This is a genomic window from Acinetobacter sp. R933-2 (genome assembly GCF_030325485.1).
Lineage (GTDB): Bacteria > Pseudomonadota > Gammaproteobacteria > Pseudomonadales > Moraxellaceae > Acinetobacter > Acinetobacter sichuanensis.
The window spans coordinates 447,578-504,266 of sequence record NZ_JACAIJ010000001.1 but is presented as its reverse complement, the minus strand read 5'-3'; the positions used below and the strand labels follow the sequence as shown (position 1 = coordinate 504,266).

Here is a 56,689-nt window from a genome sequence, read left to right as displayed (position 1 = left end):
GTTATGCTCTACCAACTGAGCTATTCCCGCGGAGTCTATCCAATTTTTTAAATAAAAAACCGAATGAAAAAATTTTGGAGCGGGAAAGGAGACTCGAACTCCCGACCCCAACCTTGGCAAGGTTATGCTCTACCAACTGAGCTATTCCCGCGGAGTCTATCCAATTTTTTAAATAAAAAACCGAATGAAAAAATTTTGAGCGGGAAAGGAGACTCGAACTCCCGACCCCAACCTTGGCAAGGTTATGCTCTACCAACTGAGCTATTCCCGCATGGGGCTTATAATACATTAAGAAAAATCAGGGTCAACAATTTTTTATTATAAAACGTGCTGATTGCATAAAATTAACACAATTTTTTTATTTTTTAGTTTAGATATCAAATTTTTGCCATATATTTACGCTATTTTTAAAAGTTTGCAGCAGATATTTAAGGCTTTAAAACAGGTTCATAACAAAAAAATAATTATCCGCTATACTTAAAATTAAAGAAATTTGTAAAGGTCATGAAAATGAGTCTTGAAAAGCAATTGATTGAAAAATTAACAACGTTAGAAACTACTCATTTAGAGGTTATTAATGAGTCAGCAGGACATGGTGGATATTTTCCAGGTAAAGAATCTCATTTTAAAGTCATTATTGTGAGTGCTGCCTTTGAGGGCTTACGTTTGGTACAACGCCATCAAAAAGTATATGCCTTGGCAGCAGAATTATTAAATCCAGGAAAAATTCATGCACTCGCAATTCATGCTTATGTACCAAATGAATGGCAAGGACAAGCACCTGCAAGCCCTGAATGTGCACATGCACCTAAAGCATAAGGTAAATTATGGATATCCATTTGGTTGTTAAAATTGTACATATGTCGAGTGCAGCTTTAGCTATGCTGATATTTGTATTACGTGCATCCACTTTATTTATTGGTACGAAAAATCAACAACCTAATCCAAAAGGTCGTGTTGGTTTTGTGGCTATGCAGCATTTGTCTTATACCTTGTTGGTGGTGACGGGTGTTGCTTTATTGGTGATGAATAAATTCCAAGTACAACCTTGGTTTTACGCAAAAATTGTACTATTTTTAGTGTTATTGTCATCGCAGATTAAAGTGTATAAAAAAGATGATTCTATTTTATTGGCACAGCGTCGAGCAGGATTAATGATAGGTATCATCGCTTTTGTTGCGATTATTTCATTGATTATTATTAAGCCTGTTTTTGGTTGATTGTTAGACATTTATTTCCTACTTGTATGGAGTCTAGGTTAAACTGCATACAAGTCAAAAAAGAATGAATTTGAGGAAATTATGCTTACACGTGTGGTATTTAATCAAAAAGGTGGGGTGGGTAAGTCGAGTATTGCAGTAAATTTGGCTGCAATGAGTGCGCATTCAGGTCTAAAAACTTTAGTGATTGATTTAGATCCTCAAGCAAATTCGAGTCAATATTTATTAGGTGATGACGCAACGTATTCCGCAGATAAAACAGCACTTGAACCTAATATTGAAAGTTTTTTTAATGATGTTCTTGGAAATAATCAACAAAAAGGCTTACTGGGCAATGCAATTGGTTCAATTTTAAAATCAAAAAATAAAGGCTTTGATCAATATATCCATCGTTCGCCATTTCCAAACTTAGATGTATTGCCTGCAAGCCCGACGTTGGGTGGTTTAGAGCATGCTTTAGAAGCAAAACATAAAATTTATAAGCTACGTGACTCTTTACAGACGCTTGTTGGGCAATATGAGCGAATTTTTATTGATACACCGCCAGCATTTAACTTTTTTACCTTATCTGCGTTAATTGCGGCTGATCGTGTTCTGATTCCATTTGACTGCGATGTTTTTTCAAAACGTGCATTACAAACTTTGATTGAAAATGTCATCGAAACTCAAGATGATCACAATGATCGTTTGGAAATTGAAGGTATTGTCGTTAATCAATTTCAAGCGCAAGCAAAACTACCACGTGAAGTGGTACAACAGTTAAAAGATGAAAATTTACCTGTTTTAAATCATATGCTGCCACCTTCAGTTTTAATGAAAGAGTCACATCATAAAAATCTACCGCTTATCTATTTTGCAACAGATCATAAATTGACGCAGGCATATCAATCATTGTTCAATGAGATTGAGCAAAAATAAGATCGAGATATAGGATGAAACTGAGCTATTTAAATGCAGTGAAGTGGGCAACACTCATCATTGGTTTACCTGTTTTGACCGCTTGTGCAACGACTGTAAAACCAAGTTATGTATCGCCTACACAATATCAGGCAATGAATTGCGCACAGCTTAACTCTGAGTTTCAGCGTATTCAGCAGTATATTAATAATGGTGTACAGCCTGCTAAACGTACAGGAATGGGCGTAGGTGTTGGGCTTGGCGGTGGTTGGGGACGCGGCGGCTGGGGCTTTGGACCTTCTATTTCACTCAATATGGGACAGTCTTCGAATACAAAAAATTCTGAATTAGCAAATCTTTATGGTCAGCAAGATGCGATTTCACAAGCTGCACAGTTTAAAAATTGTCCTTATGTGCCAAAACGTCAAGAAGTGAAAAAGTAGTTTTTATGAGATTTTCAGTCTAGATACTGGAAATCTCAATTTATTTTTAACTAAATATTTCATTATTAATTTTATAAAAAATAAATACTTAGAATTTAAATTATTGAAAAATAACTTTAAAATTACATATGAAATGGTATTAAAAACTTGTCATATTTTCAGGTTTTCGTTTAAGGTGTGCGTCTGTTTCCTCGATTTATATTCGCTATATGATTGAAAATTGGCTGTTTATTGCTGCAATGTTAGCTGTACTTTTGATTCCAGGTCCAACCAATGCATTATTAGCAAATTCAGCATATCAACAAGGATTTGGCAAGACATTTACTTTGGTTCCTGCGGAGCTTTTAGGTTATTTATATGGCATTAGTATTTGGGCGTTATTGGTTCATCTGAGTTTACCCATTTGGCCAATGCTGATAGATCTTTTACATGTAGCAAGTGCTTTATACGTTTTTTGGCTCGCTTTCCATTTATGGAAAACATCACATTTAGAAAGCCATGGTTTATCACGTAAGGCATTAACACCATCGCAGCTCTTTATTTCAACTTTAAAAAACCCTAAAACGATCTTATTTGCCGCAGGTATTTTTCCTGTAGAAACATGGGACTCTTTTGCACATTACTTTTTAGTGATGGGGATTTTTAGTTTATGCCTCATTCCTTGTGCAGTATTTTGGATGTATTGGGGACGCAAGGTTTTAGCTGGAAATATGAAAGGCATTCGCGCTGACCAATGGTATAAAGGATCAGCGCTATTTTTAGTCTTATGTATGTTGCCTGTTGTGGTTCGTTTTTTTTAAGCTTTATCTTTGTTAAAAAATTTATGGCGAATATAACCAATAATACCCGGCAAAATACTTAAGATAATGATACCAAAGACTAAATGTGTAAAATTATCTTTGACTAATGGGTGTCTACCAAATAAATAACCCAATGTAATAAATGAACCCACCCAACATAATGCGCCAATCACATTATAAGTTAAAAAATACTTATAATTCATGCTTCCTGCACCTGCAACAAAAGGTGCAAAAGTTCGTGCAAAAGGAATGAAACGAGCAAAAATTATGGTTTTACCGCCATGTTTTTCAAAGAATTGTGAGGTTTTAACCAAATGCTCTTTGTTGATAAAGCGTGATTCAATTTCAAAGACACGAGGTCCAATATATTTACCGATATGATAATTTAAAGTGTCACCCAGCACGGCTGCAATAAAAAGTAAGATGACCAGCAATACAGGATCCATTGCACCTGTTGAAGCTGCTAAAGCACCTGCTGCAAAAAGTAAACTGTCGCCAGGCAGGAAGGGCATCACCACTAAACCTGTTTCGACAAAAATAATTAGGAATAAAATTCCATAAACCCAATAACCATAATTTGTTATAAATTCAAATAAATGTTGATCAACATGTAAAATAAAATCAATGAGATTCATGAGGTGAAAGCTAAGTCAAATTGTGCACAAATCCTAGCAGTGTGAGACGGGAAAGTCAGTATTAAAAAGTAAATAAATGCATTTATTATCGTTCTGTTTTTGATACGATGGGTTGAATAATGACATATTTATTCAAATTTAGTACGGCTCTAACATAGCATCATCTTCAATATGAAATAAAAAATTGGTGTTCTCATGTTTAATCCAAACGTTGTTGTAAAAAATGTAGTCAATCAAACATCAGCCGAAGCGTTACTTACACTCATTGCACGTGCGTTCATGGCATATATCTTTATTATGGCGGGCTGGGGGAAAATTACTGCGTATAGCGCAACCGTAGGTTATATGGAGTCTATGGGTGTTCCTGGCGCTATGTTACCTTTGACGATTTTGGTTGAATTTGGTGGTGGTTTAGCATTGTTATTGGGTTTTCAAGCGCGTTTTGCTGCGATGGGATTAGCTCTATTTAGTTTAATTACAGCTTTTATCTTTCATAGTGGTGCTGAAGATGCGATTCATTTGATGAAAAACTTTGCTATGGCGGGTGGTTTATTCTTCCTAATGTTACATGGTGCGGGAAAAATCAGTCTTGATCATCTGATTGAAAAATAAAGATTAATAGAGTGAGTTTAAAGCCAGAAATCAATCTGGCTTTTTTAGATTTTGATGTTTAAATGACAATATATTGATCAGTTGTATATCCAATGACCCAATGACCTAAATAGTAAAGTTCAGTGATTTTTTCCCAGTGTTGTCCTAGTCCATAATATTTTTCAATCAATGCTTGGCGAAAAGCAAAACACAATGCATTTTTTGCGGCATATTGAAAATCATACTGGTCATATTTAAATAATTGAGGATCAACGGTTCGAATAGATTGCATTAAGGCTTGAGTGATTTGTTTTCTTAAAATAATAATTAATTCAGGAGGTCTTTGAGTCATCGTATAAAAAGGGTCAGTTTCACTTAGACTTGTTGGAAGCCATTTGACTTGGTGATAGATATTTTTAAAGTCTGATTCTTGAGGATATATAAAAGCACTTTCAATATTTTTAATGAAAACAATAGATTGATCTGTAAAATTTGCATGCCCCATATTTTTAAAAAAATGGGTATTTTGAATTTTGAGTATTTCTTCTGTGATATGGAACATATTATTTTGAGCTGAAATTGAGATCGTTTATAGATGTGGAAAAAAGTTTAAAATCTTTAAACGCATTATAATTTAAAAATAAGTCATTTTACTTTTGAAAATTGTGTCAACTTGATGGAAGGGTGTGCGTCCTGCGCTGAAAAATGTTAGAATATGGCGCTTAAATCCATTTGCCTGCATAGTTGTATATCCATGACGACCAATACTCAAATTACTGAAGATCGTATCCTCATTCTGGATTTCGGTTCTCAATATAGCCAATTGATTGCACGCCGTGTTCGTGAAGCTGGTGTTTATTCTGAAATGTATGCGTTTGATATGTCAGAAGAAGACATTCGTGCATTTAACCCGAACGGGATCATTCTTTCAGGTGGTCCTGAAAGTGTGCATGAAGAAGGCAGTCCACGTGCGCCAGAAATCGTCTTTAATTTAGGCGTACCAGTATTGGGCATTTGCTATGGTTTACAAACCATGTCAGAGCAACTTGGCGGTAAAGTTGAGCCAGGTGATGTGCATGAGTTTGGCTATGCTGAAGTCAATATTCAGGTTCGTGACAAACTGATTGGTGATCTTGAAGATTCTAAAGACCAATTAAAAGTATGGATGAGCCACGGCGACAAAGTAACGCGCATTCCTGAAGGTTTCCAAGTCACAGCAAGCACGCCAAGCTGCCCATTTGCGATGGTGTCTGATGAAAGCCGTCGTTTCTATGGTATCCAGTTCCACCCTGAAGTCACGCACACTGCCAAAGGTGCCGAGATTTTATCGAACTTCGTTCATGGCATCTGTGGTTGTCGTAACCTGTGGAATTCTGAAAACATCATCGACTTACGTGTAGAACAATTACGCGCGCAAATTGGTGATCAAAAAGTATTATTAGGTCTTTCAGGTGGTGTGGATTCATCTGTTGTGGCTGCACTTTTACACCGTGCGATTGGCGATCAATTGACATGTGTATTTGTGGACAATGGTTTACTTCGTTTGAACGAAGGCGAGCAAGTGATGGACATGTTTGCGAAAAACATGGGCATCCGTGTGATCCGTGCCGACGCTGAAGAGCGTTTCTTAACTGCACTTGCAGGCGAAGTTGATCCTGAGAAAAAACGTAAAATCATCGGTCGTGAGTTCATTGAAGTATTTGCTGAAGAAGCACGTAAACTTGATGGCGTGAACTTCCTTGCTCAAGGTACGATTTACCCTGACGTGATCGAATCTGCTGCAACCAAAAATGGTAAAGCACACGTGATTAAATCACACCACAACGTGGGTGGTTTACCTGAAGATTTAGCATTTGAATTGGTTGAGCCAATCCGTGATTTGTTTAAAGATGAAGTACGTCGTTTAGGTACAACTTTAGGTTTACCACATGAAATGCTTTATCGTCACCCATTCCCAGGTCCAGGTTTGGGCGTGCGTATTTTGGGTGAAGTGAAAAAAGAATATGCTGATATTCTTCGTTTAGCTGATGACATCTTTATGCAAGAGCTTCGTGCAAGCGGTTGGTATGACAAAACTGCTCAGGCTTTCGCAGTATTCCAACCGGTTAAATCAGTTGGTGTAGTTGGTGATGGTCGTCGTTATGCATGGGTGATTGCGCTTCGTGCGGTTGAAACTGTTGACTTTATGACAGCTCGTTTTGCACACCTTCCTTATGATCTGGTTGATAAAATCTCGACTCGCATCATGAATGAAATTGCTGACGTTTCTCGTGTTGTTTATGACGTATCAAGCAAGCCACCAGCGACAATTGAATGGGAATAATTATTTAGCGATTAAATAATTTTTCAAATGGGTTAAGTCTTTGAACTTAGCCCATTTTTTATGAGCATTAAAAATATAACAAATCTAGAGTCTAAAAAATTATCTTAAATAGCAGATTTTGAGCAGAGCCCATCAACATTTGCCGATCTAAAAAATGCTCTATATCAAAATTGGTACCCTAAATTGTAGTGAAAGCGGTACTCGAAAAGAAACTGTATTGAGCAGACATTATCCAAGTAAAGAAAAATAGTTGATAGAAAAATTAAAATTCTTGTGATTTAGAATTTAATTTTGAGTTTAAAAACCGTAGTGTAAATATTTTTTAAATCATTGATTTTATTGTTTTAAGTTGGTTTTTATGAGCTTCAAATCATTGTGAAATATAGAAAAATATACGATTTTTTATTTTACAAAAATAGCCGTTCTAATCTGAATGAGATTGATCTGATGCTGGATCTGACCTGAAACATAAGAAATTAAGGATTGAATATTTTTTGTACTTGAGGGGTTGAGGAGTAAAACAAAAAATTTAAGCAAAAAAGAGTAGGTTTGATATTTATTTTCCAAATTTGGATGTTGGAATTTTATAAATATCTATCTATGTCAGTTACTTAAGAAATTATTCATGGAATGAATCAAATATGCAAATCAATAAGAATGAGTCATCAAATGAGCTCAGTGCCTCTTTAAAAACACGGCATCTCACTATGATGTCGCTTGCAGGTGTGATTGGTGCAGCGTTATTTGTGGGCTCTGGTAGCATTATTGCAGCAGCAGGACCCGCTGTGATTTTAGCTTATCTCGCTGGTGGCGCATTGGTTGTTTTTATTATGCGCATGCTGGGCGAAATGGCAGCAACATCTCCAGATACAGGCTCTTTTTCAACTTATGCAGAACGTGCGATTGGGCGTTGGGCAGGTTTTACGATCGGTTGGTTATATTGGTGGTTTTGGGTTTTATTGATGGCGTGGGAGGCGTATGTTGCAGGAATTATTTTGCATGATTGGTTTCCCTATATTAGTGTCAATGTATTTACATTGGCGATGACCATTGGTTTGATTTTTATCAACTTTATGCAAGTGAGTAAATATGGTGAAGTTGAGTTTTGGTTTGCTTTAATTAAAGTCATCGCTATTTTTGTATTTATTATTTTAGGTATTTTGGCGGTTGTGAAACTTTTACCTATGGCTGAAGTCAATGCAATCCATAATTTGACAGGGCATGGCGGTTTTATGCCCAATGGTATGGGACCCGTCATTGTTGCATTATTAGGAGTCATGTTTTCTTTTTTAGGTGCAGAAATCGTTACGATTGCAGCATCAGAGTCGAAAAATCCTGTTGAACAAACCAAGCGTGCCATCAAGTCCGTTGTTTGGCGAATTTGTCTTTTTTATATTGGCTCAATTTTTTTGATCGTGTGTATTGTGCCGTGGAATGATCCACTTTTAAGTCAAACAGGTTATGGCGCTTATCGACGTACATTTGAAATTTTAGGTGTACCTGGTGCGCAATGGGTGATGAATTTTGTGGTATTAACTTCAGTAAGTAGCTGTTTTGTATCAGGTCATTATACTGCTTCTCGGATGTTGTATTCATTGTCAAAACGGGGTGATGCTCCACAAATTTTCCAAAAAACACGTGCCAATGGAATGCCTATTTTTGCTGTATTTGCTTCTTGCGTTATGGCATTTGCCATTGCTTGTATGAACTTTTTCGATGCATTAAAACCTAGAGAAATTTTAGATATTTTAATGAATACAACAGGGATGATTGCCATGTTGGTTTATTTGGTCATCGCGATTTCCCAAGTCAAATTACGTTATAAAATGCAGCGTGAAGGGCAGGAAGTTAAACTGAAAATGTGGTTATTTCCATGGTTAAGTTATGTGGTGATTGTTTTTATTAGCCTGTCTTTGATCGCAATGACTTTTATTGAACAATATCGAATTTTGGTCTTATCAACAGGGGCAGCGGCTGCATTGGTGATGTTGATTGGTATTATTGTTCAGGTACGTGCGGCGAAAAATAAGCATGTGGCAGTTCCTCAGTTGAAACGTAGATTTAATTAATATTCTCGTTTTTTTAGTTAAAAGACTTCTTTTTCACTGTAATAAAAGAAGTCTTTTTTACTTTAATTTTCAGGCAATATGGCGTGTTCTTTTAAGCATTGTCTGAGCACACTAAATGCCATCAGCATTTCTTTTTCAGCAACACAAGCAAACCCTAAGAGTAATCCACGAGTCGCATTTTGATTTTGTATAAAATATTGAGAAAGAGGGCGTACTTTTACACCGCGTGTCAACGCAATTTGACCAATAGCAACATCGTCTGCATGATCAGGTAGTTTTAACACCAGATGTAAACCTGCTTCATGGCTATATTCATGTACAAAGTTTGAACCTAAATAACGTTCAATTAACTCGATTAAAAATGCACGTCGCTTGGTATAGAGGAGTCGCATACGTCGAATATGTGCAGCATAGTGTCCCATTTGAATAAACTCAGCTAATGCTTGTTGGGTGAGCATATGTCCCCCCCGATATAGCTCAGCAGAAATGGTTTTTAGACCTGAAACGAGGCTTTTGGGTACGACCATATAACCGACACGTAATGCAGGATAAATAGTTTTACTGAATGTTCCCATATAAATCACAGGTGTATTTTCTTCTAAACCTTGTAATGAGGGAAAGGGTTGACCTTCAAAACGAAACTCACTGTCATAGTCATCTTCGATGATCCAGCTGCGATGTACACGCGCTAAATCTAACAATTGGCGACGCCGTGACAAACTTAAATGTGAACCTAAAGGATATTGATGCGATGGTGTGACAAAAATGAGTTTGGGTACAGGGGCTGTAGGGTCAGGAATAATACCTTCATGATCTACTGCCATTGGGTGAATATTTAAACCATTCATGGTTAATATATTTCGTGCTCCCCAATATCCCGGGTCTTCAACCCAAACATGATCATCAACATCGCATAAGACTCTAGAAATAAAATCAACGGCTTGATGAATACCTTCTGTAATTAAAATCTGATCGGTATCGCATTTGACTGAGCGAGCAACACGTAAATATTCAGCCAGTGCTTGTTTTAACTCTAAGCAACCCCCTTCATTGGTATAAATTAAGTTGTTAACACTTGGTTGTCGATTGAGTCGTAGTAATATTTTACTAAATTCAGCATGAGGAAATTCAGTGACATCGGGTACACCTGGTACAAATGCTCCCCATTGATTTGGCGATGCAGCGGCATTTTCAAAAAAATTCATGCCACGTTTAGATAAGTTTTTTAATTCATAAGAATTCTGAGCTTTGATTGAACTTTCATTACTTGAAACATTTAGATAAGTTTCAGGTAATTTTTCACTCACCCACGTACCACTACCTGTAAATGCTTCAACATATCCTTGCGCTTGTAATTGCTCATAAGCATTTAAAATAGTATTGCGAGATACATTAAGCTCATGTGCCAAATCACGAGATGCTGGTAGTCGGGTTTTGGGAGGCAGTACATCTTCGATCATGGCATCACGTAAACAACGAAAAACACGTTGATATAATGCGCCCTCAGTTTGTTGTTGTAGGCGTTGTAAAAGATGATCACCTAATAAACTACGCAAACAGTTTCTCCAATTGATAAAAATCCTTTTATTTTCATGATTTAGCATACAGCATTTGTTATTTATAAAGATCAAGACTTTGGTAATTTTTAGAGGATCTGTCTAAATATCAACAAGAAAATAAGGAGATGCTTGAGGATTTTATAGGGAAATTTCAAACATCTCATGATGACTTTAGGGGGTTAAAATGAAACCATTTTCCCTGGGTTGATCATTGCTCCTAATCCAAAAGCACTTTTTGCAATTGGAATAACCAAAGGTGCTAAGCTACGTCCCAATAAGATATTTTGATGATGGATTTTTGCTAACATTTCAAAATCAGCACTTTGTCCTATAAAATCATCTGCGATGGCTTTACCGATTCGAACGGTTTGTGCAACGCCATGTCCGCTCCAACCATGTACTGCATATATAGGAAATTTATTGTGAAATTTACGGCTATCAACAGCACCATTCACAGTTAAATCAGTTGTTCCACTCCAAACAAAATCCATTTCCAAATTTTTAATTTGTGGAAAAACTGTATGAATGCGTTGTTTCAGATAACTTAATGTTTTTTCTGCACCCCAGCATGTACCTGTACCTTGCCCACCGAACAATAAACGATTTTCTGTAACAGGACGATAGTAGTCAATCTGAAACTGCGTGTCATACACAGGATGTTCAAAAGGGAGTAACGCTTTTATATCAAGTTCTAAAGGTGCAGTTGTACTGACATAAGTATAAAATGGAATCGTGGTTTGTTTATGTTCAGGTAAAAGTTTGAATGAGGCATGATGAACTGCGAGCACTACAGATTTTTTAGCTTTTACGATTGCTTGTGCTGTTTTGATGTAAATTCCATCTGATTTTTCTTCAATTTCAAGGACTTCAGTTTGCTCATAGACGTTGCCACCATTTTGGCAAAAGCTATAGATTAAGCCTCGATTTAAAGCTAAAGGGTGAATTTGTCCTCCTAAATTATCTAATAAGCCTCCAGTATAATAATCTGACTTAATATAATCCTGTAATTCATGTTGACCAATAATCTGTGTATGGTCTTCACCTAAATATTTTCGTGCATCTGAACCTTGTGTTAATGCAACCAAATGACCTTCATGTACTGCTGCTGTGATATGACCATTTTTACGTTTTAAATCAAGTTCATATTTTTGTGAAATATCATCTATTAAACGCATTGCTTCTGTAGATGTAAAATGCCACAATTTTTTAGCATCTTCATATCCTAAGCGCTCAGCCATTTCTGCTGCTTCCCAACGAGCAAGTCCTGGTGTCAGTTGCCCACCATTGCGACCAGATGCCGCAGCACCAATACGATTTTTTTCTAAAACCACAGTATCGACGCCTTGTTCAGCCAAATGTAATGCGGTTGAAGACCCGAGTAAACCTGCACCAATCACTACAACATCACATTCAATATCTGCTGTTAATGGTTCAAATGTATGCCAGTCTTCAAGTGAACTTTCATAATAATTTGCAGGGTTTGAGCCAATTTTTTCATGAGCTTGTTTATGTTTGGGGTTAATCCAACTCCATTCTTTACCCATTTGTGTAGCGGCACTGTCTTTAAATTTTACATCTTTTAAATGCTGCGGCTTTGCAATGTGCTGAGATTTTATAAGTGTGTTCATGTGGGCTTTCCTTAACATAAATTAATAGGCGCTGCTTATAGCAATATTTTGTTTTTTCAGTAATTTATAGACAAATAGCAAAATGCCAATCGCTAACCAGAAACAACCAAAAGTCAGTGAAGATGAATCAAGATTGATCCATAAACAAAGAATACAAATGACAGAGAGAAGAGGTAAAAACAGATTAAGAAACTTATTTCTAAATCCATCACGTTGCTTATCACGAATATAAAATTTGACAAATACTGAGAAATTTACCGCAGTAAAAGCAACTAATGCACCAAAACTAATCAGGCTAATCACTTGAGCCAAATCTAAAAACATCGCAGAGAGTGAGATCAGCCCTACAAATAAAACGGAGAAAAAAGGTGTGCCTAATGATGCATGCATTGAACCAAAATATTTTTTTGGGAAAATATTATCTCGTCCCATGATATGGAGTAAACGTGATGCACTGGCATGCGAGGCAAGCCCAGAAGCAACAGTATTCATGATTTGACCACATAAAAATATGGACTGAAATAATGCCCCACCCACATACAACACGATTTCTGGTAATGCTTCATCAGGATTTTTAAACTGGATATTGCTCGGAAAATACAGTTGAATAAACCATGAGGCAGTAAAGAAGATTGCTCCGCCTGTTAGTGTGGTTAAAATCACAGCACGTGGAATGGTTTTAGTTGGATTTTTAGTTTCATTTGATAATGTCGTAACTGCATCAAAACCTAAAAATGAAAAACATAAAACTGAAGCACCTGCGATCAAGGGTAAAATGTTCTGCTGTCCATGCCAAAGCGGTGTTAACGTTAAAATATGTTGGTAACTTTGCTGTGAACTGATGCCTTGTATGACCAGATATACAAAAACAACCATTAAAATAATAGGTGCAAAAACAAAGACTAAACTAAGGTTTGCAAGGATTTTGATTCTAAAACAATTAACTAATGTAACTAAACCTGCCGAGACCATTACCCAAGCCCAATAAGGTACACTGGGAATGAGAGCCGTGAGGTAAATTGCAGCCAATAACACATTGATTAAGGGTAAAAGTAAATAATCGAGTAGTGAGCACCAACCAACAAAAAAGCCACTTTTAGGACCTAAACTTTCGCTTGTATAACTATATGCTGAACCTGATTTTTCAGAGTTGCGGCTAAAACGTGCATAGCTCCATGCCGTAAGTAGCATTGCACTTAATGCCAATAAATATGCGAGTGGTACATGACCATTGGTGATTCCTGAAACAATACCAAATGTGTCAAAAACAGTCATTGGCGTCATGTAGGCAATCCCAATGATCGTGACTTGCCACAATGACAATTTTTTGCCCGAAGTTTCAATATTTTCCATGCGATTTCAACCTTGAATTTTTGTTTTTACTTCCTGTCCTAGAAAGTTTGCTTAAATTTGGGCTGCACGAAGCCCTTGCTCGATTTTTAAGAAAATTAAACGAGCGTTGTTGGTGGTCTAATATTGCGAGTTTTTAAATTTTAAATATGTTGAATACACATTTAAATTTAGTTATACCAAAACCAATTGGAGTGAGGCACTGGGGCGAGTGTTCACTTGTACAGTTTGATTTTTGAGTAAAGTTCCAATACGAATACTGACATCATTAGAGCTAATCACACGAGCACTATTATTGATAATGACCGCTTTTTGTTTGATATTTTTGAGTTTTGGCATCAAAATTTTCTCTAATGCAGACACTAAAACATCAGTTGCAATCACGCCAATAAATTGCTCATTTAACATGACAGGATGTGCAATGGTGATGGTATAAGCACCGTTACAGATATAATCTACATAAGGTCCATAGAAACAAGGTTGATTGTTACGGGCAGGTTGTTGAAACCATTCAAATGAGCGGAAATCTAAAAAACGCTGCGCATTTTGATAATTTTCAAGCTGTGCTTGTTGCAGTTTTCCTTCTTTTTTATACCACCATTCAAGTGTCCAATAGTCTTGTTCTTCCAGTGTTTCAGGGCTATAACTTGCAAATCCCATGCCTTGACTATAGCTGCTGTTATAGAGCGCCATTTTGATTTCCTGTTGCAAAGCAGTACGTTCTGCAACTGAAAGTTTGATTCCTTTATTTCGTTCAAATTGATGCTGTGCACAAATTTGACTGGCTTGTTTTGCCAAACGTTCAGCCGTTGATGTAGTTTCATCAATGACTTGTTTCAGTAGCTCCTGAAGCTCTTTGACATATAGATTTTGGGTCATTCCTGTAACTCCTAAATTCCATATTGATTTCAATGCTTTATTTTAGTTTATCTGTTTTTTGTTTTATTGAATTGATAACTTATAGCGAAGCATTTGATCGGTTAGCATGGAAATAATTTTTCTTGCTTGGGTTAACGCATCATCTTCATTGGCTTGGATAAATGAAGATAAGAGTTGTTGATATTGCTCTATCATTTTGAAATGAAAACCATCATCTTGATAAAGTACAGCAATGAGCGGTGCCCATTCTGCTTGAATCATGAGTTCTTGATTGGCAAGACGTGCAGATTGAGCAAAGGATGTGATGGTCAATAAACAACGTAAATCGTATTGGGCACGTGTATCAGGCTCAGTTGCTTGGGCAAATTGTTCAATTAATTCTTGGATTTTACTGAGTTCATATTGTGTTGTGCGCTGTGCGGCTAAATACACGCTATGGCTAAAATTAGCACTATGAAATTCACCCAAATCTGCGAGAAATTCACTGGATGCTTGGCGTAGTGGATGCTGATTTAACAGTAAATCTGGTGGTAGTTCACAGACAAAACTGCCACCATTACGACCACGGCGTGTGTCAATCAAACCTTTTACACGTAAAGTATTTAAGGCTTCACGTACAGTAATTGGAGAAACACCCATTAAGCGCGCTAAATCAGCTTCATTTGGAAGTTGTTCATTACTTTTGAGCAATCCAGAGATAATTGCATTTTCCAAGCGCTCAACAACTTGTTCAGAACGAGTTGCCTGACCGATGGGTGCAAAAATTATCGTATATGCTGACATAGCCGTTTCTCTAAAAAGCTAGATCTTTGACCTAGCTCATACAAACAAATAAAGGGTTTAAAATACGCCATAAGAATGAACAGCATGCTCATCTTCAGGTACAGCAGGAATTGCATCCCAAAGTTCTACAATTTTACCATTTTCAACACGCCAAAGTTCAAAATATGCATGTCGACTGCCAGAAATACTGCCTTCAGAATGGGTGAGAACAAACTGTCCATCGGCAATTGTGCGATGAATTTTTGAGTATACTAAACCCTGACCTTCATTGCGGATTTTGTTTAAAAAATCGATGACAGCTTCGATGCCATCACCAATATCGGGGCTGTGTTGTAAAAAATGGTTGCCTTGGGCATAGTCTTTGAAACCGTTATAATCCCCACCAATTAAGGTCTTTTTAAAGAAAGATGTGACGATTTCACGGTTTTCTTCATTATTTTCACTCGGGAAAATTTGAGTCTCGCCATCTAATTGCGTGCGTCCACTGACGTTTGGTGATGCTTCAGAAACCAAACCATCCCAATGTTCCACGATTTTACCATTATCTACACGATAAATGTCAAAGCCAACCAAAGGCTGTTCATCAAGTCCTTGAAAGCGCCCATGAATGGCAACCAAATCACCATCAGCAAGAATACGAACAGCTTCATGTTTCATTTCTGGACGGTCTTCTACCAGTTGGCGTAAACCTGAAATTCCATCTGCAACCAGTGGCGAGTGTTCAATAAAATCTTCTGAAAAATAACGATCTAATGCACTGATATCATGCAAAGTAAATAATTCATGATGTGCTTTGCTGACTAAGTCTTTGATTTCCTGTTTATTCATTTTGTCATCCATTTCTTAAAATTGCTTTTTAAAAAAGCCACAGGTTTTACTGTTGTTATGGTAATGATCATATTGGAGTGTTGATCATTGGTAAAACCTGTGGCTTAAACCTGAGTCAATCAATGTATTAATCATTTGAACTCATGACATGTTTCACGCGGGTATATTCTTCAAAACCATAACCTGACAAATCTTTGCCATAGCCCGATTTTTTGAAGCCGCCATGTGGCATTTCTGCGGTTAATGGAATGTGGGTATTGATCCAAACTGTACCAAAATCAAGCTCACGAGAAAGACGAGTTGCACGGGCATGGTCTTTAGTCCAAACACTTGATGCTAAGCCATATTCCACATCGTTGGCTTTATCAATTGCATCGGCTTCATCCACAAATTTTTGTACAGTAATCACTGGTCCAAAGATTTCATTTTGAATGGCTTCATCATGTTGCTGCAAACCTGTGATCACTGTTGGTTCAAAATAGAAACCTTGACGGTCTGCTTGTTTACCACCCGTTTCAACTTTTGCGTGTGCAGGTAGATTTGCAATAAATGCTTTAACATTTTGCAGTTGATTGGTATTGTTCAATGGACCATATAATGCATCTTGATCATCTGGGTCACCAAAGCGTGTATTTTTTGCTGCTTCAACTAATTTGCTGACAAATTCATCATAAATTGTTTCAGCAACAATGACGCGTGTTGCTGCTGTACAGTCTTGACCAGCATTGAAATAGCCTGTCATTGCAATCATTTCAACCGCTTTTTCTAGATCTGCATCTTCAAAAACTAAAACAGGTGCTTTACCGCCAAGTTCTAAATGTGCTTTTGCCAAATTAGCTGCGGCTGACGCTGCTACTTGTAAACCTGCACGTACTGAACCTGTGATTGAAACCAAAGCAGGGGTCTTGTGTGATACGACTTTTGAGCCAACTTGTGCTTGTCCTAAGACCACATTAAATGCCCCTTTCGGGAAAAATGGTGCTGCAATTTCTGCAAGTAATAATGTGCTTTCAGGTGTCGTATCACTTGGTTTGAGTACAACTGTATTGCCTGCGGCTAAAGCAGGTGCAATTTTCCAGACTGCCATCATAAGTGGATAGTTCCATGGTGTAACTTGACCAACCACACCCACAGGTTCACGACGGATACTAGAGGTTAAACCTTCAAGATATTCACCTGAAGCAGTACCTTCAAGTAAACGAGCAGCACCTGCAAAAAAACGAACTTGATCTGCTGATGCGCCAACTTCTTCAGAAGCAATCAGGTGTTTGAGTTGCCCTGTGTTACGGCTCTGTGCTTCGATCAAGCGTTCTGCATTTGCCTCAATGGCATCAGCCAAAGCTAATAATGCTTTTTGACGTGCTGATGGTGTACTGCGTCCCCAAATTTTTGCAGCATCTTTTGCAGCTGCATAGGCAGCATCCACTTCTGCATCAGTTGCATTAGGTGATTGAGCATAGACTTGCCCTGTTACTGGGCTGACCAAGTCAAAGTATTCTGTGCATTGTGCGGTGATGTATTCACCATTGATAAAGTGTTTAAGTTGATTGTTTGACATTTTTTATTCCTTGTCCTTGGTTTTAAACTATTACATATAACACTATATGTATTATGTTTTATTTCAACTGTCAAATAGCAAAAAATAAAAGTGTGAAAGTGTTGGTAAATGCTCAAAAACACAAAAACTATTCAAAACATATATAAGTATATGATTTATAAAATTATTGATTTAATTATAAAAATTAGACTAAAGTCGTAGATGGTTTTAAGAAAATATTTTTGAGGTGAAATTTTGGTGATTCATCAGGAATAAAATTGGTACCTGATTGATATATAAAATTGGCTCTCGTTTCATGCAAAAATTCAAGCCACATTAGATTTATCAAGTGCACTGTGAAAACTTTCAAATCGTGAAGTATGAACAGTACACACCATGAATATAATGATTGAGGTAAACGATATGGCTCAGCAAGATTCTACAATGAATGCCCGTAAATTAGCAGCAACTCCGCGTGGTGTTGGAGTGATGTGTCAATGGTTTGTTGAGCGTGCTGAAAATGCGACCTTATGGGACACTCAAGGCAATGAATATATTGATTTTGCAGGTGGTATTGCTGTTTTAAATACAGGACATCGCCATCCAAAAATTATTGCGGCAGTCACTGAACAATTAGGCAAATTTACGCATACTGCATACCAAGTTGTACCGTATGAAAGTTATGTTTCTTTGGTTGAACGTATTATTGAACGTGCACCAGTTACAAGTCCAGCAAAGGCTGCATTATTTACTACAGGTGCAGAAGCTGTTGAAAATGCAGTTAAAATTGCACGTGCAGCAACTAAGCGTCATGGCGTAATCACTTTTGGTGGTGCATTCCATGGTCGTACTTTTATGACTATGGCAATGACAGGTAAAACTGCACCTTATAAGCGTGATTTTGGGGTAATGCCTTCAGGCGTATTTCATGCACGTTATCCTGTTGCAGTGAATGGCATCAGTGTAGATGATGCGATTGAAAGTTTAGAAGATATTTTCAGTACAGATATTGCTGCACATGATGTTGCTGCGATTGTACTTGAGCCTGTTCAAGGCGAAGGTGGTTTCAATGTTGCACCACAAGAACTGATGATTCGTTTGCGTCAAATCTGTGATCAACATGGTATTTTACTGATCGCAGATGAAGTTCAAACAGGTTTTGCACGTACAGGGAAACTATTTGCAATGGAACATTATCCAGACGTCAAAGCTGATTTGATTACGATGGCAAAAAGTTTAGGCGGTGGTTTCCCTATTTCTGGTGTCGTAGGACGTGCTGATCTTATGGATGCACCAAATCCAGGTGGACTAGGTGGTACTTATGCGGGTAATCCTTTGGCAGTTGCCGCTGCACATGCTGTCATTGATGTGATTGAAGAAGAAAAATTATGTGATCGTGCCAATAAACTTGGTGCGCAGTTAATTAATGTACTTGAAGACTTGCGTGATACGCATAGTTTTATACGTGATATTCGTGGTTTAGGTTCAATGATTGCGATTGAGCTAAATACGGCTGAGCAAGTCAAAGTGGTACAAGACTATGCGATGAGCAAAAAACTGGTTTTATTGTCTTGTGGTAAAAAAGCCAATGTGATTCGTTTCTTATATCCTTTAACAATTCCAGATGCACAGTTCCAAAATGCTTTGGAGATTATTAAGGAAGGCTTTGCTGCGATTGCGACGAAGAAAGAGGATATGCCTGCATGATTGATCAAAAATATCATTATTTATTAAACCATGCTGATATTGCATTTGAAGCGCCGACTTCAGGTGCATATATCGAAGTAAAAGATGCTGCCAATGGCACATCTTTAGCTTGGGTCAAGCAGCATGATCGTGCTTCTGTTGAGCATTTTATTTTGCGTTCTGAGCAAGCGCAGGCTGCATTTAAAAAATTCACAGCCTTACAACGTGCTGATATTTTGATGGCGTGGTATCGCTTGATGTTAGATCATCAAGAAGATCTAGCACAGATTTTAACTGCAGAGCAGGGAAAACCACTCGCAGAAGCGCGTGGTGAAATTGGGTCGGCAGCTTCATTTATTCGTTGGTTTGCAGAGCAAGCGCGCCGTATAGATGGAGATATTTTACCATCACCACAAGCACAGCAGCGTTTATTGGTGATCAAACAGCCCATTGGTGTGACGGCTGCGATTACACCATGGAATTTTCCTGCGGCAATGATTACACGTAAAATCGCACCTGCAATTGCAGCAGGTTGTTCAATGCTCATCAAACCTGCGGAACAAACACCACTAAGTGCCTATGCTTTACAAGTCTTGGCAATACAGGCAGGTTTACCATCCGATGTGATGATCACATTGAGTGGTGACTCAGTCGCAGTCGGTAAAACACTGTGTGAAAGTGATATTGTTCGTAAACTTACGTTTACAGGGTCAACAGAAGTTGGGCGTATTTTGGCGGAACAATGTGCGCCAACTATTAAAAAACTGTCTCTAGAACTGGGTGGAAATGCACCTGTCATTGTGTTTGATGATGCCAATATTGAACAAGCAGTAAAAGGGATTTTGGCAAGTAAGTTCCGTAATAGTGGGCAAACCTGTGTCTGCGCTAATCGTGTCTATATTCAAGAGGGTATTTATGATGCTGTTGCACAACGTGTAATAGAAGAAGTAAATAAACTGAAAGTCGGCGATGGTCGAATCGAGGGGACGACGCAAGGTCCATTGGTTGATGAGGCTGCAGTTGCCAAAGTTGAGTCACACATTCAAGACGCACTAGCAAAAGGGGCGACGCTTGCCACAGGCGGTAAGCGCTTAAGTGAAAGTAATACGTTCTTTGAACCCACAGTTTTAACGGGTGTCACACAAGAGATGCGTGTTGCACGTGAAGAAACTTTTGGACCCTTAGCACCATTATTTTCGTTTAAAACAGAACAAGATGCTGTGCAAATGGCAAATGATACCGAATTTGGCTTGGCTGCTTATTTATTTACACAAAATGCATCACGTCAATGGCGAGTGGGTGAAGCACTAGAGTATGGCATGGTGGGAGTCAACACAGGAATGATTTCTATAGAAGTAGCTCCTTTTGGTGGGATTAAACAGTCAGGTTTGGGGCGTGAAGGTTCTAAATACGGCATTGATGATTATCTAGAAATGAAATATTTATGTGTTGATTTGTCTGAGTAAGCCAACATCATTTATGACAAATTAAACCCAATAAGTGTGATATTGCTTATTGGGTATTTTTATATTTTATTGGGAGGATTTAAAATATTTTCAGCAGACGTTTGTTGTAAATCGCATTCTTTACACTGCAACATCATGCCGATCTTTTCATTACGTCCTTGTTCAGTCATCACCCATGGACGATTTTGCCAAGGTGGCGTATGACGAACATGTTGCGTATGACCGCAAGCAAGATCAGCCACCCAATGACCTTCATGGTCAATATGAAAAGCAATCATGGCTTGTTGCATGATATTCCTCAAAACATTCAGCACAATATCAGTTAAAGGTTTACCAAAAATCAGGGAAATGCAAGAAAAATCTCCGCTATACTAAAACCATTAAACATTGAAAAAGAGCAGCAATATGCGTGTACTTGTAGTGATGGACCCGATTGAAAATGTAAATCTCAAAAAAGATTCAACCATGGCAATGTTATGGGCAGCATCACGACGTGGGCATGAACTCGGCTATGCATTACAGCAAGATTTATATATTGATCAAGGTAAAGCGTTTGGCTTAATTCATCCTTTAACAGTATTTGAAGATTACAACCACTATTACGAATTGGGTGAAAAACAAAAGCAATCTTTGGCTGATTATGATGTGATTTTGATGCGTAAAGATCCACCATTTGATATGAACTTTGTTTATACCACTTATATTTTAGAACAAGCAGAGCGTGAAGGTGCATGGATTATTAATAAGCCACAAAGCCTACGTGACTGTAACGAGAAACTATTTGCAACTCAGTTCCCTGAGCTACAAGTGCCAACTTTAGTGACATCACAACAAAGTTTGATTCGTGAATTCTTAAAAGAACATGGTGATGTGATTGTTAAACCTTTAGATGGAATGGGTGGAATGGGTATTTTTCGTTTATACCAAGATGGGGTAAATATTGGTTCAACCATTGAAATTTTAACAAATAACGGTACACAACCGATCATGGCTCAGCGCTATATTCCTGAAATTGTTGACGGTGATAAACGTATTCTCATGATCAATGGCGAAGCTGTTCCATATTGCTTGGCACGTATTCCACAAAATGGAGAAGTGCGTGGTAACTTGGCAGCAGGTGGTTTAGGTGAAGCTCGACCATTGACTGAAAATGACAAAGCGATTGCAGCAAAAGTGGGTCCATTTTTAAAAGAAAAAGGCTTAGTTTTTGTTGGTTTAGATGTGATTGGTAACTATGTCACTGAAATTAATGTCACCAGCCCAACGTGTATTCGAGAAATTGATACACAATTTGGCACCTCAATTGCTGATGACTTATTTGCTGTCCTAGAAGCAGGACGTTAATCGTTTTAAGTCGATTTGAAAACACCAGCATCAAGCTGGTGTTTTTTTAATATGTCTAAAATTTTTAAATGACATTTATTGTATTTTTAAGGGGTGCGCTTTAAATAACTGCCAAACTGCACCTATGCCAAGTAAAGATAAAGCTGTGGTAATCCAGACAATATTGCTCCAATTATGTGTATATGAAACGAGCATTCCACTCAGAGGTGGCAATATAAATTGTCCAAAAGCTGAGATTTGTAATACTAAACCGACACTTGCTGCAATTGCATTCGGATGAGGTGCGTAATTTAAAGTAATCGCAAAAACGGTTGCAGGAATCAGCCCGCCTACAGCAGAAAAAATAATGACACTTAAATATTGAATTGGAAATGGTAAATATTGATTGAATACGAACATAACGAAACACATCGTACACATGGTCAAAAAACCTGTAATGATGAGTTTTTTGGCAGTAATACCATGATGCAAAAGTCCACCTGCAGCCAATGTTCCTGCAATATTAGAAATTGAAACAATAGCGGTTAATATCCCTGCAACTTGAAAATCAATTTTTGCATTGAGATAAATACTCGGTAAAAAACCAATGACGGTCAGCCATTGACTGGTATAAGCAGCAAAAATGATGGCTAAACAGACAACAGGTGCGTGACGCAGTGTCATTTTAACAACACTTAAAAAGGATAATGATGAGGTCTGTGTTGAATGTGTACGTGGAAGATGAAGTAAAACTTGCACAATTGCGGCAAAGCCTAAACAGAGCAGTCCTAAACCAAACCAAATATGTTGCCAAGAAAAGTACTGTAATAATAACGGAATGCTGAGCATGGCAATCCCTACACCGAGTCCCATATAAGACCCCCAGATGCCCATTTTGACATTCATTTTTTGTGGATCACAGATTCTTTTTAAAATTGCAGGGGCAGTGAGGGTAATCAATAAAAAGCCAATTCCTTCAAAAAATCTAAAGAAAAATAAACTGAATAATGAACTAATAAAAACACCGCTTAAACTTGCACAACCTAAAATCACTAAACCTGCAATAAAACACTGTTTAAGTCCAACTTTCTCACTAAAACTTCCTAAACATAACGCAAATAACATACCTGCCGCTTGTACTAAAGACAAAGCGAGTCCTGCTTGTGCAAGATTTAGATCGAGTTGTTTTTGTAAAATAGGGATAATCGGGGAGAGTTTACCAACATGAACCGCAGCCAAATATCCTGCTGCAATAATCCAAAGATCATGTCGTGAAGTATGTTGTGTCACGATGTCTATTCTTCCATGAATAATTTTTAAGTAAAATTTGAGTATAAAGAGAATAAAATATATTTCTATAAAAACAATTTTAAGTTTATAGATAAATTTTTCATATAAAGAGAAAGATACGATAAATACTTAAGGCATACAGGAATCTCTATTTAAAATATATAAATTGTACAAAAATAAGTATTTTCTGATAGATTAATAACAAAACTAGTTTAAACTTTCAAATCAGTAGAAAAAAACAATGAAGTGTCAGGCGAAAAAAAGTAAATAAACTTTTCCCTCTCATGGTTTGTGATTACAATTGTCTGCTTAAAGACTCGTTAAATTTTATTTTTTGGTATTGAAGAATTAGACTGTGAGCAAACCTCAACAAACTACACCTAAACATGTCATGATGATGGCAGCAGGTACAGGTGGGCATGTATTTCCAGCCTTAGCGGTCGCTAAAGAGTTGCAACAACAAGGGTGCCAAGTCTCATGGTTAGCAACCCCGACAGGAATGGAAAATCGTTTATTAAAACAACATGATATTCCAATTTATCAAATCGATATTCAAGGTGTGCGTGGCAATGGTCTTGTCCGTAAATTAGCAGCACCTTTTAAAATTTTAAAAGCGACCTTAAGCGCAATGCGTCATATGAAACAACTTAAAGTTGATGCTGTTGCAGGCTTTGGGGGTTATGTTGCAGGTCCGGGTGGTTTGGCTGCACGCTTATTGGGTATTCCTGTCATTATTCATGAGCAAAATGCGGTTGCAGGTTTTACCAATACACAACTTTCGCGTGTGGCAAAAAAAGTATGTGAGGCATTTCCAAATACCTTTCCTGCATCTGAAAAAATTGTGACTACAGGTAATCCTGTACGTAAAGAAATTACTGCAATTTACAACCCAACTTATCGTTACAAAGAACGTGAAAACTCAAGTGAACCTATTCGTATTCTTATTGTGGGTGGTTCATTAGGTGCACAAGCTTTAAATGAGTGTGTGCCACACGCTTTAAAACAGCTCAATGTTCCACTTCATGTTTTTCATCAATGTGGTCAAAATAAACAAGAAACAACACAAGCTTTATATGTAAATTTACCTGAAAATTTGCATGTTGAAGTCCAGCCATTTATTGAAGATATGGCAAAAGCATATAGTGACGCTGATTTAATTATTTGTCGTGCAGGTGCGCTGACTGTAACTGAAGTTGCAACCGCAGGTGTAGCCGCAGTCTTTGTTCCTTTACCAAGTGCAGTAGATGATCATCAAACAGCAAATGCTCGTTTTTTAGAGAAAATTGGTGCTGCTAAAATTTGCCCGCAAGCCACCATGACACCTGATTCGTTAAAGGATTTATTAACGCCGTTGATGAATCGCCAATTATTGATGGAAATGGCGGTTAAAGCTCGTCAACAAGCCCAACCTGACGCAACTCAGCGTGTGGTTGGTTTAATTCAAGATTTGTAAGTTAGAGTTGATTATGTCTCCAACAAGCCCAGCTGATAAAGCAAAAAGCCTCATTAAAATCCCTGAAATGCGCCGTATTAAACATATCCATTTTGTGGGTATCGGTGGTGCAGGCATGTGTGGTATTGCCGAAGTGTTGAAAAACCAAGGTTATAAAGTTTCAGGTTCTGATATTAAGGCATCTAAAACAACAGCACAGCTTGAAGAAAATGGCATTAAGGTTTATATCGGGCATACAGCTAAAAATATTCAAGGTGCAAATGTATTGGTGGTTTCAACTGCCATTGACCCTGAAAATCTTGAAGTTAAAGAAGCAATAGAAAACCGCATTCCTGTCGTTCGTCGTGCTGAAATGTTGGGTGAGCTGATGCGTTACCGTCATGGCATCGCAGTTGCAGGTACGCATGGTAAAACGACAACAACCAGCTTAGTCACTTGCATGCTTGCTGAAGAAAATATGGATCCAACGTATGTGATTGGTGGATTATTAAATCGTACAGGTGTAAATGCAGCGCTTGGAGCAAGTCGTTATATCGTTGCTGAAGCAGATGAATCAGATGCATCATTTTTACACTTAGAACCAATGGCTGCGATTGTAACGAATATTGATGCAGATCATATGGATACTTACGGCGGTAGCTTTGACGTATTAAAAGATACTTTCGTTAAGTTTTTACAAAAAATGCCATTTTATGGTTTAGCTGTTGTCTGCGGTGACGATGCCAATATTCGTGAAATTATGCCGCGTATCGGTCGTCCTGTTTTAACTTATGGTTTTAATGAAGACAATGATATTCGTGCAATTGATGTTGAACAAATCGGCATGCAATCAAGCTTTACTGTTTTACGTAAAGACCGTGAACCTTTGCGTTTAACCATTAACTTGCCGGGCTTGCACAATATCTTAAATGCTTTGGCTGCGATTGGTATTGCAACCGATGAAGGTGTTTCAGATGCTGCCATTGCACGTGCTTTAGAAAGCTTTAGTGGTGTTGGTCGTCGTTTCCAAGTGCAAGGTGAATTTGAACTTGGTGAAGGTAATGTAAAACTTGTTGATGACTACGGTCATCATCCTAAAGAAGTTGAAGCGACAATTAAAGCGGCACGTGCGAGTCATCCAGAGCGTCGTTTGGTGATGATGTTCCAACCTCATCGTTTCAGTCGTACACGTGATTGTTTTGATGACTTTGTTGATGTGTTGTCTCAGGTCGATCAATTACTTCTTTTAGAAGTATATCCTGCGGGAGAAAAACCAATTGTGGGTGCAGACAGTCGTGCTTTAGCACGTAGTATCCGTTTGCGTGGTGAAGTTGAACCTATTTTAATTGATCCTGTTGAAGGTAATTTACAAAACGCGATACAAAAAGTGTTACAAGCAAATGACTTGTTATTAACACAAGGTGCGGGTAACGTGGGTGCAATTTCGGTAGAATTGGCTCAAAACCAACTTTATTTAAAATAATGACTGAGTAAGGTGCTTCATCTGTACTGTTGTATAGATGAAGCTCAGTATTTATTTTATTGACTAACTTATAAGTTTAAGGATTTAAACGTGTCAAATGCTTCTAAATTCGGCAAAGTAGCGGTATTGCTTGGTGGAAAATCCGCTGAGCGTGAGGTGTCATTAGATAGTGGTAAAGCTGTATTAGAAGCATTATTACGTTCAGGTGTTCATGCAGAAGCTTTTGATCCGCAAGAGCGTAGCGTGACAGAACTTGTAAATTATGATCGTGCATTTATTGTATTGCATGGTCGTGGTGGTGAAGATGGTCAAATCCAAGGTGTTTTGGAATGGTTAAACATTCCTTATACAGGAACTGGTGTACAAGGTTCAGCCATTGGTATGGACAAAGTTAAAACCAAGCAAATTTGGCAAGGTTCTGACTTACCAACTGCACCGTATCGTATTATTTCAAAAGATTCTGATTTAGAAGAAATTGTTGCAAATCTGGGTTTGCCTCTAATCATCAAGCCTGTACATGAAGGTTCTAGTGTGGGTATGAGTAAGGTTGAAAAAATTGAAGACCTTGCCGATGCTATTGATAAAGCCACTGTACACGATGCTGTTGTCATGGCTGAAAAGTGGATTACAGGGCGTGAATATACAATTTCATTCTTAAATGGTCAGCCTCTTCCTGTTATTCGTTTACAACCACCTGCTGATGTAGCTTTTTATGATTATGAAGCAAAATATAATCGTAATGATGTGGAATATGGTATTCCATGTGGTTTAAGTGATGTAGAAGAGAAACAATTACAAGCGCTTTGTTTACGTGCGTTCCAAGCAGTTGGTGCAAGCGGTTGGGGACGTATTGATGCCATGCTGGATGAGCAAGGCAACTTTTGGTTATTAGAAGTGAATACTGTACCAGGTATGACGAGCCATTCTCTTGTTCCTAAAGCTGCAAATGCTGTAGGTTACAGCTTTGATGAATTGTGTGTAGCGATTTTAGCGCAGACTTTAACGGAACAAGCACACTAAGTTTATGGCTCAACTTCCTGCTTCAATGCGTCGTAAACGCGCAGCCATTACATCAATACATGATAAACCACCTACCCGCAAAGAGAAGTTCATCAATGCGGGAGGATGGGTGTTGCTCCTGATCGCCTTTCTTGTATTGTGTGTAGGATTGTTTGGTTTATACAAAGTTGTGACAGATGCTAAGGTTGCAACCTTGCAAGTGGTAGGTACTCAATCAGCACTGGAAAATGAGGTATTGTCGCAGCACTTAGCACCTGTTGTAAAAGACAATTACTTTACTTCAGACTTAGAACAAATCCGAGATAAAGCCCTTGAAGTATCATGGGTTGATCGAGTGGTTGTTGCACGTGCATGGCCAAATGGAATTCGTGTTCGAGTGATGCCGCGTCATGCGATTGCCCGTTGGGGAACGGGGCGATTATTAAGTGACAGTGGAGATATTTATACTGAGGTACAAGTGCGTAATCATAGCAATTTGCCTCTTTTACATGGTCCACTCAGCCAATCTAAAGTCATGATGCGTCGTTATAATGAAATAAATCAATTATTTCATCCTGCGAATTTGCGATTAAAAGAACTGTATTTAACTGAGCGTATGACATGGTTTATGCAGTTTGATTCGGGTTTACGCATTATTGTTGATCAAGATCAGACGATGAGCAAGTTACAACGTTTAAGTCATTTAGCACAAACCGATTTAAAACCTGTTTGGTCAACGATTTCTGCGATTGATTTACGTTATCGAAATGGTCTTGCAATTCAATGGAAAGATTCAAGGTCGCCGAAAATTTTGAATGGTGGCTTTGTTGTAACGAGCGATGAACCAAGCGTTGCAGATGCAAGAGTAGTGCAGCCATAATAGATGGCTTTATAAAGAGGCGATGAGCCAAAGATAAACAATGAAGATAATGGTAGCGAAGTGATGAGTGAAGCTGTTCCCTCAGTTGTTGCGATAGACATTGGGACACATAAAGTTTCAGTTCTAATAGGTAAGGTGCATGCCCCTGATAATATTCAGGTTATTGGCATGGCTAGTGCACGCAATAAAGGTATGACCAAAGGCAAAATTGTCAGCCTAGAAAAAGTCATAACTGCAATTAAACAAGCCGTACAAGAAGCGGAAGACATGGCAGAATGCCGTGTACATTCTGCATGGGTATCTATTCCAAGTACAGAATTACAAAGTCATTATGCAGTTGGACGTACACCTATTTCAAACCCAGAACGTACGATTACCACTTCAGAAGTTGTACGCGCATTAGATCTTGCTAAAGCCAGTCATATGACGGCAGATCATTATCTTGCTACAGCAGTACCTTTAGGTTTTGAGTTAGATGATTCGCCTGAATGGGTGCAAAACCCGATTAATCTAACTGCGCATAGTATGACTGCGCATTATCAATTAATGATGATGCCTATTGCTACGATGCAAAACTTAGATCGGGCAATGAAAGGCGCAAATATTTCTGTAGAAAAAATGGTGGTATCGTGTTTGGCAACTGCTGAAGGTAGTTTGCTCAAAGACGAAAAAGAATATGGTGTATGTTTACTTGATATTGGCGCAGGTACCACCAATATTGCAGTTTATATAGAAGGGCATCTCGTTTTAGCGCATACCATTCAACGTGGTGGTGAAAATGTGACGCGAGATATTGCAGCTGTATTACAAACGACTACAGAAGAAGCAGAGCGAATTAAGTTACTCTATGGTTGTGTAGATTTGCATCAAGTTAAACCTGAACATATGATTCAGTTTGAAGCAATTGATGGACCTCAAACGATTAGTCGTATTGAACTTGCAGAAATTATTATTGCACGTTACGAAGAAATTTTGAGTTTAGTTCATCATGAATTAGAACAACGTGGCGCATTGCAAAGCTTATATCATGGCGTGGTATTGACTGGGGATGTATGTCAAATCGAAGGTATGGTAACGTTAGCACGTAGAATGTTGGGTGTTTCTGCCCATTTGGGTAATCCAACAGTTAATGTTTATGCTGATGACCAACATTTATCTGCTTTACGTCGTTCAATGTATGCAACTGCATCTGGTTTATTGTTATTCAGCCAAAGTGATATGCAAGATGCTGTAGAAGAGCCTGAAGTTAATAGTCATCGTTCAGTTTGGGAGCGTGTGGCAAATGGCTGGGTCGCGTTGAATAACAAATTAAAAGGTATTTTTTAGGTGTGGTTTTTTGGGAATATTGTTAAAAAGTTGTAAGCATGTCGTCCTGTACTTGACAAGTCTGACAATGAACAGCATCCTAAAAACAAATTTTATTATTGAAGATCAAGGCAGTATACGGGCTTAAGTGACTGCCATACATTAAGTAGGAAATCTAAAGGTCATGGCCTCATTTGAATTTTTAGAAGATGAACAAACCGATAGTAACGGTCAAGCCCGTTTTACTGTGTTTGGTGTTGGTGGTGGCGGTGGTAATGCCGTACAACACATGGTGCAGTCTGACATTAAAGGGGTAAAGTTTGTTTGTGCAAATACAGATAAACAAGCTTTAGATCGTATGAATGCGCCATTTAAAATCCAACTCGGTGAACAAAGTACCCGTGGTTTGGGTGCAGGTGCAAACCCAGATGTAGGTCAAATTGCTGCTGAAGAAAGTCGTGAATTGATTCGTCAACACCTTGAAGGTGCAGACATGGTCTTTGTTACCGCTGGTATGGGCGGTGGTACAGGCACAGGTGCTGCGCCAGTTGTTGCTGAAATTGCTCAGGAAATGGGTATTTTGACCGTTGGTGTTGTCACAACACCATTCAACTTTGAAGGTCGTCGTCGTCAACGTTCGGCTGAAAAGGGCATTGAAGCACTCGAAGCACATGTAGACTCATTGATTATTATTCCAAATCAGCGTTTATTAAGTGTTTATGGTGACATCTCTATGCAAGATGCTTACCGTAAAGCAGATGACGTATTACTGAACGCTGTGCGTAGTATCTTTGATCTCGTTGTTCGTCCTGGTCATATTAACCTTGACTTTGCTGATTTAAAAACTGCGATGAGTACACGTGGTTATGCAATGATGGGTGAAGGTAAGAGCAGTGGTCCAGACCGCGCTGAAGAAGCTGCACGTCTTGCTATTCGTAGTCCATTATTAGATAACGTAAATATCATGAATGCCAAAGGGGTGTTAATTAACATCACGGGTGGCGCAGATGTGACTTTACGTGAAACTGAGATCATCACAGATGTGGTCAATCAGATTGTTGACCTTGATGAAGGTGAAGTTTTCTTTGGTACAGTATTTGATCCAGATGCGCGTGATGAAATTCGTGTGACTGTGATTGCAACAGGTTTAACACGCAATGCCAATGAAGCAGAAGTAAAGCGTCGTGCTTCTGTTAATGTTGCTGCAAATGTGCAAAAAACCAGTCAAAATCCAGTTGATGAAGATGATGTACCTGCGATCAGCAAGCGTCAAAACAGTGATGCGCCTGCAACGAACTCAAGTGCATCGCCACGTTCTACTCCAATGAGTATTCAAGATTATTTGAAAAATCAACAACGTAAATAATTGATAATTCAAATAAAGACTGATCATGATCGAAAAAGGCAGTAAGTTTCACTGCCTTTTTTGTTTTTTATCAATGGCTAAATGTGCTAACGTATAGCGGATTTGAGAATGAAGACCGAATTAGCATGTTGAAACAACGTACCCTGAAACGAGTCGTGAAAGCGAGTGGAATCGGATTACATAGCGGGCAGAAAGTCATGATTAACTTTTTACCTCATGTAGCTGATGGGGGTATTGTGTTCCGTCGTATTGATTTAAATCCGCCCGTTGATATTCAGGCAGATGCAATGCTGATCCAAGAAGCATTCATGTGTTCAAATTTAGTCGAAAAAGATGCCAAAGTAGGCACTATTGAGCATGTGACCAGTGCCATTGCTGGTTTAGGCATTGATAACCTCATTATTGAAGTATCTGCGTCAGAAATCCCAATTATGGATGGGAGTGCGGGACCGTTTATTTACTTGCTTATGCAGGGCGGTTTGGTTGAGCAAGACGCACCTAAAAAATTTATTCGTATGCTTAAGCCTGTTGAAGCATTAATTGATGACAAAAGAGCTATTTTTTCGCCTCATCATGGTTTTCAACTGAACTTTGAAATTGATTTTGATCATCCTGCTTTTGCTAAAGAATATCAGTCAGCAACCATCGATTTTTCTACTGAAACTTTCGTTTATGAAGTGAGTGGAGCGCGTACATTTGGTTTTATGAAAGATTTAGACTATCTAAAATCACATAATTTAGCTCTAGGTGCGAGTTTAGAAAATGCTGTTGGTTTAGATGATACGGGTGTCGTAAACGAAGAAGGTTTACGTTTTGCTGATGAGTTTGTCCGTCATAAAATTTTAGATGCAGTTGGGGATTTATACCTTTTGGGTCATCAAATTATTGGGAAATTTGATGGCTATAAATCTGGACATGCGCTCAATAATCAACTTTTACGCAATGTTAAAAGTGATCCAAGCAGTTATGAAATTGTAACATTTGATGACATGAAAAGCTGTCCAATACAATATGTACAAGTCTTATAAGTCCTTGCTTTTAAGCGGCAATGTTATAAAGTAACGTAAAATAATGTGACACGGTTGGCTTTTTGTAAATACAATATCCAATATTTTATTTTATTGTTTACTTTTTATTGCTTGCCAAACGTAACAAAGCTTGGCTAAGCTTAGCGTCGTTCACAAAACTAGCAGCATGTTGCAACATTTCTTGTGTTTCTGGTGTGAGGGATTGAACAGATTTTTGAGGAATTGTCGATTTTTCTGTGTTTTCACGTAGTCTAATTTGCAATTTTTTTAGATTTTGAAATTCTTCTAATTGTGACAATTGAAAAATATATTGTTTTTGAAGATAACCGAGTTGACTAATCATGGCTTGATTTTCACCGGTGATGGTCAAAATACCATGTTCATAACAGACAACCTGCCATACTTCTGGTTGAGGTAGCAAAGGTTGGATTAGCTTAGTGAGTTTTTGCCATTCGGCAACTTGCTTTTTAAGAAACGATAAGTTTCCTGTTTTTACGTGTTGTCTTGTTTGATGAAAGAGATTTTTAGGTTCAGACATACATTTTTCCTACATAGTTATGTCTTATCTTAAGCCCTCGTTTCAGTAGATATCAAGGACGAGATCACTCAAGGAACTTGATTAAGAACAGTTAAAAGAGGTTTTTATGCATTCGCGACGTATTTTATTGGCATTTTCTTTGGCGGCTTCTGCTGCATCGGTTGCATTCGCAGATTTAGTCCAATTAGATGCTTCTAATACATCTGCTCCAGATCGCTTAGAGCAACTTTCTAAGACGCTATCTCATACCACCGTATCTCAAGGCTCATATACTCATCCTGACGATATGGATATTCCAGGAAGCGTAACATTCCAACCGCATTTGCGTACATCAAATGAAAAACCAGTTGAACTCAACAATGCAACGATTGCACAAAAATATGGTTCAGCCGCAATTTCATCTTCATCTAGAGTAAATTACTCAGCAAATTCTCAACATTCATGGTTAATTACGCATCCGCTACCTGATATGAAGCGCGTGAGTTCAAACTATGGTGGACGCACTATGGGTGGACGTGCTGAAAATCATTCAGGTTTAGATTTATCTGCACCAAGTGGAACACCAATCTATGCGACTGGTCCGGGTATTGTAACCAAGTCAGGTTGGGGCACAGGTTATGGTCAATATGTTGAAATCAACCATGGTAATGGCTATATCACACGTTATGCACATGCTTCACGTTTAATTGCTCGTGTAGGCGATCAAGTACAAGCAGGTGAACATATTGCCAATGTCGGCTGTACAGGTCGTTGTACAGGTCCACACTTGCATTATGAAGTTGTAAAAGATGGTCAACGTCGCAATCCATCAACTTATTTAGCAATGCTACCTTAAGCCTTACATGATGAGCAAAATGTATTTCTAGACTAAAAGCTTATCATTAAAATAAATCTATATTGTATGAAAAACCGCCTAAATTGGCGGTTTTTTGTTTCTTTGTGTGTTAAATAGTCACTAAGTATTTAGTTACTAAATAATGCTCACAATCGACATTCATTTGTAACGATAACTTAACACCCCTAAAACATGATACATATAAGATATAGAAAATAGTTCAAGGAGTAGATGGGATATGGCGTATTATGGTGATACCGACGCTCAAGAAACACAAGAGTGGCAAGATGCCTTCGATTCTGTGTTGCAACATATGGGAACTGAGCGTGCTGCATTCTTATTAGAAAAACTCTATCAGCAAGCGATTTCTAAGCATGTTCCTATTCAGCGATTAAATACCCCCTACTTAAATACCATTCCTGTGGAAGAAACTCCTGCAATGCCAGGCGATGCAGATATGGAGCGTCGTATTCGTGCGCTCATTCGTTGGAATGCATTGGCAATGGTGCTACGTGCCAACAAAACAGGTGATGATCTTGGTGGTCACTTGGCAAGTTTTGCTTCTTCTGCAACGCTTTATGATGTCGGTTTTAACCATTTCTTCCGTGCGAACAGTGACCACTTTGGTGGTGACATGATTTATTATCAAGGACACTGTGCTCCTGGTATTTATGCACGTTCTTTCTTAGAAGGTCGTTTGACTGAAGAGCATTTAAATAATTTCCGTCGTGAAGTGGATGGCGTGGGTTTACCATCATACCCACATCCGTATTTAATGCCTGATTATTGGCAGTTCCCGACGGTATCAATGGGTCTTGGTCCGATCATGTCGATCTATCAAGCACACATTCAAAAGTATTTGATGAACCGTGGTTTAATCAAAGAAGAAAACCGTAAAGTGTGGGCTTACCTTGGCGATGGTGAAATGGATGAACCTGAAAGTACAGGTGCAATTTCACTCGCAGGTCGTGAAAAACTCGATAATCTTATTTGGGTGGTGAACTGTAACTTACAGCGCCTTGATGGTCCTGTGCGTGGTAATGGTAAAATTATCCAAGAGCTTGAGTCATTGTTCCGTGGCGCAGGTTGGCGTGTGATCAAAGTCGTTTGGGGTCGTCATTGGGATCCGCTATTAGCGAAAGATGAAACAGGCGCTTTAAAAGCCATTATGGAAGAAGCGGTAGATGGTGATTATCAGCGTTATCAAGTAAAAGGTGGTGCATATACACGTGCGCACTTCTTTGGTCGCTACCCTGAAGCAGAAGAGCTGGTGAAAAACTTAAGCGATGAAGATATTGATAATCTCAATCGTGGTGGTCATGACCCATATAAAGTTTATGCAGCTTATGCCGAAGCGATGACTGCTAAAGGTCAACCAACTGTTATCTTAGCGAAAACAGTGAAAGGTTATGGTTTATCTGAAGAGATTGAAGCGGTGAATAAAACGCATCAGATTAAAAAGATGCAGCTTGAATCTTTAAAATATGTACGTAATCGTTTTAACTTACCATTTACTGATGAGCAACTTGAAGAAGTTCCGTTCTATCGTCCAAGTGAAAACTCGCCTGAATTAAAATACATGAAGGCGCGTCGTGAAGCATTGGGTGGTTATTTGCCTGCACGTCGTAAAGAAAGCGAACAATTGGCGATTCCTGAATTATCAGTTTTTGATGCAGTTTTGAAAGGCTCTGCAGGTAAAGAACAGTCGACCACCATGTTAATGGTACGTTTGATTTCATCTTTACTGAAAGAAAAAGCGATTAAAGACCGTGTAGTTCCAATTGTACCTGATGAAGCACGTACATTTGGTTTAGAAGGTATGTTCCGCCAATTGGGTATTTATGCCGCACATGGTCAAAAATATACCCCTGAAGACCAAGAACAGTTAATGCATTACCGTGAAGCTAAAGACGGTCATATGCTACAAGAGGGGATCAACGAAGCAGGTGCAATGAGTGCATGGTCTGCTTTGGGTACAAGTTATTCAACCAATAACTTACCAATGATTCCAATGTATATGTATTACTCAATGTTTGGTTTCCAACGTATTGGTGATATTGCATGGGCGGCAGGTGATGCACAGGCACAAGGTTTCTTACTTGGTGCAACTGCGGGTCGTACAACGCTGAACGGTGAAGGTTTGCAGCACCAAGATGGTCATTCACATATTCTGGCGAACACGATTCCAAACTGTATTTCTTATGATCCATGTTTTGGTTATGAATTAGCAGTGATTGTGCATGATGGTTTAAAACGCATGTATGTCAACCAAGAGCGTGTGTTCTATTACTTAACTGTGATGAATGAAAACTACGAACATCCTGCGATTCCTGCAAATGCCGAAGAAGGCATTAAGCGTGGTATGTACTTATTTGAAAAAGATGACAAAGCTACTGTGCAGTTGATGGGTTCAGGTGTCATTTTACGTGAAGTGATTAAAGCAGCGAAAATTTTACGTGAAGAATATCAAATTCATGCAAACGTATGGAGTGTAACAAGCTTCAACGAATTGGCACGTGATGGTATGGCATGTGAAGAGTATAACCGCTTACATCCAATGACCGAAGAACAGAAGGAAGCATGGATCACTGAACAATTACGTGATACCAAAGGTATTATCGTATCTGCAACGGATCATATGCGTGCTTATAGTGAACAAGTGCGTGCATATTTACCTGATAACCGCCCATTCGTGGCATTAGGTACAGATGGTTATGGTCGTTCTGATACACGTGCAAAATTACGTAGTTACTTTGGTGTTGATGCAGCTCATATTGTTGTCGCAACCTTGAAGAAACTTGCTGATGAAGGCGAAGTGAATCCTCGTTTAGTGAAAGATGCAATTGTTAGCTTTGAACTAGAAACCGACCGTCCTGTGGCTTGGGCACCTCAAGCAACACCTTCAGTCAATGCTGTTGCTGACTATAAAGAGGAGAACTAATTATGCACATTACGACTCCCGATATTGGCGTAGATAAAGCCACAGTGGCTGAAATTTTGGTCAAAGTGGGTGATACGATTGCTGTCGATGACAGTATTGTATTGTTAGAATCTGACAAAGCCTCTGTTGAAGTGCCAAGCACTTCGGCAGGTGTGGTGAAAAGTATTTTAGTTCAGCAAGGTGATGAAGTCGCTGAAGGGGCTGTACTGATCGAATTAGCGGCTGAAGGTCAAACGGCAGCGCCTGTTGCTGAAACAGCACCAGTAGAAACAGCAACACAAGCCGTTGCTGCTGAAGTGAAATCAGAAACTGTTGAAACACCTGTAGCAGCTACATCTTCGCAAGTGATTGATGTTCAAGTGCCTGATATTGGTGTTGAAAAAGCCACAGTATCTGAAATTTTAGTTGCTGTTGGTGATGAAATTGCTCTAGATGACAGCATTGTGGTGGTTGAGTCAGACAAAGCGACTGTTGAAGTACCAAGTACTGTTGCAGGTATTGTTGACGCTGTGATCATCCAAGTTGGCGATAGTGTTAAAGAAGGTGTTGTATTACTGAAAGTGAAAACTGCATCAGCTACACCTGTCGCAGATGAAGTTGTTGCTGCACCAGCTAAGGCTCCTGTGGTTGAAACTGCTAAAGTTGAAGTTGCTGCACCTGTGGCAGCAGCGCCAAAAGGTGCTGTTGAAATCGCAGTTCCTGACTTGGGTGTAGATAAAGCAGCGGTGGCTGAGATTTTAGTTGCAGTAGGTGATAAGGTTGAGAAAGACCAAAGCATCATTGTGGTTGAATCAGACAAAGCAACGGTAGAAGTACCGAGTACAACAGCAGGTACCATTAAAGCTATTCATGTCACTTTGGGGCAAAATGTATCTGAAGGTATTGCTTTAGTGACCATTGAGGCTGAAGGTCAAGCTGTTGCACCTGTTGCACAAGCACCTGCTAAAGTTGAAGCACCGAAAGCAGTTGCTCCTGTTCAAACAGCATCTGAAACACACAGCGCAGATAAGTTAAGCAAAGAACAAAATGCAGCCAACTCCAAAGTCTATGCAGGTCCAGCAGTACGTAAACTTGCACGTGAATTAGGCGTGGTGTTAGCGGAAGTAAAAGCTTCAGGTCCACATGAACGTGTCATGAAGGAAGACGTTTTCGCATTTGTGAAAGTGAAATTGACAACGCCACAAGCAGCTCAGACAGTGGCTGCTCCTGTTGCTTCAGGCTTGCCAGCATTACCAGACTTTAGTGCATTTGGTGGTAGTGAAATTGCACCAATGACTCGTTTACAGCAAGTGTCTGTACCACAGTTGTCATTGAATAATTTCATTCCACAAGTGACTCAGTTTGACTTGGCAGATATCACTGAGCTTGAAGCTTGGCGTGGTGAACTCAAAGGTAAATTCAAACAAGATGGTATCAGCCTGACGATTTTGGCATTCATTGCTAAAGCGGTGGCATTCCTGTTGAAAGAAGAACCGTACTTTGCAGGTCATTTGGCAGATGATCAAAAGTCAGTTGTATTACGTAACGAAATCCATATGGGCATTGCTGTTGCAACACCTGACGGTCTTACTGTTCCTGTGCTGCGTAATCCTGATCAAAAATCAATTAAGCAAATTGCGATTGAACTGGGTGAACTCAGTAAAAAAGCCCGTGATAAGAAACTTTCACCAAAAGACTTACAGGGTGCGAACTTTACTATTACCAGCTTAGGTTCTATTGGTGGTACAGCATTTACACCTTTAGTAAACTGGCCTCAAGTGGCAATTTTGGGCATTTCACCTGCGACCATGCAACCTGTATGGAATGGTGAAGGTTTTGATCCAAAACTGATGTTACCGTTGTCATTGTCTTATGATCACCGCGTGATTAATGGTGCGGATGCGGCGCGTTTTACCAATAAACTGACCAAGCTATTGGCAGATATTCGTAATATTTTGCTGTAACTTTAGCCTTAAAAATCAATAAAAAAACCTTGCTTCGGCAAGGTTTTTTTATAGGTATACTCAAGAAAAATCGCTTTAGCTGAATTTCATTGAAAATAAAACAGAAGCAGATTAATATAGTCATACACTTCATTGGGGAGTAGCCGCTATTCACATTTTTGTGAATAGGTGATGGTCAACATAATTGTTCAACAGAACATGGTCATCATAGCAAAGAACCAATTTAACTGAAGATTCAGTTTCTTTTGTTGGCAAGACCTTTGATTTATCACTCTGCATTGGATAGGCAACTATTCATCTAGGCTAGCAGGAGGGGTAAGTCATCGGTAAATATTGCTAGCCAGAGAATATGACATGTTTAGTGCCTTTCTTATTTCTTTAGTGGTTGTTGCCTTATCAGAAATGGGTGATAAAACCCAACTCCTTGCATTATTACTTGCTGCACGTTTTCGTAAACCTGTACCGATTCTTATCGCTATTTTTCTAGCAACTGTGGTGAATCATGGTGTTTCTGCTGTACTTGGACAATGGATTACCACTGTTTTAAGTCCAATTGTTTTGTTGTGGATTGTTTCTCTTGGTTTTATTGCGATGGCAGCTTGGATGCTGATTCCAGATGAGTTGGATGATGAATCTGAAAGTATTAATAAATGGCAAAAATATGGTGTTTTTGGCGCAACATTTGTGTTGTTCTTTCTGGCTGAAATTGGCGATAAAACCCAAATTGCGACTGTTGCTTTAGCTGCGCGTTTTGACAGTATTGGTTGGGTGACATTAGGTACAACCATCGGGATTATGTTAGTGAATGCACCTGCAGTATTTATTGGTAATAAATTGGCGGATAAACTTCCAATTTCATTAATTCATAAAATTGGTGCATTAATTTTCTTGGTGATTGGTGTTGCTGCATTGGTACAACATTATTTCTTCTAATTTAAAAATGAATAGATTAAAAGCTCAATTAAGTTTGAGCTTTTTTTTGGAAAATTTAAAATAAAAATAAATCCATAAAAGTTTTATGTGTATGTATTGTAACTTTGTTAAACTACTTATATTGTGAATATTAAATTAAAAAACGATTTTATTTAAAGAATTTTTTTGGGGTTGGATATGGCTTTGGATCGTACAACATCGCAAGTGCTGTTTGATAACGGTACGCATAAATGTATTAGTTTTACCAGTTTGGTGAAAGGAGAGGGGGTACAAGCCAATCAATTTCTGATTCTTGATCATGAGCGTGCTGCGGTTTTAGATCCGGGGGGTGATTTGACTTATGTTCCACTCACCATGGAACTCAATAAATATACACGTTTACAAAACCTTGATTATGTCATGGCATCGCACCAAGACCCTGACATTATTACCTCTATGCCGCGTTGGTTGGTCTATACCGATGCCAAAGTGGTTGCTTCAAAATTATGGGCACGTTTTTTACCACATTTAAACTCTGCATTTATGAGTGATCGTATGAAAGGTGGTTGGTTAGAGCGCTTAGTTGAGTTACCTGATCAAGGAGCTGCGATTTCTTTAGGCGAATGTCAAATTATTGCTGTGCCTGCACATTTTTTACATTCGGTTGGAAACTTTCAATTTTATGATCCAATTTCCAAAATTTTATTTTCTGGTGATATGGGGGCATCTATGGTGAAAGATGCTTCGAAACCCATTGATAATTTTGCAGCACATATTCCCACAATGAAAGGTTTTCATCAGCGTTATATGTGTTCAAATCGTGTGATTCGTCTTTGGGTGAAAATGGTGCGTCAAATGGATATTGAAATGATCGTGCCGCAACATGGAACGCCTTTTGTAGGTAAAACGATGATTAATGAATTTTTGGATTGGATTGAAAATCTGCAATGTGGCATAGATTTGATGGATGAAATGGTATTTTCATACCCACAATAAATGAACAAAAAATTAGAAAAAAATATTGAGTTGAAGAAAAAAAATAATTAGGATTTGTATTACACAATGGATTTTTTCCTCATTTGAGTTGTGATCTATATTTGTTTAAAACGGGATAGATCGCCACTTTTTGATGTGTTGTAAAAACTCTGATTTATTTTTTGAAACCTCTTTCATGACTAAAAAATGAAGGAGGTTTTTTTGACCGCGAGAATTTTAAAAATATGTTGTCTCAAATCTCAGCACAGGATGCGTGCTTAAGCTGTGGGGCGTGTTGCGCCTTTTTCAGGGTTTCATTTTATTGGGCAGAAGGTGAAATTATGCCTGAAGGTGTGGTAGATGAATTAACGCCTGTCTATTCATGCATGAAAGGTACCAATCAAAAAAATCCACGTTGTGTGATGTTGTCAGGTGAAATTGGGCAACAAGTGAGTTGCACAATGTATGAACAACGCAGTTCAAGCTGTAAAGAAGTTCAAGCAGGTGATGCACAGTGTAATAAAGCACGTTCTGCACATGGTTTAATTCCATTGGTTGAAATTGAACCTGTATTACCAAGTAATGATGATGGTTATGACCAAGTTTGTTAAAGGATGAGGTCTTTTGATGACTTTTAATTTGCTTGCAGATGATGTGTATTTGACCAGTGACTTTGCCTTAGCAAAAAATAATCGGTTAATGAGTGAAATAGAAACAGCTAAAATATTGAATGTTCAATATCGTTTTGTTGATTTAAGGCTCATTCTTTATGATTCCAAGAGGCATAAAATGGCATTTGCCTATACTTCAAAATAAATGTCGTTTGAATTTATTCTGAATAATCAAATAGTCAATATACTAAATCATGCTGTTCAAGATAACTTTTTATGAGCTGTAGATCATTCCAGATTGGTGTGATTGAATTATTACAAATATAGATAACGTCATTTTCAAACAATAAATTTAAATTTGGTCTCCAGTTAGGATTGTCATTATTAGAATGTCTAAATTCAATGAAGTTCTAAGGATTGTTGTGGTGTTAAATTGACTAAAATTTTATATTCAAAGCCCATTTTGATTTTTCTTAGTGGTTGAAAAAATTGATCTAATCAAGAATAAAGCAATTCATCACAATAAAAAATGAAATTTAAACTGAAATTTGTATATAATAGCTCACGGAAATTACCAGCGAGACTGTTATGTTGACCATCGTTCAAGAAGCCCTTACCTTCGATGATGTCTTATTACTCCCTGCCTATTCTACTGTCCTCCCAAAAGATGTCTCTCTAAAGACACGCCTTACCCGCGGCATTCAACTGAATATTCCTATGGTTTCAGCAGCAATGGATACTGTGACTGAGTCACGTATGGCGATTGCAATGGCGCAAAATGGTGGTATCGGTATCCTGCATAAAAACATGGACATTTCTGCTCAGGCAGCAGAAGTTCGCCGTGTGAAAAAATTTGAAGCAGGTATGGTGAAAGACCCAATTACTGTAACACCAGAAACAACTGTACGTGAATTGATTGCGATTACTCAAGCAAACAATATCAGTGGTGTACCTGTTGTTAAAGATGGCAAAGTGGTTGGCATCGTGACAGGTCGTGATACACGTTTTGAAACCAATCTTGAACAACCTGTTAGCAATATCATGACAGGTCAAGACCGTTTAGTTACAGTACGTGAAAATGAGTCTAAAGAAAACATCCAAGCACTTCTTCAAAAAAATCGTATTGAAAAAGTGATTGTGGTTGGTGAACACAACGAACTTAAAGGCTTAATTACGGTCACTGATTTCCGTAAAGCTGAACTTTATCCAAACAGTTGTAAAGATGATTTCGGTCGTTTACGTGTTGGTGCCGCTGTCGGTACAGGTGCTGAAACACCAAGCCGTGTAGAAGCATTGGTTGAAGCAGGTGTCGATGCGATTGTGGTTGATACTGCACATGGTCATTCTGCAGGTGTAATTGAGCGCGTGCGTTGGGTAAAAGCAAACTATCCACAAGTTCAAGTCATTGGCGGTAACATTGCAACAGGTGATGCAGCATTGGCATTGCTTGATGCAGGTGCAGATGCGGTTAAAGTGGGTATTGGTCCTGGTTCAATTTGTACAACACGTATTGTTGCAGGTATTGGCATGCCACAAATTTCTGCAATTGATTCTGTTGCCAATGCATTGAAAGATCAAATTCCATTGATCGCAGATGGTGGTATTCGCTTCTCTGGTGATATGGCAAAAGCGATTGGTGCAGGTGCAAGTACAATCATGGTCGGTTCACTCATGGCAGGTACTGAAGAAGCACCTGGCGAAGTTGAATTCTTCCAAGGTCGTTATTATAAAGCATACCGTGGTATGGGTTCATTGGGTGCGATGGCAGGTGCGACAGGTTCTGCTGACCGTTATTTCCAAGACTCAAAAGCGGGCGCTGAAAAATTAGTACCAGAAGGTATTGAAGGTCGTGTACCGTACAAAGGTCCAATGGGCAATATCGTGCATCAAATGATGGGTGGTTTACGTTCATCTATGGGCTATACAGGTTCTTCAACAATCGAAGATTTACGTCAAAATGCGAAGTTTGTAAAAATTACCGCAGCAGGTATGTCTGAGTCACATGTACATGATGTAACAATTACAAAAGAAGCGCCAAACTACCGTGTTGGTTAATATTTTCGTGTAATTTTACATTTTAAAACCGCCATTTTATGGCGGTTTTTTTATTTTGGTGTAAAGTAATGCGATTGAAAATCAACTGTTAAACAACACGATAAATAAGCGGGTAAAAAATGAGTTATTTTGGTACAGACGGGATTCGAGGCAAATTTGGTGAACTCCCAATTACCCCAGAATTTGCATTAAAACTAGGATTTGCAGCAGGAAAAGTATTAAAGCAAATCAGTCCAAAAACTAAGCCTATTGTTGTTTTAGGTAAGGATACACGTCTTTCTGGTTATATTTTAGAAGCTGCATTACAAGCAGGTTTAAATGCTGCGGGTGTTTATGTGCATTTGCTTGGACCATTACCTACGCCAGCAATTGCACATTTAACACGTGCTTTGCATGCCAATTTAGGTATTGTGATTTCGGCATCACATAATCCATATTTTGATAATGGAATTAAATTCTTTTCTGGTGAAGGTAAAAAACTACCTGATGCAATTCAAGAAGCGATTAACCAAGAATTAGAAAATGAAATAGTCATTGATGATAATGCAAACTTAGGAAAAAGTGTGCGCGTCAATGATGCAAATGGACGTTATATTGAGTTTTGTAAATCAACATTCCCATATCATTACAACTTGCGCCATTTAAAAATTGTGGTGGATTGTGCGCATGGTGCAGCTTATAGCGTTGGACCTGCTGTTTTCCGTGAGTTGGGTGCAAAAGTTATAGCTTTATATAATGAACCAACAGGTTTAAATATTAATGAAAGTTGTGGCTCAACACATCCTGAAAAGTTACAAGCTGCTGTAGTTGAACATCAAGCTGATCTTGGGATTGCTTTTGATGGTGATGCTGACCGTGTTGTTATGGTCGATCGTCATGGTAACCTGATTGATGGTGATCACATTTTGTATATCTTAGCGACTCAAGCCAATACTAAACCTGCTGGGATTGTGGGTACAGTGATGAGCAATATGGCGCTTGAACTCGCTTTAGAAAAAGCACAAGTACCTTTTGTACGTGCCAAAGTGGGTGACCGTTATGTATTACAAAATCTTGAAGAAAATAATTGGGTGATTGGTGGTGAGCCATCAGGACATATTTTGACTTTGGATAAGAGTACAACAGGTGACGCAATCATTGCCGCATTGCAAGTATTAACGGTTATGGTTGAACAAGATAAAGCTTTAGATGAGTTGGTTGCAGACTTTAAATTATTACCGAATGTTTTAGTGAATATTCGTTTAGAGCAAATGTTTGATCCTTTTGCAATTCCTGCATTAGTTGCAGAATTTGATCAAGTTGAAGCAAAACTTAAAGGACGTGGTCGTATTTTGATTCGTAAGTCAGGGACTGAACCTGTTATTCGTGTCATGGTTGAAGGCGATGATCAGCAAGAAGTAATTGATTTAGCTAACCATTTGGCAGATCAAGTACGTCAAAACGCTAACGCTTAATATAAAAGAGGAAAGTTCATGAGTGATGTAATTAAAGATTTAAGTGAGCTGCGTCTGACTTATCAAAAAGATGAACTGCATGAGGAAAATGTGGATATCTATCCACATGAGCAATTTCTTCAATGGTTTAACTCTGCTTTAAATGCAAATCTTCATGAACCTTATGCAATGTCACTGGCAACTGCGGACGGTCAAGGTCGTCCGCATGTACGCACTGTTTTGTTACGTGGTGCAACGCAAGATGGTTATGATTTTTACACCAATTATGACAGCCAAAAAGGTCTAGATTTAGCTGCAAATCCTTATGCAGAAATTTTATTTTATTGGTCTGAATTAGAGCGACAAATTCGTATTAGTGGGCGAGTGACTCGGATTTCTGAACAGGAATCAACAGACTATTATCATAAGCGACCGCGTGACAGCCAAATTGCAGCACATATCAGTACGCCACAAAGTGGGGTGATTGCAAGCCGTGAGTTATTACAACAACGCTTTAAAGACTTACATGATCAGGTTGAGCAACAAAATGAATTAGCCAAACCAGAATTTTGGGGTGGTTATCGTTTACAACCCGATCATTATGAGTTTTGGCAAGGTCGCCCAAATCGATTACATGATCGCTTGATTTATAAAAAAGAAAATAGTCTCTGGACTTTACAACGTTTGATGCCGTAAATGTCAAAAATTAAAATTCAACAACGCCCCTTTATCACACGCCCTGAAAACATTCAGGGCGTCTCCTCATTTGTTGCCGATATTTTGGCACGCCGTGGTGTGCAATCTGAGCAAGAGCTAGAGTTAAAATTAAAGTATTTACTTGCGCCGACGATGAAAGGTCTTGATCAAGCCATTAAAATTATTGATCAAGCAATTGATACACAGAAAAAAATCGTTATTGTTGGCGATTATGATGCCGATGGTGCAACCAGTACAGCCTTGATGATTCTTGCTCTGACTGAAATGGGCGCGAATGTTAATTATCTAGTCCCTGACCGTTTTAAATATGGTTATGGCTTAACGCCAAAAATTGCTGATTTAGCTTTTGAAATGTATCAACCTGATTTGTTAATCACGGTAGATAATGGAATCTCGAGCCATGCAGGTGTAGCACAAGCGCAAGCCCATGCTATGCAAGTCATTATTACAGATCATCATTTAACAACAAAAGAAACGCCACAAGCAGAGGCGGTGGTCAATCCAAATCAATTAGGCTGTGAATTTGCAAGTAAAGCTTTGGCAGGTGTCGGCGTTGCATTTTATTTACTGGCAAATTTAAGTAGTTATCGTGCAAAGTTAGCCAAATCCACTGCAAAAATGTCGCAATATTTAGACTTGGTTGCATTAGGTACTTATGCTGATGTTGCAAGTTTAGACTATAACAACCGAATTTTGGTTGATGCAGGATTAAAGCGGATTCAGCAAAATCAGTGCCGTGTTGGCATCAGTGCATTATTGGATATTGCAGGACGAGATCCTGCCCAGTTACAAGCATCAGATTTGGGCTTTGTTCTTGGTCCACGTATCAATGCTGCTGGACGTATGGAAACTATGGATATTGGTATTGAGTGTTTGTTAGCAACCGAAATGCAAAGTGCTTATGCTTTGGCACAACAATTAAATGATTTGAATCTTGAGCGTCGACAGGTCGAGTCACAAATCAAGCAAGAGGCTTTGCAGGCACTTGAGCAATTGCAGCTGGATCATCAAAACCTGCCGGCAGCATTGGTGCTGTTTGAAGAAAGCTGGCACCAAGGGGTCATTGGGATTGTGGCGGGTCGTTTAAAAGAACAATTCCATCGACCAAGTATCGTCTTTGCAGCAGATAAAGATGGGCTTCATATCAAAGGTTCGGCACGTTCTATTGATGGTATTCATATTCGAGACTGTATTGAAAAAGTGGCAGAACAGCATCCTCACTTGGTCAGTTTTTTTGGTGGTCATGCAGCAGCAGCAGGTTTGACGATCAAAAAACAGCATTTTGAAGAATTTAAACAAGTTTTTAATCAACTCATTGCCCAATCTGATGCTGAGTTATTTCAAGCAACTTTATGGACAGATGGCGAATTAGCTGTGCAAGATTTTCAAATCCACACTGTAAATTTGCTAGAAAATTTAGGTCCTTGGGGGCATAAATTTCCTGCTCCAATTTTTGAAGGTCAGTTTAAGGTCGTGGAGCATCGTTGGCTAAAAGAAGTGCATTTGAAGTTAAAGGTCGCTTTACAAGATGGACGATGTGTTGATGCGATTGCTTTTAATGCACGAGATAAATTTCAGTTTGATTCTACACAAGAAAAAGTTCATCTTGTTTATGAACTAGATAAAAATCAATTTAATGGAAATGTAAGTTTACAACTTAGAATTTTGCATTTAATGCATTGATTTGATATAAAAATAAAAAAACCGCTCATGTTGAGCGGTTTTTTTATATGTGATCTATGCGGCTTAGAAACGGTAGCCTGCACGTACACCATAAGTATTATAGTCGTCACCAAAACCAACACGACCTTCAACACTTACATTTTGATTTAAGAATTTCTTAGCAGAAACACCGAATTCATCACGTTCTGTTAAGTCATTGTTGTAGTAATCAGCACCAACACTTAAAGTTTTGTCTAGGTATAAATCACCACGAACTCGGTATTCGTCTAAATCACCAAAGGCACCAAATGCTTCAAAGTTGGCATCGTATTGACCCACTTGAGTAACATATTTGGCACGAACTGTTGGGTCTACGCCATCATCGCCATGTTTTGCATCATAGCCTGTTAAACCTAAAGCAAGTAATAAACCTGGTGCTGGTAAGTAACCGACTTCAGCGCCGTAAGTTGTTACTTTAGAGTCAATCGGTGTGTTGTCTACTTCAAGTTCATCGCGACCTACACGACCACTGACATAAAAATCACTGCCTGGCACATAATATTCAATACCTGCACCATATTGCGTATCTTTTACACCATCGTTATCTGCATAACCGACATTGGCTTTTACATTACTTGCGCGGTCAAGGAAGGCTGCTTCATTTAAAGGTGAATTACGTGTTTGTACTGGGTTAAAATAATAAGTTCCATCTACACCAAATTGATGAGTTGCATCAAAATCATCCCAATCAGTATAAGTATAAGAACCGCCTACTTCTGCTTGATAAGCATTTGCAGCACTTGAAACTGCGATCGCTGATAGTGCGATTGCTGAAGCTAACGCTAGTTTTTTCATGGATTCTTCTCCCCTCTGAAATATGATTTCATTCGTGTTTTAAATCTTTTGTTACAACTTCAGTCTAAGGGAAATAAAAAACGCGTCAATCACTGCAAAGTAACAGAACTGTAATGTTGGTAATTTTGTGTAAAATTACAACACTAATTATTTGATTTTTAAACAATAAAAACATTGTTTTGTTTTATTAAAATTGTGTGAATATTATGAATAATCTTGATATTTAGGTAAAAAATAAGAGAAAAGTGTAATTAAAAAGCACCTCATGTATGAAATGCTTCAATATTTTATCTAAATCATTCTTATATTTTTAGAAGCGGTAAGTTGCATTTACATGAACGCCTTGCAAGTCATCACCAAAACCAACTTCACCTCCAAGCGCTAAGTTTTGGTTGATGAAATATTGTGAACGTACTGAGAAAAAATCAATATTACTGTGATTATCATCTTGTAGTGTGTAGCTTGCACCTAAGCTAAAAGCGTAATTAAAATAATAATCTGTAGCTAAGGTAAATTGGTCTAGATCACCAAAAGTACCCTCAGCTTCAACGTTTAAATATTGTCCACTTTGCCCAAGGGAAGTAACATATTTGGCTTTTAGTGCAAGATTGGCTTGGTCATCTTCATCTGTTGTATAACCGTCAATACCAGCAGCAAGTAATAAATTACTGACTGGCATAAAGCCGACCAATGCACGATAGGTTGTTACATCAACATCGTGAGTATATTTCTCTTTTCCACCATTTACATGTGCAATAGTTTGATCTTGAAGTTGGCTATAACCAATTTCACCATTCACATAAAATTGCTGATAAAAATATTCTAAACCACCTACAACAGAATGAATATCACGTTCACTTTTGGCAATCGCATTATGAGCACCAAACATATCAATATAATTTTCACTTTCTAGAAAATTATAGCGATATGTGCCATAGAGATTGCTTACGTTTCCTAAAAAAGCAGCTTCATTTAGAGGAGCACTTTTCGTTTGTACTGGCGAAAAATAGAATGTCGCTTTGGCATCAAGCTGATGGTCGGTTTTGGTAAAATCATCATCATGATTTAAATAGGTAAAGCCACCCTCAATTTGAGCATCATAAGCAAAACTAGACATAGTGAGTGTTGCTAAAGTACAAGCGATGAATACACGTTTCATGAATTCCCCATTCAGTTTAGGTTATTGTTGTTTAAGAAAATTGTCATAAATAATGAGCGTGAATTGTTCATAGAATATTCATTTTGGTCAATACCGTTGTCGGACAGAAACGCAAATTCTTATCTTTTATTGACTCTGTGGTAGAATGCCTGCGAATTAAACATTATTAACTGTGAGATGAAAGCGCGTGGAAATTAATCCTTATCTAATACAGCTAAAAGACTTAAACGACCGTGGTCAAACACTACGGGGGTATCTTTGACTACGATCTAAAGAAAGAGCGTTTAGAAGAGGTACTTCGCGAACTAGAAGACCCTGCCATCTGGAATGATCAGAGCCGTGCGCAGGCGATGGCAAAAGAAAAAGGCGAGCTTGAAAACGTCATTAATGTACTTGAAGGCTTAGCCACTCAGCTAGAAGATGCTCAGGCAATGCTTGACCTTGCTGTTGAAGCTGAAGATGAAAGCTTGCTTGCAGATGTTCAGGCTGAATTAACTTCTGCTGAAGAAGAATTGGCAAAACTTGAATTCCGCCGTATGTTCAGTAACCCAATGGACCCGAACCCATGTTATGTGGAAATTCAGGCAGGTTCTGGCGGTACAGAAGCACAGGACTGGGCTTCAATGTTACTGCGTATGTATATGCGTTGGATCGAGCGTCATGGTTTTAAAGCCGAACTGATGGAAGAATCGGATGGTGATGTGGCAGGGATTAAATCTGCAACCATTCGTGTTGAAGGTGAATATGCCTACGGTTGGTTACGTACCGAATCGGGTGTACACCGTTTAGTCCGTAAGTCACCGTTTGACTCAGGTAACCGTCGTCATACGTCATTCTCAGCAGTATTCGTTTCACCTGAAGTCGATGACAATATTGAAATTGATATTAACCCTGCCGATGTACGCACAGATACTTATCGTGCGTCTGGTGCAGGTGGTCAGCACATTAACAAAACGGACTCTGCGGTACGTTTAACGCATGCACCAACAGGCATCGTGGTGGCGTGTCAGAACCAACGTTCACAACATGCCAACCGTGACCATGCATGGAAACAGTTACGTGCAAAACTGTATGAACTGGAAATGAGTAAACGTAACGAAGCAGCACAGGCACTTGAAGACTCCAAGTCTGATATTGGTTGGGGCAGTCAGATTCGTTCGTATGTATTGGATGATTCACGTATTAAAGACTTACGTACAGGCGTGGAAAATTCCAACACAGGTGCGGTGCTTGATGGTGATCTGGATAAATTTATTGAAGCGAGCTTAAAGCAAGGGCTTTAATCGCTGAAATTAAATTTTGATAAAAAGCAAAGCATTATCTGCATGTTTACAATATATCTAAAATAATCGATATTAAAATCGAAAAAATACGATATATTAAGTTTAACAATGCTGGATAATGCTTTGTTGTGAATTTGAATGTGTCTGATACGAGTTATAAGTATGGATATTGATTTAATTTCTAAAGCTTTGGCAAATCCGACTCGACGGCAGATCTTGGCGTGGTTGAAAAACCCGCAGCAATATCTGTGTGAAGAGCAGTGCGGAGGCTTTAGTCGTGGGGTCTGTGCAGGGAATATCGAAAAACTCGGTAAGGTCTCACAATCCACCATGTCAAATCATTTGTCTGTGTTACAACAGTCAGGTCTAATTCAGGCTGAAAAATATGGTCAATGGTCTTATTTTTCTCGCAATGAAGCCCTTATTCAGCAATATATTGAACATTTACAGCAAGCACTGTAAGACTCAGTAGAGGCTGAGATTCTCTCTCTTTGGTGCTGAATGAGGCAAAAATGGCTGAACTGAATTCTCCGCTTATTTTAGGCGATTTACACCTTAAAAACCGTGTCATCATGGCACCTTTAACCCGCAGTCGTGCGACCATAGACCGTGTTCCTACCGCAATGATGGCAGAGTACTATGCTCAAAGAGCAAGTGCAGGTTTAATCATTTCTGAAGCGACGGTGATTTCTGAACAAGCCAATGGTTATTTAAACACGCCGGGATTATTCACCGATGCTCAGGTTGAAGGCTGGAAGCTGACCACGCAGGCAGTACATGACAAGGGTGGTTTGATTGTTGCTCAACTTTGGCATGTCGGACGTGTTTCACATCCTGATCTATTGGGTGGTGAAACGCCTGTTTCTGCAAGTGCGGTACAGCAGGCAGGGCAAGTCAGTTTACTGCGTCCAAAACGTGATTATGTTGTGCCACGTCCATTGGAAATTGCAGAAATTAAAAGCATTGTTGAACAATATAAACAGGCTGCAATCCGTGCCAAAGATGCAGGTTTTGATGGTGTGGAACTCCATGCTGCCAATGGCTATTTGATCGATCAGTTTTTACAGAGCAAAACTAATCAGCGTGATGATGAATACGGCGGTTCTGTGGAAAACCGTGCCCGTCTATTGCTTGAAGTGACTGATGCCTTGATTGAAGTCTGGGGTGCAGGTCGTGTAGGTGTGCATCTAGCACCTCGTGGCGATGAACATGATATGGGCGATGCTGATCCACGTGAAACATTTGGCTATGCGCTCGAAGAATTGGGTAAACGTAAAATCGCGTTCTTCTTTACCCGTGAGCATATTGATGAAGGTAGCATCAGTGGTTATTTAAAACAGCGTTCAGGTGGCGTACCTTATATTGCCAATATGAAGTTAAGCCGTGCAGATGCAATTGATTTATTGGCTTCAGGCAAAGCCGATGCCGTGTCTTTTGGTAAAGCCTATATTGCCAACCCTGATCTATATGAACGCCTACTTCAGGATGCACCTTTGAATGAACTGGTATTTGAAAATATGATCGGTTCACAAACAGCAGAAGGCTATATTGATTATCCTGCTTTAGAAGTAGAGCATAGTGCTTAAACTTGATTATTCAAGATTTTAGCGTTTTATGTTGGAATGACTGAAATGTTGTTCCATCATAAATTTGTACTTGATTTCGTCCTGCTTGTTTGGCGTGATAGAGTGCTTGATCTGCTAAATAAATCGCTTGATCAATATTCGATTGAGGGCAAGTTAGCCCTAAACCAAAACTAGCCGTCAGATAAATTTGTTGCCCATCATTGAGTTTTAAAGGATGGTTGGCAATCGTTTTTCTACACTTTTCTGCGATTTCTAAAGCTTGTGTTTCTGTAATTTGTGGTAAGAGTAAAATAAATTCTTCACCACCATAACGCGCAACAATATCCGTTTTACGAACTGAAAGAGACAATGTTTTTGCGATGTGTTTGAGTGCCAAATCACCTGTATAGTGCCCATATTGATCATTAATTGCTTTGAAATGGTCTAAATCCAGTAAAATAATGAGATAAGAGAGCTGTTGTTTTTGTAACTCTTTAATTTTTTCATTAAAAAAACGTCGATTATACAAACCCGTTAATGGGTCTATTTGGCTAATCTCTTGAAATAAAGATTCTCTATGACGCCATTGTAGTAAAAGTATTTCAAAGAAAAGTAGACCCGCAAATAACACAGGTATAATGAAATAAATCATACTATAAACCCAAAAATTATTATGATAGGGAATACTATTTAATAATTGATGGCTAAAAATAGGTGCATAAGGAATGATGTTTTTAGTGGTCAGATAAATTAAGGCAGAAAAAATAGATGTAGCTAAAATTAAATTAAAATAAATAATTTTTTGGTTAAATAAAACTAATCCTATACCTGTTACACAAACACTCGTGAAAATCGTTGCAGGACTATAAATTCCAACTAGATAACCGTCTAAAACTAAAATTAAAATAAAAGTTGTAATCACAAAGTAGCTAAAATAATGATTTATCCATGTCTTTTTATGATTGAAAATACTGACAATAATTAAAATCGTTAAGCAAATAATCGAAATAATATTGATCATAAGCTGATTTTTTAATAATGAAATATTTAACCATTGCCAAAGTGTTGGTGTGATTAAAATATAAACTTTCCACATAATCCAGATTAAATGAATTAAAATAGCCAATACCAAAACTAAAATACATTTATGAATGTTAGACCAACTCATAATAATATTAGACTGTATATAACTGATCATTTTTTTTGCTAAATTATTCATGGGAGTTATATTAAATCCATTTTATTTTGGTTAGATTAACTCGTTATTCATGTATTTCCTATACATGCTCTAAAAATGTAGAATATTTTAAGAAAAAATACAGTATTTTTATGGGAGCATTTTGAAATTTAATCTGTTATGAAGCTGACCGAGGAGACATTTTGCATATAGTTTCAGTCAGTACTAAATAGACTAAAAGAGAAAATAATGCATAGATGATGTGCGATGAAATTATAAACCTAAATGATTATTTTCTGAATGTTTTTTATTTAAAATTATTAAAGAATTGTATTTTATAAATTATTTCTAAAAATGTCATGCAAGCAGAGCAGTAAGCAGCTATTTAGCCACTGACTGCTTTTTGTTTTAAAAAATTGATCAAGTTTGATCAAGTCGATGAGCAAAGTCAGCAATATCAGCAAGTGCTTTTTTGGCTTCATCAAACCATGGGCTAAACATCTGAAAGTTATGCCACATGCCTGTATAGAGTTTATAGGTGACATCGACATCAGATTTTTTGGCTTTTTTCTCAAAACGGATGGCATCATCCATCAAGATTTCTTTTGAACCCACTTGAACAAGGGTAGGTGGAAGACCTGAAAAATCACCAAAAATAGGTGAAATTTCAGGAATTGAAGGATCTATATCTTTAGGGACATAGTAACTAATTCCTGTTTCTAAAGCTTCTACAGAAAGTAAGGCATCATGTTTTTGGTTATAACGTAAAGATTCACTGGTTAATGTTAAATCTAAAAAAGGTGACATTAAAATTAAGCCACTTGGTAGATGTTCTGGATCTTCTTTTTTGAGTTTTAAGGCAAGAGCTAAAGCTAAATTTGCACCACAAGAATCCCCTGAAACAATAATATCTTTTGGTTGTACGCCTTGATCCATCAGCATTTGATAAATGTCATAAATCGCATCACTTGCTTCAGGATATTGATGATCAGGTGCTAATGGATAGTCCACATGTAAGACTTGCATTTGTGTTCGAACAGCGATTTCAGATAAAAAAGCCCGATGTGTTTTGAGTGAACCAACGAAAAAAGCACCACCATGAATGTGAAAAATCATCTGTGTAGTCGTGGCTTGCGGCTTTATTTCTTCAGCATGTATGCCCGCAATACGCAAAGAACGAAGCACAACATCTTTTGGTTGAGGAAAAACACGTGTGAGTTGTTCAAGAGCAAAACGCACAGCAGTCGGTGGGAGATTTAAGCGACTTGGCATTTTAAAACTGGTCTTTAAAATAGCTTCTGTGATGAATTGTTTCATTAACGGATTAATCTTCATGCTTTTTCCATTTTGTTTGATCTTTACTGTTTTTATTTGTTGAATGACCAACATTATTTACAAGGGTACACTAAATAGTCACATTCAAAAATTGCATATTTGTTGCAATTTTTGAATACTATCATATGTTAATGATGACTAGGGAAATCAACAAAAATGAAAAAAATAGCACTGATGATCGGCTTATTCGCAGCGACGGCATTTGCTAATGCAGCAGATCCACTCAATGGTACAGTATGGAAAACCATTGATGATGAAACCAAACAGCCGAAAGCGATCGTGAAATTTACTGAGCAAAGTAATGGCACACTTTCTGCCACGATCCAAAGTATTGTGACGCCAGGCGAAGAAAATGTATGTACGAAGTGTGAAGGCAAGTATCACAATAAATCTTTGAAAGGTGTCACCATTGTTCATGGATTAAAAAATGTAAATGGTAAATATGAAGGCGGTACAATTCTTGACCCTAAAAATGGCAAAAGCTATAAGCTAAAAGGTGAGTTAGCAGGCAGTAAACTCAACCTTCGTGGCTATATGGGCGTTTCGGCTTTAGGTCGTAACCAAACTTGGATTCGTGCTAACTAATTTTTGCATCAATCATGTGAAAAAGCTCGATATTAATATCGAGCTTTTTATTGTTTATTAAACAGCAGATAGACACTATTTTATTTTAAAGCTTTGATTTTTTCTTCATCAAAGCCGACGACATATTGTTCATCTTTTTCAATAACAGGACGCTTGATCATGCTGCTATGTGCGATTAAAGCTTGAATCAGATTGTCTTGGTTTTCTAAAGCTTCTTTTTGTTCTTGTTCAGAAAGTTTTTTCCATGTTGTGCCTTTTTTATTGAGAATAAGCTCTTGTCCTAATTGGTTGAGCCATCTTTTTAATGTTTCAGCATCAATACCTTGTTTCTTATAATCATGAAATTCATAAGGAATAGACAGTTCATTGAGTAAGTCAAACGCTTTTTTCATCGAACTACAGTTTTTGATTCCGTAAATTTTCAACATAATATATAACCTATTTGTCTTTAAATTTTGATATTGCTGAATTTTAGGGTAGCAAAAAAAATGCGTGGACTAAAACCATTTAAAATTTAAAATGGGAAATATAATGTGAAAATATAAGTTGTCATAAAAATGAAAGATAAAGTCTTTAAATTAATTGCTATAAACATGAAGAAAAATTATAAAGATAAACAACGAAAAGACTTGAAAATAACAAAGTAATTATTTAAAACATAAGAAAGAGAAAACCCGCATCTAATCATCCTGACTATGCGGGTCTCAGTACAACGTCCAATGTCAAATCCATTAAAAATATAAACTTGCGTTTAGTATTTTCCTTTCGTCCTACGGCGTCCTATCCTTTTGCTGTCATCCTGACAATGTCCCTGTGCCGTGAGACAATAATGCGCTTATTGGGGTGAAGAAAAAATACGATAACACGACAAGTATTGTGAGATATTTACACTTATTAAGTGAACAAGTGTTCACTTAATGGTGAGGGTTCTATATTTTAAACTGATAATTGATAGTCAATAATGACAGGTGCATGGTCACTAAACCATTGTTCTTTATAGACCCAAGCGTTGACAGTACGGGTTTTCCAGTCAGGTGAGCATGCCTGATAGTCAATGCGCCAACCGACATTTTTTGCTCGTGCTTGTCCTCGATTTGACCACCAAGAGTAAACATCAGCTTCTTTGCGTACTTCACGGAAGGTATCTACATAGCCTAAATCATCATAAATATGATCGAGCCAAGCACGTTCATGCGGTAAGCAGCCTGATGCTTTTTGGTTGCCTGACCAGTTTTTAATATCAATACGTTTATGCACAATATTGTAATCACCACAGACAATGACTGATTTATTTTCATCACGCCATTTTTTTAGAATGACTTTATATTCTTCTAAAAAATGATCTTTGCGTGCTTGTGCTTCATCACCTGAAGAACCTGAAGGAAGGTAAAGGGAACAGATATGTACGTTTTGTTCTAAACCAAGATCAAATTCAGCACTGATAAAACGACCTTGTGAATCGGCTAATTCAAAACCTAAACCATCTTTGATGGAAACAAAAGGTAATCGGCTATAAATAGCAGTCCCTGCATAGCCTGCTTTTTCTGCGGGAAATAGATGCGTGTACCAACCTTCAGGTTTAAATTTATCAGTCCACTGTGTATGTGTGATCCGACTTTCTTGCATACAAATGACATCCGCCTCAGACTGTTCAAGCCAATCTAGCAAGCCTTTTGTGACAGATGCACGTAAACCATTTACGTTAATTGAGACAACTCTTAAAATTTTTTGATCACTTGGATAGCTACTCTTTGGTATCATGCGCAAGTCTTACCTCTATTACAGAATTTCGGAGCACCTCATGACATCAGCAGCGACATTCAATCCGCAAACTTTTATCGAACTTGCCTTATCACGTGGTGTGCTTAAATTTGGTGAGTTTACTTTAAAATCAGGTCGTGTGAGTCCTTATTTTTTTAATGCAGGCTTACTCAATGACGGTGAAGCATTATCGCTGTTAGCACAAGGTTATGCAGATAAACTCACACAATGTAACAATGTTGAAGTGATCTTTGGTCCAGCTTATAAAGGCATTCCTTTTGTTGCTGCAACGGCTGTTGCACTTTCTCAAGTTCATGGCGTAAGTGTGCCTTGGGGTTTTAACCGTAAAGAAGCAAAAGATCATGGTGAAGGTGGTGTTTTGGTTGGTGCTGCGGTTGAAGGCAAAAAGGTTTGGATTATTGACGATGTTATTACGGCAGGCACAGCAATTCGTGAAGTCGTGACGGTTCTTAAAAATGCAGGTGCAAGTATTGCAGGTGTATTGGTTGCGTTAGATCGTCAAGAAAAAGGTCAAGGTCAACTTTCT

The 56,689-nt window shown here is 38.3% G+C and carries 52 protein-coding genes, 2 tRNA genes and 1 riboswitch (1 of these 55 only partly in view); of the genes, 34 read left to right on the top strand and 20 right to left on the bottom strand.

Translation table 11 applies throughout. The features are described from left to right. Window positions 1-75: 75 nt before the first annotated feature. Together HX005_RS02510 and HX005_RS02505 are read right to left on the bottom strand one after the other, a co-directional pair. Window positions 76-151 (bottom strand) — tRNA-Gly (locus HX005_RS02510). Between the two features lie 47 nt (window positions 152-198). After that, window positions 199-271: transfer RNA gene (locus HX005_RS02505), tRNA-Gly, on the bottom strand. Between the two features lie 239 nt (window positions 272-510). Between HX005_RS02505 and HX005_RS02500 the strand changes: the two genes are divergently transcribed. From HX005_RS02500 to HX005_RS02480, 5 genes are all read left to right on the top strand, one after another. Further along, window positions 511-819: a BolA family protein gene (locus tag HX005_RS02500; RefSeq protein ID WP_286376164.1), complete on the top strand. Its 309-nt coding sequence runs from the start codon at window positions 511-513 to the stop codon at window positions 817-819. Window positions 820-827: 8 nt separating this feature from the next. Then, on the top strand, window positions 828-1,220 hold the full coding sequence (locus HX005_RS02495) for a SirB2 family protein (protein ID WP_286376163.1): 393 nt from the start codon (window positions 828-830) through the stop codon (window positions 1,218-1,220). Between the two features lie 81 nt (window positions 1,221-1,301). Continuing rightward, entirely contained in the window at window positions 1,302-2,138 is an 837-nt protein-coding gene (locus tag HX005_RS02490; RefSeq protein WP_107009436.1) for a ParA family protein, read from the top strand. A 14-nt stretch (window positions 2,139-2,152) separates the two neighbouring features. Next, window positions 2,153-2,560: a hypothetical protein gene (locus tag HX005_RS02485; RefSeq protein ID WP_107009437.1), complete on the top strand. Its 408-nt coding sequence runs from the start codon at window positions 2,153-2,155 to the stop codon at window positions 2,558-2,560. A 209-nt stretch (window positions 2,561-2,769) separates the two neighbouring features. After that, window positions 2,770-3,360, top strand: a complete 591-nt coding sequence (locus HX005_RS02480; protein WP_286376162.1) for a LysE family translocator — start codon at window positions 2,770-2,772, stop codon at window positions 3,358-3,360. Here the strand turns inward: HX005_RS02480 and HX005_RS02475 are convergent. Then, window positions 3,357-3,995, bottom strand: coding sequence for a DedA family protein (locus tag HX005_RS02475; RefSeq protein WP_286376161.1), 639 nt, complete (start codon window positions 3,993-3,995; stop codon window positions 3,357-3,359). The two genes, HX005_RS02480 and HX005_RS02475, sit on opposite strands and share 4 nt — an antisense overlap. A gap of 195 nt (window positions 3,996-4,190) precedes the next feature. Between HX005_RS02475 and HX005_RS02470 the strand changes: the two genes are divergently transcribed. Continuing rightward, window positions 4,191-4,607, top strand: a complete 417-nt coding sequence (locus HX005_RS02470; protein ID WP_286376160.1) for a DoxX family protein — start codon at window positions 4,191-4,193, stop codon at window positions 4,605-4,607. A 58-nt stretch (window positions 4,608-4,665) separates the two neighbouring features. Here HX005_RS02470 and HX005_RS02465 read toward each other — a convergent pair whose 3' ends face one another. Then, a complete protein-coding gene (locus HX005_RS02465; protein WP_286376159.1) occupies window positions 4,666-5,148 on the bottom strand; it encodes a hypothetical protein in 483 nt (160 codons plus the stop codon). A 192-nt stretch (window positions 5,149-5,340) separates the two neighbouring features. Here HX005_RS02465 and guaA point away from each other — a divergent pair, with 192 nt between their 5' ends. Both guaA and HX005_RS02455 read left to right on the top strand, forming a co-directional pair. Continuing rightward, window positions 5,341-6,909, top strand: coding sequence for a glutamine-hydrolyzing GMP synthase (guaA, locus tag HX005_RS02460; RefSeq protein ID WP_286376158.1), 1,569 nt, complete (start codon window positions 5,341-5,343; stop codon window positions 6,907-6,909). 641 nt (window positions 6,910-7,550) lie between these two features. Next, on the top strand, window positions 7,551-8,978 hold the full coding sequence (locus HX005_RS02455; RefSeq protein ID WP_286376157.1) for an amino acid permease: 1,428 nt from the start codon (window positions 7,551-7,553) through the stop codon (window positions 8,976-8,978). A gap of 62 nt (window positions 8,979-9,040) precedes the next feature. On the opposite strand, the gene pdxR is transcribed toward HX005_RS02455, so the two are convergent. The 7 genes from pdxR to HX005_RS02420 all read right to left on the bottom strand — a co-directional run bounded on the left by pdxR (window position 9,041) and on the right by HX005_RS02420 (window position 17,563). Next, complete coding sequence (pdxR, locus tag HX005_RS02450; protein WP_286376156.1) at window positions 9,041-10,534, bottom strand: MocR-like pyridoxine biosynthesis transcription factor PdxR; 1,494 nt, start codon at window positions 10,532-10,534, stop codon at window positions 9,041-9,043. A 182-nt stretch (window positions 10,535-10,716) separates the two neighbouring features. Beyond that, complete coding sequence (locus HX005_RS02445) at window positions 10,717-12,165, bottom strand: NAD(P)/FAD-dependent oxidoreductase (RefSeq protein WP_286376155.1); 1,449 nt, start codon at window positions 12,163-12,165, stop codon at window positions 10,717-10,719. 21 nt (window positions 12,166-12,186) lie between these two features. Then, window positions 12,187-13,518 carry an APC family permease gene (locus HX005_RS02440; protein ID WP_286376154.1) on the bottom strand — a complete coding sequence of 444 codons (1,332 nt, stop codon included), beginning with the start codon at window positions 13,516-13,518 and terminating at the stop codon, window positions 12,187-12,189. 171 nt (window positions 13,519-13,689) lie between these two features. After that, on the bottom strand, window positions 13,690-14,394 hold the full coding sequence (locus HX005_RS02435; RefSeq protein WP_107009447.1) for a cache domain-containing protein: 705 nt from the start codon (window positions 14,392-14,394) through the stop codon (window positions 13,690-13,692). A 63-nt stretch (window positions 14,395-14,457) separates the two neighbouring features. Beyond that, window positions 14,458-15,177, bottom strand: coding sequence for a FadR/GntR family transcriptional regulator (locus tag HX005_RS02430; RefSeq protein WP_286376153.1), 720 nt, complete (start codon window positions 15,175-15,177; stop codon window positions 14,458-14,460). A gap of 57 nt (window positions 15,178-15,234) precedes the next feature. Then, on the bottom strand, window positions 15,235-16,005 hold the full coding sequence (locus HX005_RS02425) for a nuclear transport factor 2 family protein (protein ID WP_107009449.1): 771 nt from the start codon (window positions 16,003-16,005) through the stop codon (window positions 15,235-15,237). A gap of 127 nt (window positions 16,006-16,132) precedes the next feature. After that, a complete protein-coding gene (locus tag HX005_RS02420; RefSeq protein WP_286376152.1) occupies window positions 16,133-17,563 on the bottom strand; it encodes a gamma-aminobutyraldehyde dehydrogenase in 1,431 nt (476 codons plus the stop codon). A 402-nt stretch (window positions 17,564-17,965) separates the two neighbouring features. Here HX005_RS02420 and gabT point away from each other — a divergent pair, with 402 nt between their 5' ends. Continuing rightward, the gene (gene gabT, locus HX005_RS02415; RefSeq protein ID WP_286376151.1) at window positions 17,966-19,249 is read left to right on the top strand and encodes a 4-aminobutyrate--2-oxoglutarate transaminase; all 1,284 of its coding nucleotides are present in this window, start codon (window positions 17,966-17,968) and stop codon (window positions 19,247-19,249) included. Then, window positions 19,246-20,694, top strand: a complete 1,449-nt coding sequence (locus HX005_RS02410) for an NAD-dependent succinate-semialdehyde dehydrogenase (protein WP_107009452.1) — start codon at window positions 19,246-19,248, stop codon at window positions 20,692-20,694. Before gabT ends, HX005_RS02410 begins: the two co-directional genes overlap by 4 nt. Before the next feature lie 59 nt (window positions 20,695-20,753). On the opposite strand, the gene HX005_RS02405 is transcribed toward HX005_RS02410, so the two are convergent. Continuing rightward, entirely contained in the window at window positions 20,754-20,984 is a 231-nt protein-coding gene (locus HX005_RS02405) for a DUF3565 domain-containing protein (protein WP_107009453.1), read from the bottom strand. Between the two features lie 115 nt (window positions 20,985-21,099). Here HX005_RS02405 and gshB point away from each other — a divergent pair, with 115 nt between their 5' ends. Next, on the top strand, window positions 21,100-22,038 hold the full coding sequence (gene gshB / locus HX005_RS02400) for a glutathione synthase (RefSeq protein ID WP_107009454.1): 939 nt from the start codon (window positions 21,100-21,102) through the stop codon (window positions 22,036-22,038). Between the two features lie 75 nt (window positions 22,039-22,113). Here the strand turns inward: gshB and HX005_RS02395 are convergent, their stop codons facing one another. Further along, window positions 22,114-23,307, bottom strand: a complete 1,194-nt coding sequence (locus HX005_RS02395) for an MFS transporter (RefSeq protein ID WP_286376150.1) — start codon at window positions 23,305-23,307, stop codon at window positions 22,114-22,116. Between the two features lie 355 nt (window positions 23,308-23,662). On the opposite strand from HX005_RS02395, the gene murG reads away from it, so the two are divergent. The 7 genes from murG (at window position 23,663) to lpxC (ending at window position 31,800) form a co-directional block, all read left to right on the top strand. After that, the gene (gene murG / locus HX005_RS02390) at window positions 23,663-24,760 is read left to right on the top strand and encodes an undecaprenyldiphospho-muramoylpentapeptide beta-N-acetylglucosaminyltransferase (RefSeq protein ID WP_286376149.1); all 1,098 of its coding nucleotides are present in this window, start codon (window positions 23,663-23,665) and stop codon (window positions 24,758-24,760) included. A 13-nt stretch (window positions 24,761-24,773) separates the two neighbouring features. After that, complete coding sequence (gene murC, locus HX005_RS02385; protein WP_107009457.1) at window positions 24,774-26,222, top strand: UDP-N-acetylmuramate--L-alanine ligase; 1,449 nt, start codon at window positions 24,774-24,776, stop codon at window positions 26,220-26,222. A 90-nt stretch (window positions 26,223-26,312) separates the two neighbouring features. Next, complete coding sequence (locus tag HX005_RS02380) at window positions 26,313-27,242, top strand: D-alanine--D-alanine ligase (protein ID WP_286376148.1); 930 nt, start codon at window positions 26,313-26,315, stop codon at window positions 27,240-27,242. 4 nt (window positions 27,243-27,246) lie between these two features. Continuing rightward, window positions 27,247-28,101 (top strand): cell division protein FtsQ/DivIB, encoded by an 855-nt coding sequence (locus HX005_RS02375; RefSeq protein WP_107009459.1) that lies wholly within the window; start codon window positions 27,247-27,249, stop codon window positions 28,099-28,101. A 63-nt stretch (window positions 28,102-28,164) separates the two neighbouring features. Further along, complete coding sequence (gene ftsA / locus HX005_RS02370; RefSeq protein ID WP_107009460.1) at window positions 28,165-29,427, top strand: cell division protein FtsA; 1,263 nt, start codon at window positions 28,165-28,167, stop codon at window positions 29,425-29,427. 163 nt (window positions 29,428-29,590) lie between these two features. Beyond that, on the top strand, window positions 29,591-30,772 hold the full coding sequence (gene ftsZ / locus HX005_RS02365; protein ID WP_107009461.1) for a cell division protein FtsZ: 1,182 nt from the start codon (window positions 29,591-29,593) through the stop codon (window positions 30,770-30,772). A gap of 125 nt (window positions 30,773-30,897) precedes the next feature. Next, window positions 30,898-31,800, top strand: coding sequence for a UDP-3-O-acyl-N-acetylglucosamine deacetylase (gene lpxC / locus HX005_RS02360; protein WP_107009462.1), 903 nt, complete (start codon window positions 30,898-30,900; stop codon window positions 31,798-31,800). 97 nt (window positions 31,801-31,897) lie between these two features. Here lpxC and HX005_RS02355 read toward each other — a convergent pair whose 3' ends face one another. After that, complete coding sequence (locus HX005_RS02355) at window positions 31,898-32,338, bottom strand: DUF721 domain-containing protein (RefSeq protein ID WP_107009463.1); 441 nt, start codon at window positions 32,336-32,338, stop codon at window positions 31,898-31,900. 106 nt (window positions 32,339-32,444) lie between these two features. Here HX005_RS02355 and HX005_RS02350 point away from each other — a divergent pair, with 106 nt between their 5' ends. From HX005_RS02350 to recJ, 11 genes are all read left to right on the top strand, one after another. After that, window positions 32,445-33,173 carry a M23 family metallopeptidase gene (locus HX005_RS02350; protein ID WP_286376147.1) on the top strand — a complete coding sequence of 243 codons (729 nt, stop codon included), beginning with the start codon at window positions 32,445-32,447 and terminating at the stop codon, window positions 33,171-33,173. Between the two features lie 238 nt (window positions 33,174-33,411). Continuing rightward, on the top strand, window positions 33,412-36,114 hold the full coding sequence (gene aceE / locus HX005_RS02345) for a pyruvate dehydrogenase (acetyl-transferring), homodimeric type (RefSeq protein WP_286376146.1): 2,703 nt from the start codon (window positions 33,412-33,414) through the stop codon (window positions 36,112-36,114). Window positions 36,115-36,116: 2 nt separating this feature from the next. Then, complete coding sequence (locus HX005_RS02340; RefSeq protein ID WP_286376145.1) at window positions 36,117-38,057, top strand: 2-oxo acid dehydrogenase subunit E2; 1,941 nt, start codon at window positions 36,117-36,119, stop codon at window positions 38,055-38,057. 122 nt (window positions 38,058-38,179) lie between these two features. Then, window positions 38,180-38,323, top strand: a riboswitch (yybP-ykoY riboswitch). Window positions 38,324-38,411: 88 nt separating this feature from the next. Continuing rightward, entirely contained in the window at window positions 38,412-38,990 is a 579-nt protein-coding gene (locus HX005_RS02335) for a TMEM165/GDT1 family protein (protein ID WP_286376144.1), read from the top strand. Between the two features lie 177 nt (window positions 38,991-39,167). After that, complete coding sequence (locus HX005_RS02330) at window positions 39,168-39,965, top strand: oxygen-binding di-iron domain-containing protein (RefSeq protein ID WP_286376143.1); 798 nt, start codon at window positions 39,168-39,170, stop codon at window positions 39,963-39,965. Between the two features lie 224 nt (window positions 39,966-40,189). After that, the gene (locus HX005_RS02325) at window positions 40,190-40,555 is read left to right on the top strand and encodes a YkgJ family cysteine cluster protein (protein ID WP_107009469.1); all 366 of its coding nucleotides are present in this window, start codon (window positions 40,190-40,192) and stop codon (window positions 40,553-40,555) included. Window positions 40,556-40,571: 16 nt separating this feature from the next. Beyond that, the gene (locus HX005_RS02320) at window positions 40,572-40,760 is read left to right on the top strand and encodes a hypothetical protein (protein ID WP_286376142.1); all 189 of its coding nucleotides are present in this window, start codon (window positions 40,572-40,574) and stop codon (window positions 40,758-40,760) included. A 383-nt stretch (window positions 40,761-41,143) separates the two neighbouring features. Next, window positions 41,144-42,610: an IMP dehydrogenase gene (gene guaB / locus HX005_RS02315; RefSeq protein ID WP_107007268.1), complete on the top strand. Its 1,467-nt coding sequence runs from the start codon at window positions 41,144-41,146 to the stop codon at window positions 42,608-42,610. Window positions 42,611-42,729: 119 nt separating this feature from the next. After that, window positions 42,730-44,064, top strand: a complete 1,335-nt coding sequence (gene glmM, locus HX005_RS02310; RefSeq protein ID WP_286376141.1) for a phosphoglucosamine mutase — start codon at window positions 42,730-42,732, stop codon at window positions 44,062-44,064. Between the two features lie 18 nt (window positions 44,065-44,082). Continuing rightward, window positions 44,083-44,739: a pyridoxamine 5'-phosphate oxidase gene (pdxH, locus tag HX005_RS02305; protein WP_286376140.1), complete on the top strand. Its 657-nt coding sequence runs from the start codon at window positions 44,083-44,085 to the stop codon at window positions 44,737-44,739. Then, window positions 44,740-46,443: a single-stranded-DNA-specific exonuclease RecJ gene (gene recJ, locus HX005_RS02300; RefSeq protein ID WP_286376139.1), complete on the top strand. Its 1,704-nt coding sequence runs from the start codon at window positions 44,740-44,742 to the stop codon at window positions 46,441-46,443. A 63-nt stretch (window positions 46,444-46,506) separates the two neighbouring features. Here the strand turns inward: recJ and HX005_RS02295 are convergent, their stop codons facing one another. Together HX005_RS02295 and HX005_RS02290 are read right to left on the bottom strand one after the other, a co-directional pair. Next, window positions 46,507-47,277, bottom strand: a complete 771-nt coding sequence (locus HX005_RS02295) for a putative porin (RefSeq protein ID WP_286376138.1) — start codon at window positions 47,275-47,277, stop codon at window positions 46,507-46,509. Between the two features lie 310 nt (window positions 47,278-47,587). Beyond that, window positions 47,588-48,436, bottom strand: coding sequence for a putative porin (locus HX005_RS02290; protein WP_286376137.1), 849 nt, complete (start codon window positions 48,434-48,436; stop codon window positions 47,588-47,590). 187 nt (window positions 48,437-48,623) lie between these two features. Between HX005_RS02290 and prfB the strand changes: the two genes are divergently transcribed. From prfB to HX005_RS02275, 3 genes are all read left to right on the top strand, one after another. After that, window positions 48,624-49,719 (top strand): peptide chain release factor 2 gene (gene prfB / locus HX005_RS02285; RefSeq protein WP_107007262.1). Its coding sequence is split into 2 segments (ribosomal slippage): window positions 48,624-48,695 and window positions 48,697-49,719, totalling 1,095 coding nucleotides; the frame shifts between segments, so codons are not numbered across the junction. Between the two features lie 162 nt (window positions 49,720-49,881). After that, window positions 49,882-50,181, top strand: a complete 300-nt coding sequence (locus HX005_RS02280) for an ArsR/SmtB family transcription factor (protein WP_130072367.1) — start codon at window positions 49,882-49,884, stop codon at window positions 50,179-50,181. A 50-nt stretch (window positions 50,182-50,231) separates the two neighbouring features. Further along, window positions 50,232-51,305, top strand: coding sequence for an alkene reductase (locus tag HX005_RS02275; RefSeq protein WP_286376136.1), 1,074 nt, complete (start codon window positions 50,232-50,234; stop codon window positions 51,303-51,305). 10 nt (window positions 51,306-51,315) lie between these two features. On the opposite strand, the gene HX005_RS02270 is transcribed toward HX005_RS02275, so the two are convergent. Beyond that, window positions 51,316-52,503: a GGDEF domain-containing protein gene (locus tag HX005_RS02270; protein WP_286376135.1), complete on the bottom strand. Its 1,188-nt coding sequence runs from the start codon at window positions 52,501-52,503 to the stop codon at window positions 51,316-51,318. A 378-nt stretch (window positions 52,504-52,881) separates the two neighbouring features. Further along, entirely contained in the window at window positions 52,882-53,796 is a 915-nt protein-coding gene (locus HX005_RS02265; RefSeq protein ID WP_286376134.1) for an alpha/beta hydrolase, read from the bottom strand. 156 nt (window positions 53,797-53,952) lie between these two features. On the opposite strand from HX005_RS02265, the gene HX005_RS02260 reads away from it, so the two are divergent. Next, on the top strand, window positions 53,953-54,381 hold the full coding sequence (locus HX005_RS02260) for a DUF2147 domain-containing protein (protein WP_107007258.1): 429 nt from the start codon (window positions 53,953-53,955) through the stop codon (window positions 54,379-54,381). 80 nt (window positions 54,382-54,461) lie between these two features. Here HX005_RS02260 and HX005_RS02255 read toward each other — a convergent pair whose 3' ends face one another. Together HX005_RS02255 and HX005_RS02250 are read right to left on the bottom strand one after the other, a co-directional pair. Beyond that, a complete protein-coding gene (locus tag HX005_RS02255) occupies window positions 54,462-54,809 on the bottom strand; it encodes a Spx/MgsR family RNA polymerase-binding regulatory protein (RefSeq protein ID WP_107007257.1) in 348 nt (115 codons plus the stop codon). Window positions 54,810-55,317: 508 nt separating this feature from the next. Next, window positions 55,318-56,142 carry an exodeoxyribonuclease III gene (locus HX005_RS02250; RefSeq protein WP_286376133.1) on the bottom strand — a complete coding sequence of 275 codons (825 nt, stop codon included), beginning with the start codon at window positions 56,140-56,142 and terminating at the stop codon, window positions 55,318-55,320. Window positions 56,143-56,182: 40 nt separating this feature from the next. On the opposite strand from HX005_RS02250, the gene pyrE reads away from it, so the two are divergent. Then, window positions 56,183-56,689: the 5' portion of an orotate phosphoribosyltransferase gene (gene pyrE, locus HX005_RS02245; protein ID WP_107007255.1), read on the top strand. It continues 144 nt past the right edge of the window; 507 of the gene's 651 nt are visible here — the first part of the coding sequence; the start codon lies at window positions 56,183-56,185; its stop codon lies off the right edge, out of view.

Bases quoted from the DNA above. Each gene is read 5' to 3' on its own strand.
- HX005_RS02500 (WP_286376164.1), top strand. From the start codon at position 511: ATGAGTCTTGAAAAGCAATTGATTGAAAAATTAACAACGTTAGAAACT.
- HX005_RS02495 (WP_286376163.1), top strand. From the start codon at position 828: ATGGATATCCATTTGGTTGTTAAAATTGTACATATGTCGAGTGCAGCT.
- HX005_RS02490 (WP_107009436.1), top strand. From the start codon at position 1,302: ATGCTTACACGTGTGGTATTTAATCAAAAAGGTGGGGTGGGTAAGTCG.
- HX005_RS02485 (WP_107009437.1), top strand. From the start codon at position 2,153: ATGAAACTGAGCTATTTAAATGCAGTGAAGTGGGCAACACTCATCATT.
- HX005_RS02480 (WP_286376162.1), top strand. From the start codon at position 2,770: ATGATTGAAAATTGGCTGTTTATTGCTGCAATGTTAGCTGTACTTTTG.
- HX005_RS02475 (WP_286376161.1), bottom strand. From the start codon at position 3,995: ATGAATCTCATTGATTTTATTTTACATGTTGATCAACATTTATTTGAA.
- HX005_RS02470 (WP_286376160.1), top strand. From the start codon at position 4,191: ATGTTTAATCCAAACGTTGTTGTAAAAAATGTAGTCAATCAAACATCA.
- HX005_RS02465 (WP_286376159.1), bottom strand. From the start codon at position 5,148: ATGTTCCATATCACAGAAGAAATACTCAAAATTCAAAATACCCATTTT.
- guaA (WP_286376158.1), top strand. From the start codon at position 5,341: ATGACGACCAATACTCAAATTACTGAAGATCGTATCCTCATTCTGGAT.
- HX005_RS02455 (WP_286376157.1), top strand. From the start codon at position 7,551: ATGCAAATCAATAAGAATGAGTCATCAAATGAGCTCAGTGCCTCTTTA.
- HX005_RS02445 (WP_286376155.1), bottom strand. From the start codon at position 12,165: ATGAACACACTTATAAAATCTCAGCACATTGCAAAGCCGCAGCATTTA.
- HX005_RS02440 (WP_286376154.1), bottom strand. From the start codon at position 13,518: ATGGAAAATATTGAAACTTCGGGCAAAAAATTGTCATTGTGGCAAGTC.
- HX005_RS02435 (WP_107009447.1), bottom strand. From the start codon at position 14,394: ATGACCCAAAATCTATATGTCAAAGAGCTTCAGGAGCTACTGAAACAA.
- HX005_RS02430 (WP_286376153.1), bottom strand. From the start codon at position 15,177: ATGTCAGCATATACGATAATTTTTGCACCCATCGGTCAGGCAACTCGT.
- HX005_RS02425 (WP_107009449.1), bottom strand. From the start codon at position 16,005: ATGAATAAACAGGAAATCAAAGACTTAGTCAGCAAAGCACATCATGAA.
- HX005_RS02420 (WP_286376152.1), bottom strand. From the start codon at position 17,563: ATGTCAAACAATCAACTTAAACACTTTATCAATGGTGAATACATCACC.
- gabT (WP_286376151.1), top strand. From the start codon at position 17,966: ATGGCTCAGCAAGATTCTACAATGAATGCCCGTAAATTAGCAGCAACT.
- HX005_RS02410 (WP_107009452.1), top strand. From the start codon at position 19,246: ATGATTGATCAAAAATATCATTATTTATTAAACCATGCTGATATTGCA.
- HX005_RS02405 (WP_107009453.1), bottom strand. From the start codon at position 20,984: ATGCAACAAGCCATGATTGCTTTTCATATTGACCATGAAGGTCATTGG.
- gshB (WP_107009454.1), top strand. From the start codon at position 21,100: ATGCGTGTACTTGTAGTGATGGACCCGATTGAAAATGTAAATCTCAAA.
- murC (WP_107009457.1), top strand. From the start codon at position 24,774: ATGTCTCCAACAAGCCCAGCTGATAAAGCAAAAAGCCTCATTAAAATC.
- HX005_RS02375 (WP_107009459.1), top strand. From the start codon at position 27,247: ATGGCTCAACTTCCTGCTTCAATGCGTCGTAAACGCGCAGCCATTACA.
- ftsA (WP_107009460.1), top strand. From the start codon at position 28,165: ATGAGTGAAGCTGTTCCCTCAGTTGTTGCGATAGACATTGGGACACAT.
- ftsZ (WP_107009461.1), top strand. From the start codon at position 29,591: ATGGCCTCATTTGAATTTTTAGAAGATGAACAAACCGATAGTAACGGT.
- lpxC (WP_107009462.1), top strand. From the start codon at position 30,898: ATGTTGAAACAACGTACCCTGAAACGAGTCGTGAAAGCGAGTGGAATC.
- HX005_RS02355 (WP_107009463.1), bottom strand. From the start codon at position 32,338: ATGTCTGAACCTAAAAATCTCTTTCATCAAACAAGACAACACGTAAAA.
- HX005_RS02350 (WP_286376147.1), top strand. From the start codon at position 32,445: ATGCATTCGCGACGTATTTTATTGGCATTTTCTTTGGCGGCTTCTGCT.
- aceE (WP_286376146.1), top strand. From the start codon at position 33,412: ATGGCGTATTATGGTGATACCGACGCTCAAGAAACACAAGAGTGGCAA.
- HX005_RS02340 (WP_286376145.1), top strand. From the start codon at position 36,117: ATGCACATTACGACTCCCGATATTGGCGTAGATAAAGCCACAGTGGCT.
- HX005_RS02335 (WP_286376144.1), top strand. From the start codon at position 38,412: ATGTTTAGTGCCTTTCTTATTTCTTTAGTGGTTGTTGCCTTATCAGAA.
- HX005_RS02330 (WP_286376143.1), top strand. From the start codon at position 39,168: ATGGCTTTGGATCGTACAACATCGCAAGTGCTGTTTGATAACGGTACG.
- HX005_RS02325 (WP_107009469.1), top strand. From the start codon at position 40,190: ATGTTGTCTCAAATCTCAGCACAGGATGCGTGCTTAAGCTGTGGGGCG.
- HX005_RS02320 (WP_286376142.1), top strand. From the start codon at position 40,572: ATGACTTTTAATTTGCTTGCAGATGATGTGTATTTGACCAGTGACTTT.
- guaB (WP_107007268.1), top strand. From the start codon at position 41,144: ATGTTGACCATCGTTCAAGAAGCCCTTACCTTCGATGATGTCTTATTA.
- glmM (WP_286376141.1), top strand. From the start codon at position 42,730: ATGAGTTATTTTGGTACAGACGGGATTCGAGGCAAATTTGGTGAACTC.
- pdxH (WP_286376140.1), top strand. From the start codon at position 44,083: ATGAGTGATGTAATTAAAGATTTAAGTGAGCTGCGTCTGACTTATCAA.
- recJ (WP_286376139.1), top strand. From the start codon at position 44,740: ATGTCAAAAATTAAAATTCAACAACGCCCCTTTATCACACGCCCTGAA.
- HX005_RS02295 (WP_286376138.1), bottom strand. From the start codon at position 47,277: ATGAAAAAACTAGCGTTAGCTTCAGCAATCGCACTATCAGCGATCGCA.
- HX005_RS02290 (WP_286376137.1), bottom strand. From the start codon at position 48,436: ATGAAACGTGTATTCATCGCTTGTACTTTAGCAACACTCACTATGTCT.
- HX005_RS02280 (WP_130072367.1), top strand. From the start codon at position 49,882: ATGGATATTGATTTAATTTCTAAAGCTTTGGCAAATCCGACTCGACGG.
- HX005_RS02275 (WP_286376136.1), top strand. From the start codon at position 50,232: ATGGCTGAACTGAATTCTCCGCTTATTTTAGGCGATTTACACCTTAAA.
- HX005_RS02270 (WP_286376135.1), bottom strand. From the start codon at position 52,503: ATGAATAATTTAGCAAAAAAAATGATCAGTTATATACAGTCTAATATT.
- HX005_RS02265 (WP_286376134.1), bottom strand. From the start codon at position 53,796: ATGAAGATTAATCCGTTAATGAAACAATTCATCACAGAAGCTATTTTA.
- HX005_RS02260 (WP_107007258.1), top strand. From the start codon at position 53,953: ATGAAAAAAATAGCACTGATGATCGGCTTATTCGCAGCGACGGCATTT.
- HX005_RS02255 (WP_107007257.1), bottom strand. From the start codon at position 54,809: ATGTTGAAAATTTACGGAATCAAAAACTGTAGTTCGATGAAAAAAGCG.
- HX005_RS02250 (WP_286376133.1), bottom strand. From the start codon at position 56,142: ATGATACCAAAGAGTAGCTATCCAAGTGATCAAAAAATTTTAAGAGTT.